The following is a 56,770-nucleotide window of genomic DNA, read 5'->3' as shown; positions in this document are numbered from 1 at the left end:
AGCCCGAGCAGCCCGAGAGCCGTGACGGCGGCCCCCGGGGCCAGGGCCCGCCAGCGCAGCCGGCCGCAGAGCAGCAGCCGCTGCGACCACCAGAAGAACAGGAAGGCGCCGACCAGATCGGCGGCGGGGATGAGCGCCTGCACCAGGACCGGGGCGCGGGGCGGGGTGGGCGTTCTGACGAACAGCAGCAGCGCCCCGACCAGTACCGCCAGCCAGACGACATGCCGCCACATGGTGTGCCAGCGCGCGGTCGGCAGGTCCCACACCCGTTCGTAGCCGGTCTGCACCGCGGAGCCGAACGTCACCCCGAAGGCCGCGAGCGCGGCGAGGCCGAGTGCCGTGGTCCGCTGCAGGGCCTCCCCCGGCAGGCCGAACAGCTCCTGGACCTCCTCCTGCGAGACCTCCGACACCCCGAGGCCCTGGATCAGCCACCTGGCGAATCCCTTGCCGCTCGCCGGGTCGGCCGCCGCGACGACCACGAGCAGCGGCACCAGGGTGAGGAAGCAGAGCGCGGCGAAGCCCATGGCGCGGTGCAGCAGCTCCATCTCGCGTCCGCGATTCCAGGCGAGCCCGACCACGGAGGTGCGCACCCGCAGGTGGAAGCGCGCGAACCAGTGGCCGGTCCGGCCGTCGTCCGGCTCACCGAATCTGAAGGGCATGTGCCGTCGCTACCCCCAAGCGCGCAGTGGGCAGCCCCGAGTGCCGCCGAACGGGTGCCCTGCCTCGGCCCCGAGGCGGCCCGCGAGCATCCCGGGCCGGCCCCCGCAGCGCCCCGCCAGCATCCGCCGCGTCGCGGGGCGGCCTGCAGGCGTCCCCGAGGGGCCCGGAGGGGTCACCGCCCGAGCACCCGGCCCCACCCGGCCCGGCGTCACCGCCCGACCACTTGGTGGTGTCGTCGAACCGCTCGCGGTCCTCGGCCCCTTGTCGCGCAGCTGCACGATGTCCACCCCCGAGGAGAGGACGGCGTCCAGGAACTCCGGCAGGTCGCCCTGGCGCCTGCGGGCGTCCGTGCAGAGGTAGAGCCGGGCGTCGTGCAGCGCGGCTCGGGATGCGGACATGGGTGGTACCCCCCGGGGTGGGCCGGCGGTGCGCGCGGCGGGTACCGGACGGTCCGGCCCCGGTGCACGCACCGCGTCGGCATCGGTGCGTATCAGTGCGTCAGTGCGTATCAGTGCGTATCGGTGTGTATCAGCGCCGCGCGGAGCGTCCGCGCCGCCCGCCTCCGCGTCCCCCGGCCCCCGGACTCCCGCCGGACCGGCCCGGCCCAGGGCGACCGTGATCGGCGGAGGGTCCTCGATCGTGTTCTTGACGGTGCAGTGCGAGACCACCGCCTCCAGGGCTTCGGCGCGGTCCGGCGGGAGTCCCGGGGCGTCCACCTGCACGGTCAGCGCGGTGAGGCGGGCGGGACGGTCGGAGGCCATGGTGTGCCCGGCGGTGACGCGCAGTGCGCCGCGGTCGAGGCCGTGCCGGTCGAGGAAACGCCCCGCGTAGTGGGCGACGCACGCGGCCGCGGACGCCACGAACAGCTCGACCGGGGTGGGGCCCGAGTCCCGGCCTCCGTCGGTGACCGGCTGATCGACCCTCAGCGCGTGCCCCCGCACGGTCACCTCCAAGGCGTCACCGTCGAGCGGGACGACGGCGACGTACGGCCCGGGCGGGCGCGAACGGCGTTCCAGGGCCGCCGCCTCCGTGAGGAGGAAGCCGGCCAGCCGCCTGGCTTCCTCGGGCGTGAGGGACGCCCACACCTCGCGCTCGTCGTACGGCGCACAAGGAGTGTCCAGGACCACGCGTCCCATTCCCGGCGGCAGTCCGGGTGGCGCGAACCCGGCCACGCGGATGTCCCGGCCGCAGCGGGTGTGCAGCTCACGCGACTGCGCCGGGCGGTGGGTCTCCTCCACGACGGCATCGTCCTCCGGTGTTCGTGCGGACGGCGGTTCCGGCATGTCCCGCACCGCGCGCTGGCCGCTCTCATCGGAGAGCCACCGCGCTGTTCACGGCTACGGCCACGGCCACGGTCACGCGCGGTGCCGGACGGAACGCCGTGCAGCGGCCCGTCCGCAAGTGACGGCCGGCGCCGCGCCGTTCACTCGGCGCGCTTGATCTCGATGTGCCTGGGTTCCGTCCTCTCCTCGCCCATCCCCACGCTCACCGTGAGCATGCCGTCCGTGTACTCGGCGCGGACGTCGCTCTCGTCGGCGCTCTTCGGCAGCGCCAGGGCGCGGGTGAGGGAGCCGTACCTGATCTCGCTGCGGTGCTTGTCCACCTCGCGCTCGGTACGTTCCGCCTTGATGGTGAGGATGCCGTCCTCCACGGTCACGTCCAGATCCTGCACCTCGACGCCCGGGAGCTCCGCGCGGACGACGTACCTGCCGCCGTCCGTGTACTCCTCGATCCTCATGCTGTGCAGATCGGCCATCCCCGGCATGCTGAACCGGGCGGGGAAGTCCTCGAACCAGTCCGGCAGATCGGAGAACGGGAACCTCTGCCTGCGTGCGAGTACAGCCATGATCCGGCCTCCTCGGTCTCGCGGTTGTGACACGACCAGTGAACCGCCGCGCGCACCCGGCCCCCAGGGGCCGAACAGCCCGTAGCGGGGGCCCGATGGTCCCACCCGGCCACCGCCTCGCGATCAGCCGCCTTCCGCGGTGAGCCACGCGGCCCACTCGGCCACTCGGCCACTCGGCCACTCGGCCGCCCGGCCGCCCGGCCGGGCGTGCCCGTCCCCGTGGCGGGGCGCCGGCCCGGAAGGGGATCAACGGCCCGCCAAACCGGCCCGCCCGGACCTGGGGCCGCGTCACCGCGCGTGCTTCCCTGGAGATGACGGGAGGGGCCGTGAGGGACGCGGGGGAGCGGCGGTCGGTGTCCGACACGCCCGCCGTGCACCGCGCAATCGGGATCCGCGAGAAGTGGATGGCCCCTCCCGCCGCCCTGCGCGCCCGGCGCCCCGCCCTGCGCGCCCGGCGCCCGGCTGCTCTGCCGGAGGCGCTCTTGCCCGGTTCTCCCGGCCCGCCCGCGGCACGGACTCAGCGCGGGGGCGCCGGGCTCCGCTCGATCTCCAGTTCCAGGAAGTGGGCCGAGCACGAGATGCACGGGTCGTGGTTGCGGATGGCGTGCTCGCACAACCGGGTGAGCTCCGCCTCGGAGTCCTCACCGCGGTCGAGCCCGGCCTGGACGAGCCTGCGCAGGTCCTCCTCGATGGCACCCTGGTTCTGGGCGGTCGGGGGCACGATGCAGGCGTCCGTGACCCGGCCCGCGGCGTCGAGCGTGTAGCGGTGGTAGAGCAGGCCCCGCGGGGCCTCCGTGGCGCCGTGGCCGACACCGGCCCGGGCGGGCACCTCCACGTACGGCCGGGCCGGGCGCTCGTACGCCGCGATGATCCGGAGGGCCTCCTCCACGGCGTACAGGACCTCCACGGCACGGACCAGGATGCTCTTGTACGGGTTCCGGCACACCGCGTCCGTCCGTCCGCCCGCCGCGCCGCGCCCCCGTGAGGGGTCGCCCAGTCCGGCTTCGCGCGCGGCTTCGAGGGCCGTCGGGGAGAGCAGGTGGCCGCTGACCCCGAAGCGGGCGAGCGAGCCGGTGAGGTGCCTGCGGCCGTCCAGGCGGGAGTGCAGGGCCGTGGAGTGGGGGACCTGCTCCTCCTTGACGTGGTCGGAGAAGTCCCGGAGGGGGAACCCGCGGGGCGGGAGCGTCCGGTCGTACGGGAGGACGGTGGGAGTGCCCGACTCGATGGCGTAGGTGCCGGGCTCGGCCAGGGCGAGCAGATCGGCGTCGCACTCGGCGTCGGGGAAGTCGAAGCCCGCGACCCAGCGCACGGTGTCCCAGGCGTCGTCGAGGGCGGTCCGCAGCCGTTCCGCGAACGGCCGGAGCTCCGCGGCGGCCGGAGTGCGGTGGAAGCCGCCGAGGCGGACGTTGACGGGGTGGATCGCGCGTCCCCCGAGCAGTTCGACCAGGGCGTTGCCGGTCTGCTTCAGCCGCAGCCCGCGTTCGACGTGCCCCGGGTGGGAGCGGGACAGGCCGATCACGTCGTCGTGGCCGAGGAAGTCCGGGGCGTGCAGCAGATGGATGTGCAGGGTCTGGCTCTCGATCCACTCGCCGCAGTACAGCAGGCGGCGCAGCGCGGCGAGCTGCCCGTCCACCACGGCGCCGCAGGCGTCCTCGACCGCCCGGCAGGCGCTCAGCTGGTAGGCGACCGGGCAGATGCCGCAGATGCGGGAGGTGAGGTCGGGAGGCTCGGTGTGGGCCCGGCCGCGGAGGAACGCCTCGAAGAACCGCGGTGCCTCGTAGATGCTGAGCCGCGCCTCCGCGACGACGCCGTCGTGGACGCGCAGACGCAGTGCGGTCTCCCCCTCGACGCGGGTCAGTGCGGGGATGCGCAGCACCCGGGAGCCGGCGGCGGGCTCGCTCATCCTGGTCCTTCCTCCTCCACCGTGGTGAAGGCGGTGACGTTGAAGGTGTGCAGGAACCTTCCGACGGCCTCCTCGTCCATCCCGTCGCGGTGCATCAGGGGGACGAGCGCGGGCAGGTTCGTCGTGCCGGCCGGCCCGAAGCAGCCGTAGCAGCCCCGCCCGTACGTCGGGCAGAGGGCGCCGCACCCCGCGTGGGTGACCGGTCCGAGGCAGGGCGTGCCGTGGGCGACGGTCACGCAGACGTTGCCGCGCCGCTTGCAGGCGAAGCAGACGGAGTGGTCCGGGACGCCCGGCCTCCGCCCGGCGAGAAAGGCCGTGATGACCTCCACGAGCTGCCCCCGGTCGATGGGGCAGCCGCGCAGTTCGAAGTCGACGGGCACATGGGCGGAGATCGGTGTGGAGGTGGCGAGTGTCGCGATGTAGTCCGGGCGCGCGTAGACCACCGCCAGATACTCCTCGACGTCCGCGTAGTTGCGCAGCGCCTGGACGCCTCCGGCCGTGGCGCAGGCGCCGATGGTGACGAGGCGGCGGGACTCGGCGCGGATGCGCCGCACGCGTTCCACGTGCTCGGGGGTGCTGACGGACCCTTCGACGAGGGACAGGTCGTACGGCCCGGGCGCGATGTCGCTCGACGCCTCGAGGAAGTGGGCGATCTCCAGTTCGTCGGCGATACCGAGCAGTTCGTCCTCGCAGTCGAGGAGGGTGAGCTGGCAGCCGTCGCACGAGGCGAACTTGAACACGCCGAGCCGGGGCCGGGATGGCGGCCGGGACGTGGCGGGGGTGGTCATCTTCACCGGATTTCTCCCAGGATTCCCCGTCCTTCAGGGCGGGGAGGTTTCAAAGCTCCCGTACGGTGAGCAGGGGCTCGGCGCGGTCGTAGCCGACGACCGGGCCGTCCCGGCAGAGCAGCAGGGGGCCGAGCTGGCAGTGTCCGCAGTGGCCGGTGGCGCAGCGCATGTTGCGTTCGAGGGAGACCCGGATGCGGTCCGGGCGCACCCCCCGGTGGACCAGGGCGCGGGCGGTCGCGCGGATCATGACCTCCGGGCCGCAGACGAAGGCGGTGGTGCCGGCCGGGGTGAACCGGGCCTCGCCGAGCAGAGTGGTGACCACGCCGACCCGGCCGGTCCAGTCGTCCGAGGGCCGGTCGACCGTGACGGCGGCGAACGGCCGCTCCCAGGCGGGGAACTCGTCCCGGTACAGGGCGTCGCCGGGCGTCCGGGCGCCCGCGAGGACGTTCAGCCGCCCGTACGCGTGCGGCTCGGCCAGGACCGCGTCGATCAGGGGCCGCAGCGGGGCGATCCCGATGCCGCCGGCGACGACGAGCAGGTCGCGCCCGCGGGCGGCCGCGAGATCCCAGCAGGTGCCGAACGGGCCGCGCACACCGAGCCAGGCACCGGTCCGCAGCCCGCACAGCGCACGGGTGACGGCCCCGACGGCACGTACGGTGTGGGTGATCCGCCGCTCGCCGGGGATCCGCGACACGGAGACGGGGACCTCGCCGACGCCGAACGCGTACAGCATCGCGAACTGCCCCGGCGCGAAGGAGCCCAGGGCCTCCCCGGCAGGTTCCAGTACGAGGGTGACCGTGTCGTGCGTCTCGTCGCGGCGGTCCACCACGCGGTAGGGGAGCGGGGTGAGCGTCATGGGCCCGTCCCGCTCCGCTCGGCCCCCCGGGGTTCGTACAGGTCGAGCAGCCGGGTGCGGGTCGCCCGGAGCCGGTCCCCGATGGTCTCGGCGACGACCGTGACCAGCGCCAGGCCCAGCGCGGGGTTGTGCGCGCACAGGTCGCGCACCGGGGCGGCCTCGAACTCCCAGGCCCGCACGGGCTCCCGCGTCTCGGCGCCGAGGTGCCAGAGCCGGGGCGGGCACAGCCACGACCAGCCGAGCAGCCCGCCCGCGCCGACCGTCTCGACGACGGCGGGACCGCGTCCGGGAACGTGGACGTCGAGCGCGACCGTGCCCGAGCGGATGATCCAGAAGCGGTCCGCCTCCTCGCCCTCCTCGAAGATCCGCGTGGCGCCCGGGAACGCGGTGTCGCGGGCGAGGGCCATCAACCGTCCGCGGTGCTCCGCGGGCAGGGCCGCGAGCACCCCCTCGCCGGCGGGCCCGCCCGGCTGGGCGGTCACGAGGCTCCCTCCCGGTGCGCTGCTTCCCGGTGGAGGGCGTGCGCCTCCTCGGTGAGGTCGATGCCGGTGGGGCACCAGACGATGCACCGGCCGCAGCCGACGCAGCCGGAGCTGTCGAACTGGTCGTGCCAGGTGCCCAGTTTGTGGGTGAGCCACTGGCGGTAGCGGCTGCGCGGGGAGGCCCGGACCGGGCCGTCGTGGAGGAGGGAGAAGTCGAGGTCGTAGCAGGAGTCCCAGCGCCGCCAGCGCTCGGCGTGGTCGCCGGTCAGGTCGGTCACGTCCTCGCTGGTGGTGCAGAAGCAGGTGGGGCAGACCATGGTGCAGTTGCCGCAGCTCAGGCAGCGGGCGGTGACGTCGTCCCAGCGTTCCGCCTCCAGGGTGTCCCGCATCAGCGTGCGCAGGTCCACCGGCGGCATGGAACGGCCCATGCGGCCTGCCGCCTCGTCCACCGCACGGGCGGCTGCCTGCCGGGTGGGCTCGTCGGCGCCGCGCCGCGGGAGTTCCGCGAGTACCGCCGCTCCCTCCGGCGTCCCGCTGCGGCACAGGAAGCGGTGGCCGTCGGCGTCCACGACCTCGGTGAGGGCGAGGTCGTATCCGGCGTCCGCGGCCGGTCCCGTGCCCATGGAGACGCAGAAGCAGGTGGCACCCGGCTCGGTGCACTCGGCCGCGATCAGGAAGGCACCCGTTCGCCGGGACAGGTAGGCCGGATCGCGGTACCGGCCGCCGGACATCACCCGGTCCAGGATCCGGATGGCCCGCAGATCGCAGGGCCGCACACCGAGGAACGCGTACGAGACGCTCTCCGGCGCCTCCGCGTGCACGGTCATCCCGCCGTCGGGGCGGCGGTCCGCGCTCCACTGCCGGACCCGTTCCGGATGCAGGAAGGACTTCCAGGACTGCGGGCCGGCGCTGTGCGCAAAGGCGGCCGCGTCCGCACGCCGGCGGACCCGGTACTGCCCGGCCTGCAACTCCACGCCCCAGCCGAACGGCAGGGCCTCGGCCGATTCCAGTTCGTCGAGGACGATCGCGCCGTCACGGACGGTGGGTCCGATCACCGTGCGGCCGCGGCGCACCAGGACGCGGACGAGCGCGTCCAGGCCCTCGCGGTCGAGCACCGCCTCGGTCCGGCCGGCGTCGTCGTCCCCGGCACCCTCGGGATGGGTCATGTAACAGCCTCTCGCCAGGTGGCCCGCTGCCCGGAGACTCAGGCTCCTCGGTCGCCGGGGGGACGCAGGCTCCTCCGTCGCCGGGGAACTCAGGTCCTCGGTCGCGATCGACTGCGGCATCGCCGTGACGGTGTGCGACCGCCCTCACAGCGTGTCAGGGATGGGGCCTCCCGGCCCCGAAGGGAACCGGCGTGTCCCTCATGGGCCGCCGGCGCTCGCGCCCCTCGGTGCGTACCCGCCGGCCCGCGACCGCCGCCCGGGGGCCGCGGCCCCGCCGTACCGGACGACGTCCTCCTCGACGCGCCGGACCAGAAGCGGCACCGCGCGGGCCACCGCCGGGGTGAGCCCCGTGCCCAGCGAACGGTCCGCGCCCTCGACCGCGTACACGACGAGGCGGCCGGGGCCGCGCCCGAGGCTGTCGCCGAGGTGCAACGCCTCGGCGAGGCCGAGGCCGTGCGTGCTGTGCCGCGCCGGGCCGGCCGGACGCAGGGGGCCGTCCTCCGCGCCCCCCGACCACCGGTGCGTCCGGCCCGGCCGCACCGAGGAGGGGAAGCAGGCGTCGACCACGACGGCGAGGGCGGTGTTCTCCCAGAGTTCGATCAGCCGGCCGGGATCCCCGTCGGACCGCACCAGAGCGGTGCCCGCGGGCAGCGCTCGCCGACCGGCCCGTACGCCGAGAAGCGCCACGGCCGCCCAGCCGACCCCGTCGTCCCGCCGGAACTCGTTGCCGATCCCGATGACGACGGTCGTGCGGGCGAGCGCTGCCATCGATCCCTGCCTCCTCGTGCATGTGCGCGGACGCCGGTGGTCAGTCCGCGCAGACTGGGCCGGAACGAGTGCGCCGGCCCGGGTACGCCGGAACGACTGCGCCGGAGCGAGTGCGCCGGAACGGGGGCGGGTGCCGGGGCGGACCCGTCCGCGGCCATCGTCGCCGACGGGACGGACCGGCGCGACGCCACGCGCGCATATGTCGCCCTCGCATGTGTCGAGTCCGCACGTGTCGTGACCGCTTGTGTCGGCTTCGCACATGTCGTGTCCGCATGTGTGGCCTGCGCATGTGTCGAGACCGTTTGTGCCGACTCCGCACGTGTCCGGCATGCGTGGGCAGGCGGACTGCGGCCGCCGCCGGGCGGGCGGGGCGGTCCCGTCCGGGGGCCGTTCGGCCCATGGACCCGGGTCTCGGTACGGGACCAGCGTGGTGCGCAGGAGGGCGCGTGCAACGACCGCACCCGCCCCGCCGGGCCGGGCACGGCAGCGCGTCCGCGCACCGGGAAGCCCGCTCCCGGCACGGCGGTACCCGTGCCCGGGAGGACTCCCGCCGACAGCAGGAGGAGGCACGCCATGACCGATCACCCCGATCACCCCCCGTCCCCCGATTCCTCCGACTCCCCTGATCCCCGCGACTCCTTCGTTCTCCCCGAGGCCCCGCGCACGGTGAGCGACGTCATGACCCACACCGCGATCGCGGTCGGCCGGCAGACCGCGTACAAGGAGATCGTGGAGGTGATGGACCAGTGGAAGGTCAGTGCCCTGCCGGTCGTGGAGGGCGACGGCCGGGTCGTGGGAGTGGTGTCCGAGGCCGACCTCCTGCCGAAGGAGGAGTACCACCTGGACACCCCCGCACTCGGCGAAGGGGCACGCCCCGGCCTGTGGAAGGCCGGTGCCGTGACCGCGGGCGAGCTCATGTCGAGCCCCGCCGTCACGGTCCACCCCGGCGCGACGATCGCGGAGGCCGCACGGATCATGGCCCGGCGTCGCGTGAAGCGGCTCCCGGTCGTCGACCGGGTCGGCGTGCTCGAGGGCGTGGTCAGCCGCAGTGACCTGCTGAAGGTGTTCCTGCGCACGGACGAGGATCTCGCCGGGGAGATCCGCCGCACGGTGCTCGCGGACCTTCCGGCGGCGGCGGGGGTGGAGGCGTCCGTCACGGACGGTGTGGTCACGCTCCACGGGGACCTCAGGGACAGGAGCCTGGTTCCGCTGCTTGCCAGGGCCGTCCGCGCGGTCGAGGGCGTGGTGGACATACGACTGGATCTGACCGGGGACGTCGCTCGTGCCGAGAGCTGAGGCGCGGTCCGGACGGGGAGCGTTCGGCCCCGGGCCCGGTCGTCCGGCCCGCAGGCGGCGGGGTCTGAGCGCGGTGCCCGTCACGCCAACGGGTGCGGCGGGCCGGGGCCGGTCGGTACCGGGCGGGGGTCTTTCAGCCCTGCCCGGTGGGAGCGGGCCCGGCGCAGACTGGAACCGCGTCACCGCCGCACCTGCGACCGCTCGGGCCGGGGACCCGGAGGCGGAGCCGCCCGGCCGTCCCGATTCCCGGTCCCGCTCCTCCCACTTCTCCCCTCCTCCCGCTTCTCCCGCTCCTCCCGCGCCTCGCGGTGCACGCCACGAAGGGTGCACGGGTGCACGTCAAGGAGAGTGATCGCCGTGAGCGAAGCGACCACCACCGACCTGTACGAGGTCACTATGGCCATGTCCTACTTCCGCGAAGGCATGGACCAACCCGCCACGTTCAGTCTGTTCGTCAGGGACCTGCCGCCCGAGCGGGGATTCCTCGTCGCCGCCGGCCTCGAACCCTCACTGGCGTATCTGTCCCGCCTGCGTGTGGGGCCGGACGACGTGCGGGACTTCGCCGCGACGCTGCACCGCCCGGTCGAGGACCTGGAGGGGCTGCTCGGCATGGAGTTCCGGGGCGAGGTCCGCGCGGTGCCCGAGGGCCGTCTGGTGTTCGCGGGCGAGCCGCTGCTGGAGGTCACCGCGCCGCTGCCCCAGGCCCAGTTCGTGGAGACCTACCTGCTCGGTCAGATGTGCCATCAGACCGTCGTCGCCTCGAAGGCCGCGCGGTGCGTCATCGCCGCCGCCGGACGGCCGGTCGTGGACTTCTCCCTGCGGCGCACGCACGGTCCTCAGGCGGGCTTCCAGGCAGCCCGGGTCGCCGCGATGGTCGGCTTCGCGGGTACCAGCAACGTCGCCGCGGCCGCGGAACTCGGAATCCCCGGATCCGGCACCATGGCCCACTCCTACGTCGAGGCCTTCCCCAGCGAGGAGGACGCCTTCCGGGCCTTCGCCCGCGCGCACCCCGGGCCGGTGACCCTCCTGGTCGACACCTACGACACAGACCTCGGCGTCCTCGCGGCCGCCCGGGTCCTATCCGACCTCCGCGAGGGAGCGGGCGGCGCCATCCGGCTGGACAGCGGGGACCTGGCGGCCCTGGCCCACCGGGCCCGGGCGATTCTCGACCGGGCCGGGCTGCCCGGAGTCCGCATCGTCGCCAGCGGCGGCCTCGACGAGTACGCCGTCGACGAACTGGTGCGCGGTGGTGCGCCGATCGACGTGTACGCGGTCGGCACCCGGGTCGGGACCGCCGCAGACGCGCCGTACCTCGACGCGGCCTACAAACTCGTCGAGTACGCCGGGCGGCCCGTGATGAAGCTGTCCTCGGCGAAGGCCACCGCTCCCGCGCCCAAGCAGGTGTTCCGCGGGCCGGGCGGGCGGGACGTCATCGGGGTGAACGGGGAGGAGCCGCCGGACGGTGGCGAGCCGCTGCTCCGAACCGTCATGCGGGGCGGCCGCAGAACCGGGCCGCCGGACACACTCGAAGCCGCCCGGGCCCGCTTCGAGGCCGATCTGGCGTCCCTCCCGGACACGGCACGCCGCATCCGGGGCGTGCGGCCGCCACCCCGTCCCGTGCCCTCCCCGCGCCTGGCCGCCGTGACGGCGCAGACGCGGCACGGCATCGAGGCGGCGGTCAGGCGTGCGTTCGAGCGCAGCGGAGCGGAGCCCGCCTGAGGACGGGGCGCTCGGCCCTGTCAGGGGACCGTTCGGCCTCTCGCCGCGGACCTCGCGGGGCCGCATCGTGGAGAGGGGCGGCAGGGAACGGCAGGGAACGGCAGGGAACGGCAGGCAACGGCAGGCAACGGCAGGCAACGGCAGGCAACGGCAGGCAACGGCAGGCGACGGCAGGGAGGCGGTGCGAGCCGGGAGGGGAGCTGAGGAGCGGAGACGGAGCACTGCACTGACGAAGCACGTCACCGTCGAGGTGGGGCGGACTCCCCGGCCTGCCGGCACGGACGGGGCCGCGGCCGCGGCCCGGAAGGAGGCGCACGGACATGACTCCCCCTGTGACCGTGGGTGTCGACGGCTTTCCGGAGAGTCGGGCCGCGGCGGACTGGGCGGCCCGTGAGGCCGTGCTGAGAGAGGCGCCACTGAGACTGGTGCACGTCGAGGACTGGCCGCATACGCCGTTCATGCCCGCGTTCGGGCGGCTGGAGAACGCCGGGCCGGTGGGCGCCGAGGAACTGCGGCGCGGCGCGGACGCGGTGCTGGAGGAGATGACGGACGACGTGCGCCGGCGCCACCCCGGCCTGCCGGTGTCGGCACGCCGGATGCCGGGCAGGGCGGCGGCGGTCCTGGCGGTGCAGGCCGCCGACTCGCAGATGCTGGTTCTCGGGTCGCGCGGGCGAGGCGCGGTCGAGGGGTTCCTGCTCGGCTCCGTCGGTATCGCGACGGTCGGGCTCACGGCCACTCCGGTCGTGCTGGTACGCCCGCCGAGGGAGCCGGTCCCGGCACCGGCGGCCCCGGTCGCGTACCGCGATGTCATGGTGGGGGTGGACGTCCGGGAGGACACCGACGCGCTGCTCGGCTTCGCCTTCGAGGAGGCCGCACGACGGGGGTGCGCGGTGCGTGCCGTGCACGGGTGGTCGCTGCCGTTCGCGTTCGGTTACGCGCCGCAGCTCGACCCCGGTGTCCGGCAGGAGGTGGCCGACGGCATCGCCGAGGCGCTGAGCGAGAGGCTCAGCTCCTGGCGGCGGCGGTACCCGTCGGTCAAGGCCGAGGAGAGGGTCCTGGTCGGAGCGCCCGCCGTGCAGGTGCTGTACGAGGCCGCCGACGCGGATCTCGTGGCCGTCGGCCGCCGCATCCGGCGGGCTCCGGTGGGCGGGCACCTCGGGCACGTCGCCCACGCCGTACTCCACCACGCCACCGCGCCGGTGGCCGTGATCGCCCACGACTGACCGCCGGACATGACCGACCGCCGGACACGATTGACCGCCGAACCTGGAGCCCTTCATGACCACAGAACCCCTCGAGGCGACCGTCGTCACCTCCCTGGTCCGGGACGCCACGGCGGCCCCGTCCGTGCACAACTCCCAGCCCTGGCGGTTCCGGTACCTCGCGGCCCGCTGCGCGATCCGGCTCTTCGGCGATCCGGAACGGGCCATGGCGAGGTCCGACCCGCACCGGCGCGCGCTGCACCTCGGGTGCGGCGCCGCGCTGTTCAACCTGAGGGTGGCGGCCGCCCGTGCGGGGCGGGAGCCGGACACCGTCCTGCTCCCCGATCCGGCCGATCCGTGGCTGCTGGCGGAGGTCCGCCTGGACCGTCCGGTGCGGGCGGACGACGATCTCGCCGTGCTCCACCCCGCGATTCACCGGCGTCACACCAGTCGCTTCCCGTTCACCGGGGAGGACATCCCCGCCGGCGTTCTGGACGGACTGCGGGCCGCCGCACGGATGGAGGGCGCGCGGCTCCGGGTGCCCGGCGCCTGGCACGTCCAGGAGGTGCTTCACCTGCTCCACGACGCCGAGAGCCGCGAGTCGCTCGACCCGGAGGCACGGGAGGAGCTGCGGCGGTGGACCGGCATGCCCGGCTCGGATTCGTCCGGGGAGGGCGTCCCGGCGAACGCGTTCGGTCCCCGGCAGCACGATGTCACCGCCCCGGTACGGGACTTCGCCGCAGGCCGCACGATGGCCGGTCGCGGCAGCGCCACGTTCGAGAAGCGACCCCAGCTCGTCCTGCTGGGAACGTCCCACGACGGCCCCGTCGACTGGCTCACGGCCGGACAGGCGCTGGAACGCGTGCTGTTGCAGGCCACTCTGGACGGCCTGGTCACGTCCCTGACGTCCCAGGCCATGGAATGGCCCGAGCTGCGCTGGGCCCTGCGCGACCCCGCATCCTCGATGGGTCACGTACAGATGGTGATTCGCCTCGGGTACGGCCCGGAGGGCCCCAAGACTCCCCGCCGTCCGGTGGAGGACGTGCTGGAGCTGGCCTGACATCCGGCACGCCGGATCGGCGACGGGCGTGCCGGAACAGCGACGGGCGCGCCGGATCAGCTGTCCGGGGCGACGATTCTGCGTCCGGTCACGCGGGTTGGCGAGAGTTCGACCCACAGGTCGCGCGAACCTCCCGCCCACGGCGCCGTCGGGGCCAGCGCCGTCAGCCGGCGGATCGACTCCTCGTCGGTGACGGCGCGTGCCCGCCCCACCGCGAGGACGCTCCAGCCCCTGCTGAAGACGTCGTCGATACGATCCACCTCGAACGCGACCTCGCTGCCCGCGGCGAAGGACGGGACCTTGCCGAGCGCCGTGCGGAAGGCGACGGAGGCACCGTCGACCACGTAGTTGACCGGCACGACCGCCGGTCCCTCGGGCGTGAGCAACCCGATCCGTCCGACGCCGTGGCCGGACATCAGGGTCCGGCACTCCGCCTCGTCGAGCTCGGCGAGTTCGGCACCCCGCAGGGCGGCGCCCGGCCCCGGCGGCTGGTCCGCCGTGCCACCCGCCAGGTCGGCCACCGTCGTCTCCAGGGCGGCGGCGATGTGCCGCAGGGTGGCCGCGTCGGGCGCGGCGGGCCGCTCCTCGAGGTACTGGATGTAGCTGGTGGCCGCGCCGCTGCGCTCGGCCACGTCGTCCAGGCTCAGGCCGAGTTGTTCCCGTCGGGCCGCGAGCCGGCGGCCGAGGTCGGTGCGCGAGTGCGACGACGTTCCGGCGTCGGAGCCGTGCGCCGACGTGCTGGGCATCATGGTCCACCTCTCCTCATGGGCGGGCGTCAGGGCCGCAGGCGGCCGTGACGGCATCGCGGGGGCCTCGTGGGGGAGCACATCCCACCGCCCGTGTGCGCGGTTCCGGACGATGAGTCCCGTCCGCGCCACTTCTCCTCACCGCGGGGTACGCCCCACCGACAGGATGTCCCGGGCCGAGCGTGCGGCGCTTGGGCCGGACGGCCCCGAGGCGGCCCCTGTCGGCCCATCCGGGGCGCCGCCTGCGCATGCGACAGTGATCCCCAGGTGACGGTCACCCCCAGGTGACGGCGAGCCCCGGGTGACAGTGAACCCGGGTCCGCCGCCGGGCCGCCGGCAGCCGTCTTCTCTGCGAGGCACACCTTCTCTGCGAGGCACACCGTGACGCCTTCCGCCCCGTACTCCGTCGAGGACGTGATGACGAAGACCGTCGTCGCGGTCGCCCCGCACGCGCGGTTCAAGGACGTCGTGGCCGCCATGGGACGGTGGAACGTGAGCGCGGTGCCGGTCGTCGACGGCGAGAGGCGTGTGGTCGGGGTCGTGTCCGAGGCCGACCTCCTGCGCAGGGAGGAGCTCCGCGGTTCCGATCCGGCGCCCCCGGACCCGACGCGGCCGGGTACCGCCGCGGGATCCGGGGTCGTGAGGGCCGAGGACCTCATGACCGCTCCGCCGATCACGGTCCGCGCCGCTGCGACCCTGCCCCACGCGGCCCGCCTCATGGCCCGGCACCGTGTGAAGCGACTGCCCGTGGTGGACGCCCACGGCGTACTGCGGGGCATCGTCAGCCGGGCGGACCTCCTCAAGGTCTTCCTCCGCTCCGACGACGACATCGCGGCCGATGTCCAGGGCCTCGTCGACCGTCTCTTCGCGGGCTCTCTTCAGGGCGTACGCGTCACCGTCACCGACGGGGTCGTCACACTCGGCGGTACCGTCGGCGACGGCGATCTCACCTCCGTCGTGAGCCGCCTCGCCCAGGCCGTCGAGGGCGTCGTCGCCGTCCGCTGCGCATTCGTCGTTCAGCCCCCGGCCGTCGATCAGCCCGCGGACCGGGCGGACCCCGAGTCCCGGGCGGACTCCGCAGCGGGGGCCGGGGCCCCGCCCAGCACGGCTGCCCGGCCGGCCTCCAGCCGTGCGACCGGGACGCGGAACGGCGAGCAGGAGACGTAGTCGAGTCCCGCCTCGTGGAAGAAGCGCACCGACGCCGGGTCGCCTCCGTGCTCTCCGCACACACCGATCTCCAGTCCGGGGCGTGCCGCACGCCCCTCGGCAACCGCGATCCGCACCAGCCGGCCCACCCCGTCCCGGTCGATCGTCTCGAACGGGGACGCCTGGAACACGCCCCGCTCCAGATAGGCGGGGAAGAAGGCGCCCTCCACGTCGTCGCGTGAGAAACCCCAGGTCGTCTGGGTCAGATCGTTCGTCCCGAATGAGAAGAACTCCGCGTCCCGGGCCAGTTCGCCCGCGGTCAGCGCGGCCCTCGGCAACTCGATCATCGTGCCGACCGGGCACGCGATGTCCATGCCGCTCTCCGCGGAGACGGCCGCCAGCACTCGTGCCACCTCGTCTGCCACGAGGCGCAGTTCCTCCACCGCGGCCACGAGCGGAACCATGATCTCGGCGCATGGCGACCCGCCCGCGCGCCTGCGCTCCGCGACCGCCTCGGCGATGGCACGCACCTGCATGGCGAGGAGCCCGGGTACGACCAGCCCCAGGCGGACGCCCCGCAGCCCGAGCATCGGGTTCTCCTCGTGCATACGGGTGACGGCTGCGAGCAGAGCCGTGTCCTGCGCGTCGGGCGAATCCCCGGCGGCGTCCCTCAGCGCCACGCGTACGGCCAGCTCCGTCAGGTCGGGCAGGAACTCGTGCAGCGGCGGGTCCAGCAGTCGGATGGTGACCGGAAGCCCGTCCATCGCCTCCAGGATGCCGGTGAGGTCGGCGCGCTGGAGGGGCAGGAGCGCGCCGAGCGCCGCCCCCCGCTCCGCGTCGTTCCTCGCGAAGATCACGGCCTCGACCAGCCGTCGCCGGTCACCGAGGAGCATGTGCTCGGTGCGGCAGAGACCGATGCCCTCGGCCCCGTAGCGGCGTGCCCGGGCCGCGTCCTGCGGGGTGTCCGCGTTCGCCCTCACCCGCAGCCGCCGTGCCGCGTCGGCCTCCCGCATCAGCCGGTGGACGGGGCGCACCGACTCCCGCGCGGCTCCGTCCCGGGGCACGGCGCCGTCGAAGTGGCGCATGACGTCGGATTCGACCAGCGGCAGAGCGCCCAGCCGGACGACGCCCTCCGAGCCGTCGACGGACACCACCGAGCCCTCGCCGACGGTCGATCCGGCGGCGACGAGGCAGCGCGCACGGGCGTCCACGATCATGTCCTCCGCGCCGCACACGCACACGGTGCCCATGCCGCGTGCGACGACCGCCGCATGGCTGGTCTTGCCTCCGCGAGCCGTGAGCACGGCCTGGGCCGCGATCATGCCGGGCAGATCCGCCGCCGTGGTCTCGTTCCGTACGAGCACCACCTTCTCCCCGGCGTCCGCCCGGCGTACCGCCTCCGCCGAGTCGAAGACGACCGCTCCCACGGCGGCTCCCGGGGAGGCGGGGACGCCCCGTACGAGGACGTCGGCCGTGCCGGTGGTGTCGAAGCGCGGGAACATCAGCTGCGCGAGCTGCTCACCGTCGACGCGGGTCAGGGCCTGACGACTCGTGATCAGGCCCTCGTCGGCCATGTCCGAGGCCAGGGTGAACGCCGCCTGGGCGGTGCGCTTCCCGACGCGTGTCTGCAGCATCCAGAGTGTGCCGCGTTCGATGGTGAACTCGATGTCGCACAGGTCGCGGTAGTGACCCTCCAGACGGTCCATGTACTGCCGGAGCTGCGCGAAGGACACCGGGTCCAGTGCGGCCAGTTCCTGGACGGGCAGCGTGTTGCGCACCCCGGAGACGACGTCCTCGCCCTGGGCGCCGGGCAGGTAGTCGCCGTACATCCCCGCAGCCCCCGTCGCCGGGTCCCGGGTGAAGGCCACACCGCTGCCCGAGTCCCGGCCCAGGTTGCCGAAGACCATGGTCTGCACGGTGGCCGCGGTGCCCAGGTCGTCCGGGATGTGCTCGCGGCGCCGGTACACCCTCGCGCGCTCCCCGTTCCAGGAGGTGAACACGGCCAGGACCGCCTGCCGCAACTGCTCTGAGGCGGGATGCGGGAACCGGCGGCCGGTCCGCTCGGCGATCAGGTCCTTGAACGTCTCGACGATCCTGACGAGGTCGCAGACGTCCAGCCGGCTGTCGTCGGGGACATGGTGCTGCTCCCGGATGCGTGCGAGCGTCTCCTCGAAGAGCGCGGAGTCCACCCCCATCACCGTGGTCCCGAACATCTGCACCAGTCGCCGGTACGAGTCCCAGGCGAACTGTTCCCGCCCGGACATCGCGGCCAGCCCGAGCACCGAGTGGTCGTTGAGTCCGACGTCGAGGATCGTCTCCATCATTCCGGGCATCGAGACCCGGGCCCCGGACCTGACCGAGACGAGCAGCGGGTCGTCCGCCTGCCCGAGTCGCTTCCCGGCGGCCCGCTCCAGCGCCGCCAGGTGCTCGGCGAGCTGCCCCTCCAGTTCGGGAGGAGGCCGGCCGGTCGACAGGAAGACGCGGCACGCCTCGGTGGTGATGGTGAACCCTCTCGGCACGGGCAGTCCCAGCCGGGTCATCTCCGCGAGGTTGGCGCCCTTGTTGCCGAGGAGGTCCGCCATGCCGCGGTCGCCCTCGGTGAAGTCGTACACGTACTCGGTCATGCCCGTCTGCCTCCGCGACGACCGGCCGGCCTCCGCGTACGGCCGGCGGTGACTGATTCCACTGTCGCCGAACGCGGTCGGGAGGGAGAGGGGCCGAACGTCCCTCCGCCGGGACGATCGGGCCCGGAGGAGCGGAGCCGGGCCCGATCGTCCCGGCGGAGGGACGCCTGCCCGGGGGCGGCCGCTCGGTGGCGCTCGGCGGCCGGGTGCCCCGGGACACGGCACGGGAGGGGTACGGCGAGTTCAGACGCGGGCCAGGGGCGAGCGGTCGAGGACGATGATGCCGGCCACGGCCACGGCCGCGCCCAGCATCTGTACGGCCAGCGCCGAAGGGGACTGCGCGAGCCGTTCGCCGAAGACGGCGATGCCGATGAGCACGGCCCCGATCGGCTCCAGCGTGTCGATGATCGGCAGGCTGACGGCCAGCGAACCGGCCTGGTACGCGCTCTGCGACATGGTCAGGCCCAGCACGCCGACGAGGATCAGCGAGTACGGCTCCCAGGCGAGGAACGCGCCGGTGCCCTCGGTCTGGAACCGCTCGGCCGTGCTCTTGGTCAGGCTGTCGAGCAGCGCGAACAGGAGCGCCGCGCAGACGGCGAACAGGGCCGTCCTCGTCGTGCCGCGCCGCCGCAGGCCGGCGGGGGCCAGGAGCGCCACGGCGCCACCGACGGCGGCGAGTACGGGAACCCAGTCGGAGATGTCCGGGATCGCCCCGGGGGCAGGTTCCGGAAGGACCGTCAGGAACAGCGCGACGCCGCCCGCGGTGCACAGGATGCCCACGGCCTCGGCACGGGTCAGGGGGACACGGCGGCGCCAGGCGAGGAACGGGAGAGCGAAGACGAGGTCCGTGGCCGCGAGCGGCTGGACCAGCACCAGCGGGCCGGAGGCCAGGGCGAGACCCAGCAGCGCGAACGACGCGACGACGAGCGCCATCCCGGCCAGCCACCGCGGCCGGCGTGCGAGCTCCAGCAGCAGCCGGGGACGCAGGGAATGCGCTGCGGGCGCGCTGCTCGCCGCCTGCTGCTGGAGTACCGATCCGACACCGAAGCTGAGCGCGGAGAGCAGGGCGGCCGGCACCGCGACGGCGGTGTTCATGGCGCAAGCATCGCCGCGGGACCGTGCGGTGGGAGGCGGGACACGCCAGGGGGCGCGCCAGGGGCCCGGCCCGCGGACGTCGCGTAGCCCGCTGACGTCAGGTACGTCGCGTACGTCGCGTACGTCGCGTACGTCATCTACGTAGCGGCCTCGCGGACCTTGCATGACTCGCGCAGTCCGCGGATGTCACAGGCCTCGCGGCCTCGCGGCTTCGCGTACGTCGCGGCCTTGCGACGTCGTGCTCGGCCGGCCGGCCCGCCGCCGCCCGGGCGCCGGCGGCGGGGTCGGGCGCCGGCTCAGCCGTGGGCCACGACCGCCACGGGAGACGCGCAGTGGTGGATCACCGCATGGGCGACCGGGCCGAGGCGCGATCCGGCGCGTGCGGTGCGGATCCGCCGGCCCACGACCACGAGAGCGGCCCCGGCGGCGGATTGCAGCAACCGGTCGGACACCCCGCCGACCGGTGTGAGCTCGGTGACCTCGACCGAAGGGTACTTCTGCCGCCAGGGCGCGAGGACGTTCCTGAGCTCTCTCGCGATGTCCGGCCGCATTTCGCGCAGCGCCATTTCGAGGGCCAGCGCGTCCCTCCCGAAGGGTGGGAGCGACCAGCAGTGGACCGCCCGGAGGCGGCCACCGCGGAGCGCGGCCTCGCCGAAGGCGAAGTCGAGGGTGGCGTCGCACGTCTGGTGGACGTCCACCCCGACGACCACGCTGCCGGCGGCGGCACCGGCTTCCTCTCCGGGGACCGCCGGCCCCGGTCGGCGCTGGGGGCGTACGAGAACGACCGGCCGGTCGGTCCTGACGATCGTCGCCAACGCGACGGACCCCAGGAGGAAGCCCCGCACACTCCCCAGACCGCGGGAGCCGAGCACGACGAGGTCCGCCTGCGCCGCCTCGCGGGCCAGCACGGCCGGGGGCCTGCCGGTCAGCCGCCGCGCGCGGACCTCGAGCCCCGGGTGCCGGCCGCGCAGCGCGTCCGCGGTGCCGGCCAGGAACTCCGCGGCGGGATCCCGCCCGGCCCCGGCGGTACCAGTCTCCGTAGCGGCGCGGGTGGGCGCCGGGCCGTCGGACACGAGCAGCAGGCGCAGGGCGACCTGGCGCAACCGTGCTTCCCGGGCCGCCCACTCGGCGGCCGCGGCACTCTCGGCCGATCCGTCCAGACCGGCGGTCACGTGCTGGGGCATCGGCGAACTCCTCGCAGCGATGGCTGCCGCATTCTCAGCATTCCCCTCCCGGGCCGACGGCGGCAGAGTCCGAACGGCCCCCGGAAGGGCCGACCGGCCCGGGGTGGCGCCGCCGGAGGGGGGCGAGAATGTGACAGCGGGGGAGACTTGACGAGGAAGCCGGCCATGAACGAGCGAGAGGGCCCCGCAGCAGGGGCGGAGGCCCGCCGTGCGGTGTCCGGAACGGCGGGCCGGACCGACCGGCCCCTGCGGGAGGACATGCTGCTCCGGTACCTCGGTGCCATGGCCGCGGTGTCCGCCACGCAGCGGGCGCACCGAAGTCCCGCCGGACCCGGAGCACCGGCCCGGCCCCGGCGGACGGGGCGCCGGGCGTCCGACGTGGAGGCACAACCGCTGCTGGTCCGGGACGTCATGGACCCGCCCGTCACGTCGGTGCCCCGGGACTCGGCCTTCGTGGCCATCGCCCGGACCCTCAACGACGCAGGGGTGGGGTCGCTGCCCGTGACCGACCCGGACGGCCGGGTCATGGGTGTGGTGTCGGTGTCGGACCTGCTGGCGAAGGCCGCGGTCGAGGCGACCGGTCACCGGCCCGGCGCGCGGGGCTCCCTGACCCGGCGGCGCCTGAACGACCGCGCGCGTGCGTACACGGCGGAGGATCTGATGACCGCCCCGGCCATCACGGTGCTCCCCGAGGCCACCGCCGCCGAGGCCGCCTGGCTGGCCGCGCTCTCCCGCCTGAAGCGGATGCCCGTCACGGACGAGGACGGCCATCTCGTCGGTGTCGTGCACAGGAACACCCTGCTCGCTGCGCTCGTACGGGACGACGAGGGGATCCGGCAGGAGATCGAATCCAGGATCCTCGCGGAGGAGTTCCCCGGCGCCGGGCCCGCGATCGAGATCGTCGTCAGGAACGGGACGGTGGACGTGTGGGGGAGCATCGCGCAGTCCGACGCGCGGCGGCTCCTCGAAAGGATCGAGGGACTCGCCGACGTCACCGAAGTCGTCGATCACCTGACGACGGTGTGACGACCGTCGGCCGGCCCTTTCACGCACCGCGGACGTCACCCCGGCGGCTCACGCCCGGCGAGGTCACGCCCGGCGAGCTCACGCCCCGGTGACGGGGGCGGGCACCACGACGACCGGGCATTCGGCGGTGTGCAGCACTTCGCCGCTCACCGAGCCCAGCATCAGTCTCCGCAGGCCGGTGCGGCCGTGGGTGCCCACCACGACCAGTTCCGCGTCACGTGAGGACTCGACCAGCAGGTGCGCGGGCCGGCACCGCTCGACCCGGGTACGGATCTCCACGTCGGGCCAGCGGGAACGGTAGGGGGCCAGCTTCTCCTCCAGCAGGTCCCGCGCCGCGATCGGCCGTGTCTCGTGGCCGAGGAGGAGGGGACCGGTGGGGCCGGTGCTGAGGAGTTCGGGCCGTGTGGAGGCGTGCGCGACCTCGAGTCGGGCGCCGCGGCTGCCCGCCGCCCGCAGGGCGAACTCCATCACGTGCGGCTGGACGTCGTCGACGTCGACGCCGACCACGACCCGGTTGTCGACCGGCTCGGTTCTCTCCCCGGTTCCGACCACGAGGACCGGGCAGCGGGAGTGGGTGGCCACCTGCAGACTCACCGAGCCCAGCGGCAGCCGGGGGAAGCCACCCGTACCACGATGGCCGACGACGACCAGCGGCGCTGTGGCGGACCGGTCGATGAGGGCCGGCACGGGCGAGCCGGAGACGCGGTCCGGCTCGATCGCCAGGTGCGGGAACCGCCGGTGGACGGCCTGGGAGAAGCGGGCGATCACACGTTTCGCACGATCCGGGTGCGTCCGGTCGCCGGCGTCGGTCTCCGTAGCGGTTTCCGTACCGGCTTTCGCGTCGGCTTCCGCCTGGGTCTCAGCGTGGGCGTTCGCGTCGGCTTCCGCCTGGGTCTCAGCGTGGGCTTTCGCGTCGGCTTCCGCCTCGGTCTCAGCGTGGGCTTCCGCGTCGGCTTCCGCCTCGGTCTCAGCGTCGGCTTCCGTATCGGCTTCCGCAGAAGATCGCGCAAGGGCTTCCGTACCGGCTGTCGCCGTCGTGCCGTCAGCGGCCGTCCCCGGCGGAGCCGGCCACTCGACGGCGTGCAGGATGCGAAGCCCCGTACCGGCGCGGGCCGCCTCCTGCGCGGCCGCGAGAGCCACCTGCTCCTGCCCCTCGGCCTCGGCCACACCCACCACAACCGATCCGGCCGTGTACTGATCACGCACATCGACTCCTCTCCCGGCCGCTCGGGGCATGGGTGCCCCGCCCGGCCGAGCCTCGACGACAGCGGGGCAGGCTCGTTTCCATCACACGAGAACGGGGATCCACCGGCAACCCGGTGCGAGGCCCCATGGCCCTGCCGCGTGCCGTCAGCGGCTGCGCAGTACCTCCAGCGTGGCGCCGAGGTCGGCCGCACGGGTCCTGTTGTGGGGGAGCCTGGCCAGCATCGCCGCCATGCCGCAGGTGTCGGTCAGGGCGGAGAAGACCAGCCCGCCCGCGATGGCGGCGGACAGGATCTGGAAGGCCGGGTGGACGAGAAGGCCGAGCAGGAGGCCGAGCAGGACGACGGTGCCGGCGGTGAAACGGACCTGCCGCTCCATGCTCCAGGTGGCACGCGGGGTCCCCTCGGGTCGGCGCAGCTCGTTGCCGCCCGCCGCCCAGGCCGCCGTCCCTCCCGAGAGGGTGGCGGTGGCGACGCCGTTCTCGGCGAGGATCCTGCAGGCGTTCTCCGAGCGGGCGCCGGACGCGCAGACGACCAGGACGTCGCCGCGTGCGGCGGCGTGCCGGATGTCGGGGAGCGCGCGCCGGATCCGGTCGAGGGGGACGTTGAGGGCGCCGGGCAGGTGGCCTCCCGCGAACTCGCCCGGTGTGCGTACGTCGATGACGGTCAGCTCGTTCAGGCGGGTGCGGGCCTCGTCGATGCCGAGGGCGGTGGGTGCGGTCATGGCGGGTGTCATCCTTGGGTGTCGACGGATTCCCCCCAGGGGTTCTATATTACCCCTGGGGGTATTTCGTGAGGAGTTGCGGTGGAGCTTGATCTGGCGGGAGCCGAACTGAAGGCGGTCCTCAATCGGCTGCGCCGGGCGCAGGGCCAGATCTCCGGAGTGATCCGGATGATCGAGGAGGGCCGGGACTGCGAAGAGGTGGTCACTCAGCTGGCCGCCGCGTCCCGTGCGCTGGACCGGGCGGGTTTCGCGATCATCGCGACGGGGCTGCAGCGGTGCCTGACCGACATCGAGGACGGCCGGCGCTCCGGGGAGGACCGCGACGAGATGCGGAGCCGGCTCGAGAAGCTGTTCCTGTCGCTGGCCTGACCGGTCCCGCGGGCGGCCGGCTCATGCGATCACGTCGGCGAGCATGAACGCGGCCACCGCGAGCAGTACGCCGGCGAAGATCTTCTGGAGGGCGGCTCCGGAGATCTTCGTCGCGAGCCGCTTGCCGTCCCAGGCCCCGAGTATCGCGGCCCCGGTGAAGGGACCGATGACCTCCCACTGGAGCCCGCCACCGGTGCCGGCGCGGGCGGTGAGCGCGGCCAGCGAGTTGACCGTGATGACGAGCAGGCTGGTGCCCACCGCCCGCCGCATGGCCAGTCCCAGCACGCTCACCAGGGCGGGCACGGCGAGGAATCCCCCGCCGACCCCCAGAAAGCCCGTCACGGCACCCAGTCCGGCGCCGGCGCCGGCCGCTTTGCCGGGACGGATCCGCCCCGGCGGCTCGGACCCGGACGGTCGCAGCATCCGCAGGGCCGCCAGCGCGGCGATGGCCGCGAACGCCGCCGTCAGCAGCGCTGCGGGCAGGCGTCCGGCGACGGCACCGGCGAGGAAGGCGGGAACGATGCCCGCCGCGGCGAACAACGACCCCGTCTTCCATGCCACGTTCCCGTCGCGGGCGTGGGCGTACAGAGCGGTGGCGGAGGTGGCGGTGACGATGATCAGGCTGGCCGTGGTGGCCTCCACCGGGGTGAAGCCGAGCAGGTAGATCAGCGCCGGTACGGCCAGGACGCTGCCGCCGCCGCCCAGGGCTCCGAGAGCGAGGCCGATGACGGCCCCGGCGACGAGGGCGAGAACGAGCGGGGTCACGCTATCCGGCCGCTGTTCCCGCGCTCGTCGACGACCGGGTGCCCGGCGGCGGCCCACGCGATCATGCCGCCCTCGACGTTCACCGCCCGCGCTCCGCGTTCGGTGAGGAGCTTCGCCGCCTCCAGGGACCGCCGCCCGCTGCGGCAGATCACCAGCAGTGTCCTGCCCGCCGCTACGGGCGGCAGGGCGCTTCCGGCGAGCAGCCTCGACAGCGGCAGATGCACGGCGTCCGGGGCGTGGCCGGCCTCCCACTCGGGCTGCTCGCGGACGTCCAGCAGTACGGCGTCGGGCCGGCCGCCGCTGGTCCGTCGGAGGGCCCGGCCGACCGTGACGCGGGGCTGGTGCCGGCGGAAGAGGAACATCGCACTCCTTCCTGGTTCGGGGGTGGCCGGGAGTCAGCCGGAGGTCACGGGCAGGCCGGCGTCGTGCGCGGCGTCGAAGCCGTCGTCGACGGCGACCACGTCCCGGCCGGCGGCATCCAGCAGCGAGGCCGCGATGGCCGCCCGCATGCCGCCCGCGCAGTGCACCCACACCGTTCCGCCGGGGACCTCGCCGAGACGGTCGTGCAGTTCGTGGACGGGGATGTGCACGGAGCCCTCGATCCAGCCGCCGGCCCGCTCGGAGTCGCGGCGTACGTCGAGGACCACCACCCGTCCGGCGCCCTGCTCGGCGAGTCCGGCGAAGGTGGACCGGGGGAACGAGGCGGGCGCCTCACCCCTGCGCAGCCACCGGCCGGGACCTCCCGTGGCGGCGGCGGCCGGGCGGTCGATGCCGACCCTGACGAGTTCGCGCTGGGCGTCGGCCAGCTGCTCCGGCGACTCCGCGAGCAGGGTCACCGGCTTGCCCCACGGGACCATCCAGGCGAGGTAGGTGGCGAGCTTGCCGTCGGCTTCGAAGTTGAACGACCCGGCCACATGCCCCTCGGCGAACGCGACCCGGTTGCGCAGGTCCACCACCCACTCCCCGGCCGCCAGGCGCGCGGCGATCTCCTCGGCGTCGGCGACGGCGGGCGGGGTCAGGTCCACCGGCGCGGGGCCCGCCGCGTTGGCCGGGCCCATGTGGGCGTAGTACGCGGGCACGTCGTCCAGGCCCGCCAGCAGGCCGGCGACGAAGGTGTCCACGTCGGCGCCGAGCGCCGCGTTGCAGGCCTTCTCCTTGCCGATGGTGGTCGTGTCCCCCTCGGCCTGCGCCGAGGAGCAGAAGCTGCCGAAGCCGTGGGTGGGCAGCACCGCCGTGGCGTCCGGCAGCTCGGCGGCCAGGCGGTGCGCCGAGGCGTGCTGCGCCCGGGCCAGCCGCTCGGTCAGCCGCGGCTCGACCAGGTCCGGCCGGCCGACCGTGCCGATGAGCAGGGAACCGCCGGTGAACGCGGCCACCGGCCGGTCGCCCTCGCTCAGCACGTACGAGGTGTGGTGCGGCGTGTGACCGGGTGTCGCCATCGCCCGCAGGGTGACTCCCGCGTCGACCTCGACCGTGTCGCCGTCGGACACCGCGACGCGCGCGAAGGAGACGCGCGCGCCCGCCGGTACCAGGTACGCGGCGCCGACGACCCGGGCCAGCTCCAGGCCTCCGGTGACGTAGTCGTTGTGGAGGTGGGTCTCCGCCACATGGGAGATCCGCACACCTCGCCGTGCGGCCGCGGCGAGCACCCGGTCGATGTCGCGCGGCGGGTCCACGGCCACCGCGGTGTGCTCACCGCCTGCCAGGTAGCTGCGGTTGCCGAGACCTTCCAGCTCGATGGTGTCGACGAAGAACACGCGGATACTCCCTTCGCACGGAAATTACCCCCTGGGGTATTGAACCCACCGTAGCATTATTACCCCCAGGGGTATACGTGCGGAAGGTCCCGGTGCCGCTCGGCCGCCTGCCGTGGGCGTCGTCCCGGCCCTGCGGGCGCGGTCGCTTGCGGGTTTCCGGAGGGCCGTACGCGACCGCGCCCGCAGGGCCGTACGGGCCGCGCCCGCCGTCACCGGGCCGGCCCGCCCGCGGCGGGCGTGGCCCCGTGGTGCGGGAGGGGGTGGCCTCGCGGTGAGCAAATAGAATAAAAGTCGCATAATGGCCATTCAGTGCTGCAGCCGGACGTGATGTGCGGCGTATCGCAGAGGAGGCCCCATGGGTCGGGACGAGGATTTCGAACTGGTCTTCGCGGGAGGTGTCGCCTCGGCGACCGACAGCGAGGACGCGGTGGTCGTGCACCGCACCGAGCGCAAGGGCCCGGGCGGGCACCCGATCTACGCCGACGACACCGGCATCGTCCAGGCGGAGATCAGTGACCGCGGTGAGGTACGGATGATCGCAAGCGGCGGGCACCAGCAGCCCGCGTCCGGCGTCGAGGCCAGGCCCGTGGTCCAGCCCTGACGACGGCCGCACCGGGCCCGGCGGGCTGGGCGGGCGTGCTCCCGCCTGGTTGCCCCGCCGCACGTTCGCCCGCAGGCGGCCGCATTCTTACCGGCGGGCGATCGCACTCCCACCTGCGGGCGATCGCATGCTCACCCGCGGGCCACCGCACTCCCACCCGTGGGCGGCCGGGGGCGGCGCCCGGTGCGATCGCCGGGCCGCCGGGCGGCGAGATCCCCGGGACCGGCCGGCCACCGCGCCCGTCCGCCGGCCGCTCCGGGTCCGGCGGTGCTCACCAGGCCGGCTCCTCCACGTACGTCACCACCGGTTCATCCGGCAGTTCCCCGCCCGGCACCAGCTCCGCCCAGATGATCTTGCCTCCGCTGACATAGCGCGTTCCCCAGCGCTGTGCGAACTGGGCCACCAGGAAGAGCCCCCGGCCGCCCTCGTCGGTCGCGGCGGCGCGTCGCAGGTGCGGGGAGGTGCTGCTGCCGTCGGACACCTCGACGACCAGCGTCCGGCCGAGCAGCAGCCGCACCCGGACCGGCTCCGCGCCGTACCGCATGGCGTTGGTGAGCAGTTCGCTGAGGACCAGCTCGGCGACGAAGACGGAGTCCTCCAGGCCCCATTCGCCGATTCGCCGGCCTGCCTCGGCCCGGACCCGGGACACGGCCGAGAGGTCGAGCGGCACCTCCCACTCGGCCGTTCTGGCCCGGTCGAGCAGCCGCGTGCGGGCCACCAGCAGGGCGATGTCGTCACCCGGCTGGTCGGGCAGCAGCGCGCTCATCACGGCCACGCAGGTCTCCTCCGGCGTCGGCCCGGGCCGTGCGAGGGCGTCGCGGAGTCCCGCCAGCCCCTCGTCGATGTCCCGGTACCGGTCCTCGACCAGGCCGTCCGTGAAGAGGACCAGCCGGCTGCCCTCGGCGAGGTCCAGCTCGGTCTCGTCGAACGGATGCCCTCCCACACCGAGCGGGGGTGACAACGGCAGCTCCGGGAAGACCACCCGGCCCCCGGGGTCGACGATCGCCGGTGCCGGATGGCCGGCATGGGCGATGGTGCAGCGCCCGCTCACCGAGTCGTAGATCGCGTAGAGACAGGTCGCACCCGTCACCGGCGCCCGTTCGCTGTCGGCTCCCGGGGGCTGGTCCGCGTCGATGCGCAGCACCAGATCGTCCAGGCGGGCCAGCAGGTCGGCGGGCGGCATGTCCAGGGACGAGAAGTTCAGCACCGCGGTGCGCAGCCGCCCCATCGTGGCCGCGGCGTGCATCCCGTGCCCCACCACGTCCCCGACGACCAGCGCGACCCGGAGTCCCGGCAGCGGGATGACGTCGAACCAGTCGCCGCCGACGCCGGCCTGCGCCGGAAGGTACCGCCAGGCCACCTCGAGGGCGTCCTGCTCCGGGAGGTCGCGCGGCAGCAGACTCCGCTGCAGCGTCACGGCCATCGCGTGCTCGCGGGTGTACCGCCGGGCGTTGTCGATGGCCACGGCCGCGCGGGCCGCGAGCTCCTCCGCGAACGAGGTGTCGTCCGCGTCGAACCGCGGTGTGTCGCCGGAGCGCCAGTAGTTGACCAGGCCGAGGACCACGCCCCGCGCCTGCAGCGGGACCGTGATCAGTGACCGGATGCCGTACTCGAGCGCCTGCCGCCGCCCTTCCGGGTCCTCGCTGCCCCAGGTGCCCGACGCGGCGAGATCGGGTTCGAGCAGCGCCCGGCCGCTCTGCAGGGCCGTGCTCATCGGCGTGACGTTGATCCGGACGGCGTCCCCGACCGGCTGCAGCGGAGGGTCGTCGGAGATGCCGCTGAGCGCGGTGCGCCGCATGGTGCCGAGACCGGCGGGCTCGTCGCCGCGCAGGACCGGGTCGAGCAGTTCCACGGTGACGAAGTCGGCGAACCGGGGTACGGCCACGTCGGCGAGTTCTCTCGCCGTACGGCGCACGTCCAGGGTGGTGCCGATCCGGACCCCGGCCTCGTACAGCAGCGTCAGCCGCTCCCTCGCCACCTCCGCCCGGCCCGACAGGGCGCGCAGCTCGGTCGTGTCGCGGAGACTGGCGACCAGTCCCGTCACACCGCCGTACGGGGCCGTGGGCCGCGTGTTGACGGCGAGTAGCCGGTCCCCGGACAGGAACACCTCGTCGGAGACCTCCGTACCGGACACCAGCAGACGGGTGATGCCCGGGCCGAGGTTCAGCTCGGTCACCGGCCGGCGGTCGGCGTCGGGCGGCAGGGCGAGCAGGCGCCGGGCCTCGTCGTTGGCGAGCAGCAGCCGGCCGTCCCCGCCGATGATCAGCACACCCTCGCGCACCGCGTGGAGGACGGCGTCGTGGTGCTCGTACATCCGGGTCATCTCGGCGGGGCCGAGCCCGTGGGTCTGGCGCCGCAGCCGCCGGCTGACCAGGGCCGCCCCGCCGGTGGCGAGCAGCAGCGCGCAGGCGGCCGAGCCCAGCAGGATCGGCATCTGGCGGTCGAGCAGTTCGCCGACGTTGGTGACCTGGATGCCCGCGGTGACCAGGCCGACGACCCGGCGGCTGCCGTCCAGCACGGGGACGACGGCCCTGACCGCCTGGTGCGGTTCGCCCTTGAAGGTCTCGGTGAACGCCTCGCCCGCGGCCGCCCGGGAGATGTCCCCCTCCACACGCCGGCCGATCAACTGCGGCTCGGGATCGGTGTACCGGACGCCGTCCTTGCTCAGTACGGAGATGAAGTCGACCCCGGCGCCCCGCTGGGCCCTGTCGGCGGCGGGCTGCAGGACGGCCGCCGGATCGGGGGATCTGAGGGCCTCGGCCGTGCCGGGGGCGTACGCGAAGGCCTCGGCGGCGGCGAGGGAGCGGTTGTGGGCGTCCTCGTAGCTGTCGTAACGCGCCTGCAGGACCAGGGCGACGGCCGCGGCGACCACCAGCAGGAAGATCACGAGGGCCTGCAGCAGGAACACCTGGGTGGCCAGGCTGTCGACGCTGAGCAGGGACCGCAGACGCCGGCGCCACCCCGGGCGTTCGGACCGGCCGGGCGTTCGCGGGCGGCCGGACGGCATGCCTGCCGTCCGCCAGGACCGGCGGGGACGTCCGATCATGTCCCCAGTTCTAGCACCGGGCCGCCCTCACGGGCGACCGGTCGCGGTCCGGGGGCGGCCGCGCGCGACCGGGAGCCGGCGGCGGCCGACGGACGCCGCCGACTTCGACCCGGCGTTCTTCGGGATCTCGCCGCGTGAGGCCCTGGCCATGGACCCGCAGCAGCGGCTCCGTCCCCGGCGCCCGGTTCTCCCCCGCCATGGCGTCGGAGACCATCAGCGAGCCGCAGACCAGCCCGCCGACCGCCGCCAGCCGGGCGATCCGCTGAAGGTTCCGTCGTGCGTGCCTCATCCGCGGCCCCAAGGTCGTATCGACACGGTGTCACCAGGTGTGCGGGGCCCAGGAAGCGCCCTTGGCCCCACCGTCTATACGCGGCCCGGCGCGCCGCCGTTCAACCGGGGTATCCATGGCCTCACGGGAGGGGGCGCCATGAGGGTGTTCGGACGGTCCGGCGCGTCCCCGGCACCGGGCAGCAGGGCGCGGATCCCGGCGGCCAGGGTCTCGGCGGTCCTCGCCCGGGACAGCTCCTCCATCGCGGCGTCGTCCAGCGAGCCGCTGTACGCCGGCACCGCGCCGGCCGCGACCAGCCGTCCGGCCAGTTCCCCGACGATCTCGGTCCGCTTGATCGAATCGATGCTCAGATCCGCTTCCAGGTCGAGACCGGGCTCGACCATGTCGGCCGGATAGCCCGTGCGTTCACTGATGATGTCCACGATCAGACGCAGCACGTCGCCGCCGTCCGGCGGCGCGCCGGCCTCCGCGTCACCGCCCAGGGCACCCGTCCACCCCGCCCCCGGCAGCGTCCCGGCGACCGCCCCGGCCCCCGCGGGCCCGGCGGTGCCTTCCGTGTCCGGCACCTGCGGACTCCGCGTCGGCAGGGTGGACGTGGGCGGGTCGCCCGCCGGGCCGGGAAGCGGTTCGCCGGACACCCGGCCGCCGAAGTACGTCAGCAGGACGTCGCGTTGCGCCGCCACCATCTCCCTGCTGGTTCGCAGGAACTCGGTGATCAGCGCGTCCTGGCCGGTCGCGGCGTCCTCGGCCGCCCGGTCGCCGTGCTGGCTCGTCACAGTCGCCTCCGCGACACGTCGGGCCGGTGCCAGCGCACCGGGCAGGAGTTCACCGGACGCCGTACGGACGAGATGCCCGTCGACCGTCCATCCGGCGGGCCGTCCGCCGCCGGCCTGGTTCGGGTCCACCGCGTCGCGTCCCCGGAACATCCATCCGGTGGCGACCGGCAGCCCGGCCACCGCGAGCCGGGCCAGCGCGTCGAGGAGGTCCGGCAGTCCGCTCCCCGGCCGGGGCGCGCACGCGACGGTCAGATGCGGCCGGTCCCCGAGGACGTCGGCCACCAACCCGGTCAGCACCCTCCCCGGGCCGCACTCGACGAAGACCCGGGCGCCTGCCGCGTACATCGCCTCGACCTGCTCGGCGAACCGCACCGGCGCACCGATCTGCGCGGCCAGCTCGGCACGGATTCCGTCGGGGGAGGCCGGGTACGGCTGCGCGGTGCGGTTCGACCACACCGGGAACTCCGTTGCGTGTACGGGGTGTTCGGCCAGCACCCGGGCGAACCGCTCACCCGCGGCCGCGACCAGCGGGCTGTGGAACGCGCAGGCCACCGGCAGGCGCTTCGCCGCGACCCCGGCGTCACGCAGCCGCCGCAGCGCGGAATCCACCGCCGCGGTGGGACCGGAGACCACCGTCTGCCGTGGTGCGTTGCGGTTGGCCACGACGAGCCCGCCCTCCAGCAGCCCGCCGTTCAGGAGCGCCCCGTTCATGAGCCCGCCGTCCACCGCGCCGCTGCCGCCGCTGCCGCCGCCTCCGCCTCCGCTGCCGCCGCCTCCGCCTCCGCCGTGGTCCCCGTCGCGGCTTCCGGTTGTGCCCAGGATGCGTTCGACGTCCGCCGGGGACGCGGCCACCGCCGCCATGGCCCCGGGGTCGTCCCCGGCCGCCGCGAGGATCGCCGCGGCCCGCTCGGAGCTCAGCGTCAGCAGGGTCTCCGGATCCACGGCCCCGGCGGCGCTCAGGGCGGCCAGCTCCCCGTAGCTGTGGCCCGCGGCCATGTCGGGTACGACCCCGGCCCGGTTCAGCAGCGTGTGCGCGGCGAGGCCCACCATGCCGAGCGCCGGCTGGGCGGCGCGGGTGTCGGTGAGCGCGGCGGTGCGGCGCCCGCTCGCGGCCCCGGTGAACGCGGCCGGGGGATACAGCGCGGCGGCTGTGCCGCCGTCGAGCGTGAGGAGGTGCTGCAGTTCGGGGAAGGCACCGAAGAGGTCGGCGAACATGCCGGTGCGCTGGCTGCCCTGCCCGGGGAACAGGAACGCGACCCTGCCTCGGCCAGGCCCGCTCCGGGTCCCGCTGTCCGGCCCGCTCCGGGTCCCGCCGTCCAGCCCGCTGTCCGGCGTGCCGGCGGCGCCCGGGGCGCCCGCGGCCGTCACGTCGTCGTCGGCGAGGTGGACACCGGCATCCGGATCGTGCTCACCGTCCAGGGCGCGCCGCAGCCGCAGGCGCAGCCCCTCGGGGTCCTCCGCCACGACCGCGATCCGCACCGGGCCGCGGTCCGTCCCGGCGCGCCGCGACGCGGCGAGCGCCAGATCCCGCAGCCGCCACCCGCCGGTCCCTTCCCCGGCCCGCGACGCCGTCTCCAGCAGCCACTGGGCGGCCCGGCGGGCGGCCGCCGCGTCCGCCCCGCGGAACAGGAACAGCTCGGCCGGCCACGCGGCACGCCCGTGCGAGGGCGGCACCCCGCCGCCGTGAGCGCCGAGCACCACATGGAAGTTGGTGCCTCCGAAGCCGAACGCGCTCAGGCCCGCCACTCGCCGCTCGGGCGGCACGGCCCACGGCAGCGCCTCGCGGTGGAAGACGAACGGGCCCCGGTCCTCCTCCCAGGCGGCGTTGGGCCGCTCCAGATGCAGGGTGGGCGGCCGGACGCCGGTGTGCAGGGCCATCACCGTCTTGATCAGCCCGGCCAGACCCGCCGCGCACTTGGTGTGCCCGATCTGGGACTTGACCGACCCCAGCACGCAACCGCCCGGGGCGGCGCCCGCCTCCTCGAACACTTCGGTGAGGACGCCCAGTTCGGTCCTGTCGCCGACGACGGTGCCCGTCCCGTGCGCCTCCACCAGCCCCACCTCGGCAGGCGAGGTGCCCGCGTTGCGGTGCGCCCGCTCCACGGCCCTGCGCTGCCCCTCGGGGCGCGGCGCCGTCAGCCCGAGGGACCGGCCGTCGCTGGAGCTGCCGATGCCCTTGACGACCCCGTAGACGCGGTCGCCGTCCCGCTCGGCGTCGGCCAGGCGCTTCAGCACCACGCACGCCACGCCCTCGCCGAGGGTGATCCCGTCGGCCGAGCCGTCGAAGGCCCGGCAGCGGCCGGTGGGGGAGAGCGCGTGCACCGAGGAGAACAGCAGGTAGTCGTTGATGCCGTTGTGCAGGTCGGCGCCTCCGCACAGCATGATGTCGCTGGTGCCCGCGACCAGTTCCTTGCAGGCGACGTCGACCGCCGCGAGGGAGGAGGCGCAGGCCGCGTCGACGGTGAAGTTCGGCCCGCCCAGGTCGAGCCGGTTCGCTATCCGCCCGGAGATCACGTTGGCGAGCATTCCGGGGAACGAGTCCTCGGTCAGCGGCGGCAACTGCTCCTCGAGGCCCCTGGGCACCTCGCCGAAGTACGAAGGGAGCACCGCGCGCAGCGTGGTCGCGTGGGAGAGGTCGCTGCCCGGCTCGGCACCGAACACCACACCCGTCCGCGTCCGGTCGAAGTCCCGGCCGCCGTCGCCGAGTCCCGCGTCGTCCAGTGCCCGCCGCGCGGCCTCGAGGGCCAGGAGCTGCACGGGCTCGATGCTGCCCAGCGAGGCGGGCGGGATGCCGTAGCGCAGGGCGTCGAAGGGGATCGGCGGCAGGAACCCGCCCCAGCGGGAGGTGACCGCACCGCCCGCCTCGACGCCGTGCACATCGGGATCCCAGCGGTCGCGGGGCACCTCCCCGACCGAGTCGACCCCGTCGAGGACGTTGGCCCAGAACGAGGCCAGATCGGGCGCACCCGGGAACATGCAGGCCATGCCGACCACCGCCACGTCCAGGGGGCGCGGCGGCTCCGGTTCGGCCCGTGCCGCGCTCTGCCCGCCGAGCCCGGTGCGGGACGCCAGGGCGGAGGCCCGTTCGGTGAGGAAGCGGGCCGCACCCTCGGTGACGGCGGAGTGCAGCCGCGCGAGGGTGGTGGTGTCCGATCGCAGCACCGCCACCTCGCCGGCCATGAACATGCCCTCCGCCAGCTGGCGTTCCTCGCCGACGGTCCCGAGGTCCCCTTCGGCGGTGCGCTCCACGCCCTTGGCCGCGATCCGCAGCCGGCCGACGTTCAGCCGCTCCAGCCGCTCCCAGACGTCCCGTTCGGCCAGTCCCTCCTCGCGCATGCGGGCCGCCAGGGTGCCGAAGGCATCGCTGAACGGGCTCGGCACACAGCGTGTGGCATGGCCGGGCGCCGTCTCCAGGAGCGCGGTGCGCCCGGCCGCGAGCACCCGGCGCTGGAACAGCGGCCGGACGGCGCCGTGGGCGACCGCCTCCTCGGTGAACAGGTACGCCGTGCCCATCAGGGTGCCCACCGCGCAGCCGCGCGCGGTCAGCGGGGCGGCGAGTGCGGCCGCCATCGCGGCGGAGCGCTCGTCGTGGATGCCGCCGGCGAGGAAGACCTCGATCCGCCCGGCGGTGGCCCGCGCCTGCTCGTCCCCCTGCCGGACGAGCCCGTCGAGGAAGTCCTCCAGGACCGTCAGCTGGGCTTCCCAGAGCGGGAAGCTGTTGCGGGGGCCGACGTGGCCGCCGCACTCGGCGCCCTCGAAGACGAACCGGCGGGCCCCGGCGTCGAGGAACTGCCGCAGCAGGCCCGGCGAGGGGACGTGGAGGAACGCCTTGATCCCGGCCTCCTCCAGCACCCGTGCCTGGGACGGCCGGCCGCCCGCCACGATCGCATGGGTGGGCCCGGCCGCCCGGACCGCGGCGAGCTGGGCGGTCCTCGTCTCCTCGGGCGCGAAGCCCAGGATGCCGACCCCCCAGGGCCTGCCGTGCAGGACCTGCCGTGCCTGCTCCAGCATCGTCCGGGATCGCTCCGCCCCGGCGAGCGCGAGGGCGACGAACGGCAGGGCCCCGTCGTCGGCGACGGCGGCGGCGAACGCGGCACCGTCGCTCACCCGGGTCATCGGGCCCTGGGCGACCGGCAGCCGGGTCCCCAGGGCCCGGCTCATCGCCGAGTCCGGACGCAGGGCCCGGGCGACGCCCTCGGCCGCGCCGTACGTCACGGCGTCCCGCACGGCACCGAGCACCGCGCGGACCGCACGGCCGGTGTCGCCCCAGCGTTCGGCGAACAGGGCCGCCAGGCCGGCGTCCTGCCCCACGGGCAGGCCGGGCGGGGCCGGCGCGCCGCCGGTGGCCGCGGAGCTCCCGGCGGGGCCGCGCCGGCGCAGCGTACGGTGACCGCCGGACACCACGGTCTGCGAGCCGTCGGCCGTCCGCAGCAGCGCCGCGACCGGCTCGGGCAGCTGCGACTCGGCCAGCAGCGCGAGCTGGGTGTCCAGCACCACCCCGGCGGCCCCGCCGACCACGGCGGCCGCCGCGGTGCGCGGGGCGATTCCGCCGCAGGCCCACACCGGAACCCCCAACCCGTCCGCCGCGAGGAGCTGTTGGAGGAGTACGAAGGTGCTCAGCTCGCCGACGGGGCCGCCGCACTCGCTGCCGCGCGCAATCAGGCCGCCTGCTCCCGCGTCCACGGCGCGGCGGGCCGCCTCCAGCCCGGTGACCTCCACCAGCACCCGGAGTCCGGCGTCCGGGGGGATCGCGGACGGGTCCCAGGAGGAATCCGGCGCGAGCACCACCGTGTCCGGACCGCCCGGGGAGCCGTGTTTCGGGAGGAGTTCCCCGGGGCCCAGTCGGCAGTGCGGGCCGATCCTTACGCCGTAGCGCCCGGGTGCCCATCGGCGCAGAGCGGCCAGGGCCTCTCTCGCCCTCCGGCCCCCCTGCCCCAGGTCGAGCACTCCGAGCCCACCGGCGCGGCTCACCGCGGTGGCGAGGGGGGCGTCCGGTTCACCGAGGGGGGTGATTCCGATGACCAGGTCCACATTGCGCTCTACCGAATTCATCATTCCCCGAAAAGGCTTTGGTGTTGCCCGGAGGTTAAATGTCGGCCGATCGGCGGTGCGGGACGTGCGGCATCTCGTAATACCCGCGGAAATCAATTCACGTCATTCGCGCGGCGGTTCGAAAGATAGCGACAAGTTACTCAAGCGTCAACCATCGGTCAATGGTGGACATTGGCCTGCCGGGACGGCCGCGAAGAGGGGTGGAAAACACAGGCATGGCGAAATGGGGCGGCGGGCCGTAGGCCCGGCAGCCCGAGGACGCCACGGAATTTCGGGAGAGGGGGAGGATCGGGAGGCGCGGGGGAAGAGGTGGGGGATTCCGGCGGCGCGGCCCGTCATCCTGGCGTGTCGGTCATGCGGTGTCAACGTGATCGCCGGAATTCTCCGGCCGTTCAATGGTCAACGTTGGCTGAATGCCGACGCCCGCCGTCCGGGCGCCGGTGAACGGCGGGGCGCTTTCCCCGCGTTCACCTGGCGATGCTTCCCCGCGCAAACGGCGGGGCGGCATGGAAAGCGCATTGCGGAACGAATGCGTCCGGCCGAATCACGCCGATGCCGCCGGTTCGGGGAGCACGGCGGATCGTCCGGGCGAAGGCCCGGGGGCGGAAGGGTCCGGGAGGGGAGGCCCGGGGGCGGAGGTGCCTGCCCGCAGTGGCTGACTCGGAAAGGCTCACCCGGCGGGGAAGGTGAGCCGCAGCACGATCTCGCCGTCGTCGACATCCCCGGTGGGTTCGAACCCGAACTTCCGGTAGAACGGCCACGGTTCACCGTCGCCGGGCTCGTAGCTGGTCAGCAGCTCGGTGGCGCCGTCGGCGCGCACCAGCGCGGCGACCTGTGCGAGGGCCTCCCGGCCGATGCCCCGCCTCTGGTACCTCTTGTCGACCAGGAGACGCCAGAGGAAGTGCCGTCCCCGGAAGGGACCGGTGGGCGGTTTCCACGCCAGCATCACGAACCCGACCGGCTCGTCGCCACGGTAGACGGCGCGGTACCAGGGGTTGGCCTCGGGCGTCTTCGCCGCTTCCTTGAGCGACTTGGACACGGAGGCGACGAACTGCTTCTGGTTCCGCCGGACCCGAAGGGCGCGCACGGCATCCCGGTTGTCGTCGGTGATCTCCCGTAGCTGCACGCCTGGGGACTTCATGCCACCGCACCCCTTCCTGCTTCCGGCGGCTGGGCCGGGCCGACCTGGAGAGCCGCCGGCGGCGGCTGCCGATGCATACACGGTGTCCGGGACACCGGGCCGGGCGTCCTCGCAGCGTAGGCCCGGCGGATGGTGCCGAGCGGGAGGGGCGCGCCGGACGGCGGGCTGCCCTGTATCGGGCTGCCCCCGGAGCCGGCCCCGCCGGGGGAAGGCCGAGGGCCGGACCCCCGGTGCGGGGGTCCGGCCCTGGGGGCGCCGGCCGGCCGGCGGACGAGCCGTCCGGCCCGGGCCGCACCGGTGCCCGAGGGCGCCGGGACGCGGTCAGCCGTTGAGGCAGGCGTTGCCGACGGCCGGGCTGAGCAGGCTGACGACACCGAGCGAGTTGCCGCACACGTTCAGCGGAACGTGAAGGGGGACCTGGATGACGTTGCCCGACAGCACACCCGGGCTGCCGGACGCCGCGGCCGACGCCCCGCTGTCCGCCACGGCGCTGCCGGCACCGGCGAGCACACCGGTCACGGCGAGGGCGGCCACGGTGGACGCGATTCGCATGCGCATGATCTCTCCTAGAGGGGTCTCGACGAAACGAGTCGGGCACGATCACACCGGACCGGACCGGCCGTCCCCGGGCATTCGGCGGCTCGGGGGCGTGTCGGAACCACCTCGGCCGGACGCCCCGGCCGGCTTCGGACCCGTGTGCGGCCCGGCTCAGGCGTCCCAGTCCCAGGTGTCGAAGTACGCCGTCACACCCGTCCAGCGGGCGTCCAGCACGGCCCGCAGCCGTGCGAAGTCCCGCTCCGGCATGTGCGCCCGCCACTCGTCCGGCGACAGTACGCGCACCTCGTCGTGCTCGGCCGGGTCGAGGGTGATACCGGCGATCCGGTCGGCGGTGAGCCGGCCGCCGTCGAAGACGAACCCGATCGTGCTGTACGGCCACTTCGCGCCCGGCAGGCCGTACACGGCGGCCAGCAGTCGTGTGGGCCCCTCGACGGTCATTCCGGTCTCCTCGCGGCACTCCCGCACCGCCGTCTCCCAGGGACGCTCGCCCGGATCCATGGTCCCGCCGGGCCACTGCCACGGATGCACCTGTGAGTACACCGCCCGCAACTGCAGCGGCCGGTCGTCCTCGTCGGTGAAGAACAGGCAGGCGAAGGCGGTCGCCTTCATCAACGTCTCGGCGTACTGCTCCGGTGGCAGCCACGTCGTACTCATGACGCCCCGCCGCCGCGGAGTGCCTGCCGCCGGGCCGCCGGCACCCGCGCGGTGCCGCTCGCGTGTACGGGAACCGCACAGCGGGGCGGGCCGGGGAGGAGCACCTCGCCGGCCGGATCGGTGATTCCGCCGGCGCCTGCGGTGGCACGGGGAGTGGTCACGGTTCGGCCTTTCTCACGGCGCCGGCGCCGGGGCGGCAGCGGGGGGACATCGACTCGCATCGTCGAACGGAACGTCAGGGGCTGGGGCCGGACCCGGTTTCGGACCCGGTTTCGGCACGACCGGAGCCACCGGGCCGTCCATGACGCGGTCCTCGGTCTGCCCATCGGGACCAACGACGGACACCGGCGGCCGGGACGGCCGGTTTCGGACGGAATCGACGGGCGCCCCATCCGCGCGGGCCGAGAACGCGGGATGCCCCGGCCCCGGCGTGCCGCCACCGGCAGGGCGGGGCGGCGCGTGCGGACGCCGTCCGCCGCCTCGCTGCCCGCCGGGACCAGGACCGGGGGCCGATGGCCGAAACGCCGCGCCCACGGCGAGCGATGCCGTCCGCACCCATCCGGCCGTCGCACGAGGTGCCCGGCAGCGGAGCACCCGCGACCGCGCGATCCCCTCCCGCGACGGGGAGCCCGAACCGCTGCGGCTGGAAACGGGAATCGGGGGCACACGGGCACCACACCCGACGAACGAGGGAGCAACGCCATGCTCGGTACCGCCGCGGCCGTACTCTTCTTCATCGCCTTCCTGATCAGCGCGGCAGACATCGCCACCAACCAGGCCTTCTCCTCGGGGAACGTGATGCTGCTCGGCCTCACCCTGCTCGCCCTGCACGTCGCGGGCATCGGCGCCGGCTGGCGGCCCGGGCGGTCCCGCCGCCGCTGACGACGAGGGGCCCGCGCCGTCCTGGCACCCCGCCGCGCGTCGTTCCGCCGGCGCGGGGTAGGCGCGGGGCAGACCCCGCACGTTCCCGCCCCCGGGGCGGAGCGGCCCACCGAAAGCAGTGCCGCCGCCCGCCACGATTCCGGCGGGCGGGGAGCCCCGTCGCGGGGAGCGTGCCGCTCCCCGCAAACCCACCACCGGGAGGACAGCATGACCTCGATCGTGACGGCCGCGGCGGATGCCACGACCGCTCCCGCATGGCTGCATATGACGGTCATGGCAGTGGCGTTGCTCGTACTCGTCCACAGCCTGGCCGGGCACCGCGACTGATTGCGCCGGCACCCGGCCGGCACGGCCTCACACCGTCACACCGCCGGCCACGCCGCTTCCGCCGGGCGGCCCGCCCCACCGGACCGGCGACCGTCCCACGGCGGGGGCGTCGCGGCGGCGACCGCGCGATGGACGGCACGGGCCAGCCGGGCACCCCACGGGGAGCGAGGGCCGGCGAAAGGGTGGACCTCGTCGCCGGGACGCGGGATGCGCGCGGCGACACACACGGCGTCCGTGGGCGTGCCCGAGCAGTCGTACCCGGCGTCGAGCAGGGCCTGCACCTTCGCCTCGGTAGCCGTCGCCACCGCGTTCACCAAGGCGGCGTCGGTCAGCGCCACCGGGAGCGCCGCGACGACATTGACGGTGCCCGGTGGCGCGAACGCGACGCCGCCCTCGTCCGCGACGCCGCCCTCGTCCGCGACGCCGCCCTCGTCCGCGACGCCGCCCTCGTCCGCGACGCCGCCCTCGTCCGCGACGCCGCCCTCGTCCGCGGCGGCGGCCCAGCCGCGCACGCGGTGCCCCGGTCACGGTGCCCCGGTCACGGTGCCGGGGGTGCGGTGCCGGGGGTGCGGTGCCGGGGTACGCGGCGGTCGCGACGCCGGGGCACGCGACACCGATCGCGCCCGATGGGGAACGGCGGTCGTGAGGCCCGCCCCGCCGCCCCCTCCCGCATCGCCGCGCCCGGCGGACCCACCGGCCCGGCCCGCCCGCTCCGGGGCCGTCCCCACTCGCCAGGCCCGGGCAGCCCGGTGCACACCCCATGCCGCCGGCGACCGCGCTCGTCGGGGGCGCCCGTGTGCCCGTGGGCCGTGCGGGCGGGCGTTGCGGTTCCGGCACGAGTGCCGCGGTCACCTCGTCGCGTAGGGACGGGAACTCGGGGAAGACGGGCGGTCAACGAAAGGAGCGCACCGTGCCCGTCACCTTCCGCAAGAGTTTCCGGATACTTCCCGGAGTCCGGCTCAACATCAACCGCAAGTCCGTGTCCATCACGCTCGCCAAGGGCGATGGCGCCAGGCGCACTTACTCGTCGACGGGCCGGCGCACGACTTCCGTGGACCTTCCCGGCCCCTTCGGCTACCGCAAGACGACCACGCGCCGCGGCCGCCGCTGACGTGCGGGGGTGAGTGCGGAGGCACCGCACCGAGCGCAGGCTTCCTCGCCCCCCGTCGGCTTCCGCGGCCGCCGGCCCCTCCATGAGCGGAGCCGGCGGCCGCGGTAAGGCTCAGACGCCGAACTCCGCGGGTGAGAGGCCGAGTGCCGCGCAGGCGTCGCGGACCGCTTGCTGCTCCGACGGATCGACGAACCCGTCGGCGCCCGCGACGACCATTCCGGTCTGGACGACCGCGCGGGCCTCCTGCGGCTTCTTGGCGGCCTTGGCGATCTCCTTCAGCGCCTCCGACCTGCCCAGCTCGGCGTTCGCCATCAGCCGGTCCACATGCCGGCCGAAACGCTCGCGGAGCTGGTCCGCCGGGAAGTTCTGCAGGACCTCGTTCGAGACGATCAGCTCCTCGACGCGCTGACGCTCCGTCGGATCGACATGTCCGTCGGCCGCGGCCACCAGAGCGCACATCGCCATGCTGGCGTCCCGGTAGGCGCCGCTCTTGAGCTCGGTCTTCACCGACGCGAGTTGGGACTTGAACAGCCCGATCAACTGGGCCTTGGAGCCGCCGGACGACGCACCCTGTCCGTGACCGCCGTGCCGTGTCTGCCCGATGGGGCCGTGCCCCTGCCCGCCGCCTCCCCGAGCGCCCTGCGACTGCTGGAGGTTCTTGGCCTGCTCCTTGAGCCGGTCCCACATCGCCACTGGTGCCACCTCGGCTTCTGCTGTCTGTCCGCTGCCGGTCGCCGGCCCGCGCTTCACTGCGGGCCGTACCCGGTCAACGCCTGCGGCCCGGTCCAGGTTCCCGCACGCAGCGGCGAACGCGGGGGAGGATCGCCGAGGTGCTGCCATGAGGGGGAGGCGGGGTCCATCCGGCCGCCGGACGCCCCGACGCACGTGCGCACGGTGCGTACGTGGGCACGTGGGCACGGTGCGGTGGCTGCTTCCGCGGCGGGTCGCCCCCGCCGCGACGGGACACCGGACCCGCACGGCGGGGTGGTCGCCCCCACGGCCGCATGCCCGGGCACACGGCACCGCGCCCCCGGCGGGGATGCCCGGGGTGCGCGGCCCATGGGTGCACCGCCTCGATCAGGACGGCGGCAGGAGCACCTGGTCGATGATGTGGACGATGGCGTTGCTCGTGGCCACGTCGCCGCAGAGGATGGCCGCCGAGTCGTTCACCTTGAAGGAGTCACCGGAGCCGGAGGTGGTCAGCTCGGCCCCCTCCAGGGTCTTGAACCGGCCGTCGGGCAGCTGGTCAGCGGTGACCTCCGAGCCGACGACGTGGTACGTCAGGATCTTCTTCAGCTGCTCCTGATCGTTCAGGATCGCGTCGAGCTGGGCCTTGGGGATCTTCGCGAAGGCATCGTTGGTCGGTGCGAAGACGGTGATCCCGTCGGCGTTGTTCAGCGTCTCGACGAGTCCGGCCTTCTGTACGGCGCTGACCAGCGTGGACAGACTCGGTTGCTGCGAGGCGGCCGTGGCCACCGGCTGGTCGGCCATCGCCGCGGGGCTGCCCGCACCACTGGTCGGCAGCGCCGAGCAGCCCGGTCCGAACGGTTCCATCACGGGGCCCGCCTGGGCCGTGGGAGCGACCGCGAGGAGCGGAAGCGGTACGAGGAGCGCACCGGCTGCGGCGAGAGCGGCGCCCCTCAGACGATCGGTGGTCATGAGCTTCACCTTTGCTGGGAGGATGCGGCGGGCTCCCTCGTCATGCCCGTCACATCTCACTCTTCGCGGGAACCCCGCCTCCCGGATGACACCGGCGGGCGCTTTCACCGGCCGGGCGGTGATCCCCGGCTCACGCGCCGGCCGGAACCCGCGCCCGCACGCTCCTCGCGCCCCGCACGCCCGCACGTTCCCCCGGCCGGCTCCCGTGCCCCGCACTCCCTCGTGCCGTCCCGCGCCCCTCACACCCTCGCATCCTCCGCCCCGCGCCGCCGTCGACCGGCCCCGCGGCCGGTCGAACGGCACGGGGCACCCCTCCCCGCCCGCCCTGCGGCGGCCGGCGGCGAGGGGTGCCGGTCCTGACAGGCGCCCGGGGGCACCTCCCGTCGGGCACGCGGCACCGGCGCCGTCGGTCAGCCGATCTCCATGAGGAGGTCGCCGCCCTCCACCTGCTGGATCCGGTTGATGGCCAGCCGGGCGATACGGCCGGCCTTCGGGGCGGTGATGGCGGCCTCCATCTTCATCGCCTCGATGGTCGCCACCGTGGCACCCGCCTCCACCTCGTCCCCCTCGGAGAGGGCCAGCGTCACCACACCGGCGAACGGCGCCGCGACATGACCCGGGTCGGAGCGGTCGGCCTTCTCGGTGACCGGCACGTCCGAGGCGGCCGCCCTGTCGCGCACCTGGATGGGCCGCAGCTGGCCGTTCAGCGTGGCCATCACGGTCCGCATGCCGCGCTCGTCGGCCTCGCCGACGGCCTGCAGCTCGATGAGGAGCCGGACGCCGGGCTCGAGGTCGACCCCGTACTCCTTCGACGGCCGCAGCCCGTAGAAGAAGGCCTTGCTGTCCAGCACACTGGTGTCGCCGTAGGCCTGCCGGTGGGTGTCGAACTCCCGCGTCGGGCCGGGGAACAGCAGCCGGTTGAGCGTGGCCCGGCGGCTCTTCTCGAGTCCCGCCCGGTCCTCGGCCGTCAGCTCCGGCACCGGCTTGGCGTCGGCCCGGCCCTGCAGCGCCTTGCTGCGGAACGGCTCCGGCCAGCCTCCCGGCGGGGTGCCGAGCTCACCACGCAGGAACCCGATGACGGAGTCCGGGATGTCGAACCGCTCGGGCGTGGCCTCGAACTCCCGCGGTGACACCCCGGCACCGACCAGGTGCAGGGCGAGGTCGCCGACCACCTTCGAGGACGGGGTGACCTTCACCAGCCGGCCGAGGATCCGGTCCGCGGCGGCGTACATCGCCTCGATGTCCTCGAAGCGGTCGCCCAGACCGAGCGCGACCGCCTGGGTGCGCAGATTGGACAGCTGCCCGCCCGGGATCTCGTGGTGGTAGACGCGCCCGGTCGGCGAGGCCAGTCCGGCCTCGAACGGCGCGTAGATCCGGCGCACGCCCTCCCAGTAGGGCTCCAGGTCGCCGACGGCCTGCAGATCAAGCCCGGTGGGGCGCGGGGAGTGGTCGGTGGCGGCCACGATGGCCGACAGCGACGGCTGCGACGTCGTGCCCGCCATCGACGCGACGGCGCCGTCCACCGCGTCCGCTCCCGCGCCGATCGCGGCCAGGTAGGTGGCGAGCTGGCCGCCCGCGGTGTCGTGGGTGTGCAGATGCACCGGCAGGTCGAACTCGCGCCGCAGCGCCGAGACGAGCGTGGCCGCCGCCGGTGCGCGCAGCAGACCGGCCATGTCCTTGACGGCCAGGACATGTGCGCCCGCGGCGACGATCTCCTCGGCGAGGCGGAGGTAGTAGTCCAGCGTGTAGAGCCGCTCCGAGGGGTCGGACAGGTCGGACGTGTAGCAGAGGGCGACCTCCGCCACGGCCGTCCCCGTCTCCCGTACCGCCTCGATCGCGGGCCGCATCTGGCCCACGTCGTTCAGGGCGTCGAAGATCCGGAAGACGTCGATGCCGGTGGCCGCCGCCTCCTGGACGAAGGAGTCGGTCACCTCCGTCGGGTACGGCGTGTAGCCCACGGTGTTCCGCCCGCGGAGCAGCATCTGCAGGCAGATGTTGGGGACGGCCTCACGCAGTGCGGCCAGCCGCTCCCAGGGGTCCTCGGCGAGGAAGCGCAGGGCCACGTCGTAGGTGGCACCGCCCCAGCACTCCAGTGACAGCAGCTGCGGCAGCGTCCGCGCGACCGTCGGGGCGACGGCGAGCAGGTCCTTGGTGCGGACGCGGGTGGCGAGCAGCGACTGGTGGGCGTCGCGGAAGGTGGTGTCGGTGACGCCGATGGTCGGCGACTCGCGCAGCCACCGGGCGAAGCCCTCCGGGCCGAGCTCCACGAGCCGCTGCCGGGAGCCCGCGGGCGGCTCCCCGGTGGGCGGCGCGGGCAGCTTGGTGACCGGGTCGACCAGGTCCGGCCGTTCGCCGTGGGGCTTGTTCACCGTCACGTCCGCCAGGTACGTCAGCAGCTTCGTGCCGCGGTCGGCGGAGTGGCGCGCGGTGAGCAGATGCGGCCGCTCCTCGATGAACGACGTGGTGACCCGCCCGGCCTGGAAGTCCGGGTCGTCCAGCACGGCCTGGAGGAACGGGATGTTCGTGGCCACGCCGCGGATGCGGAACTCGGCCACCGCGCGCCGGGCCCGGCCGATCGCGGCCTTGAAGTCCCGGCCCCGGCAGGTGAGCTTGACCAGCATCGAGTCGAAGTGGGCGCTGATCTCGGTGCCCGCGTGGGTCGTACCGCCGTCGAGGCGGATGCCGGAGCCGCCCGGCGAGCGGTAGGCGCTGATCCGGCCGGTGTCCGGGCGGAACCCGTTCGCCGGGTCCTCGGTGGTGATACGGCACTGCAGGGCGGCACCGCGCAGGGTGACGGTCTCCTGCGCGAGCCCGAGGTCCGCGAGCGTCTCACCGGCCGCGATGCGCAGCTGCGACTGGACCAGGTCGACGTCCGTGACCTCTTCCGTCACGGTGTGCTCGACCTGGATGCGCGGGTTCATCTCGATGAAGACGTGGTTGCCGTCGCGGTCGAGCAGGAACTCCACCGTGCCGGCGTTGCGGTAGCCGATCTCGCGGGCGAAGCGCACCGCGTCCGCGCAGATCCGGTCGCGCAGGGCCGGGTCGAGGTTCGGCGCGGGTGCCAGCTCGATCACCTTCTGGTGCCGGCGCTGGAGCGAGCAGTCCCGTTCGAAGAGATGGATGACGTTCCCGCTGCCGTCGGCGAGGATCTGCACCTCGATGTGGCGCGGATCGACGACGGCCTTCTCCAGGAAGACCGTGGGGTCGCCGAACGCCGACGCCGCCTCGCGGGACGCGGCCTCGATCGACTCGCGCAGCGCGGCCGGGTCCTCCACGCGGCGCATGCCGCGCCCCCCGCCGCCGGCGACCGCCTTGACGAACACCGGGAAGCCGATGTCCTCCGCGGCTTGGACCAGTTCGTCCACGTCGGTGGAGGGCTCGGACGAGCCGAGCACCGGCACCCCGGCGGCGCGGGCGGCGGCCACGGCGCGCGCCTTGTTCCCGGTCAGTTCGAGGGTGTCCGCGCTCGGCCCGACGAAGGTGATGCCCGCCTCCTCGCAGGCGCGGGCCAGTTCGGGGTTCTCGGACAGGAACCCGTACCCCGGGTAGACGGCGTCCGCGCCCGCCCGGCGGGCGGCACCGACGACCTCCTCGACGGAGAGGTAGGCCCGCACCGGGTGCCCCTGCTCGCCGATCTCGTAGGCTTCGTCGGCCTTCAGCCGGTGCAGCGAGTTGCGGTCCTCGTAGGGGAAGACGGCGACGGTACGCGCCCCCAGTTCGTAGCCGGCGCGGAACGCGCGAATCGCAATCTCGCCGCGGTTGGCGACCAGCACCTTGCGGAACATCGTGGATCCCTTCAGCCTGGTGGCGTCATACCCCATGGTCTCAGCCACCCCAGTGCCTACCCGGCGGTAGCGTCAAGAGTCCCGTGACGATCAGCGCGTCGGCGCGGCGTTGCGTTGGTCACGTCGCGCCCGGCCCGCTCTGCCGGAGCGGTCCACCGGCCGGGGGAGTGGGCGGTGCTTCCCGGGCCTCCGCGGTCCGCGGAGCCCGGCCGGTACGGGTGCGACGGGCGGGGTTCCGGAACGGCGCGGCGGGCGCGGACGGCGCACCCCGTGGTGCGTGGGGTGCGCCGTCCGCGCCCGCGAGGGCGTCCGGGTCCGCCGGTGCCGGCTGGCACCCCGGCATCAGGCGAGCCGCGCAAGCCGACCGGGATCAGCCGAGCCGCGCCAGCCGACCGGATCGGGCGTACCGGATCGGGCGTACGGGATCAGGCGAGGTCGAACCGGTCCAGGTTCATGACCTTGTCCCATGCCGCGACGAAGTCCTTCACGAACTTCTCCTTCGCGTCGTCGCTCGCGTACACCTCCGCCAGTGCCCGCAGCTCGGAGTTCGAGCCGAAGACCAGGTCGGCCCGGGTGCCGGTCCACTTGACCTCGCCCGTGGCGTCGTCGCGGCCCTCGAAGGTGCCGGCGTCCGCGGACGTCGCCTGCCACGTCGTCCCGAGGTCGAGCAGGTTGACGAAGAAGTCGTTGGTCAGCCGGCCCGGGGTCGCCGTGAGCACGCCCAGCTGCGACTGCCGGTGGTTCGCGCCGAGCACGCGCAGTCCGCCGACCAGGACCGTCATCTCGGGGGCGCTCAGCGTCAGCAGGTTCGCCCGGTCGATCAGCAGGTACTCGGCCGGCAGCCGGTTGCCCTTGCCGAGGTAGTTGCGGAAACCGTCGGCGGTCGGCTCGAGCGCGGCGAACGACTCGGTGTCGGTCTGGTCCTGCGACGCGTCCACGCGGCCCGGCGCGAAGGGGACCTCGACGTCGACGCCCGCGTCCCCGGCGGCCTTCTCCACGGCGGCGCCGCCGGCGAGGACGATCAGGTCGGCGAGCGAGATCCGCTTGCCGCCGCTCTGGGCGGAGTTGAAGGACTGCTGGATCCCCTCGAGGGTGCGCAGCACGCCCGCCAGCCGGTCGGGGTCGTTGACCTCCCAGCCGCTCTGCGGCTGCAGGCGGATGCGGGCACCGTTGGCGCCGCCGCGCTTGTCGCTGCCGCGGAAGGACGAGGCCGAGGCCCACGCCGTGGACACCAGCTCGGACACCGACAGGCCCGAGTCGAGGATCTGCGCCTTGAGGGCGGCGACGTCCCCGGCGTCCACGAGTTCGTGCGTCACCTCGGGCAGCGGGTCCTGCCACAGCAGCACCTCGGACGGCACCTCCGGGCCGAGGTACCGCTGGATCGGGCCCATGTCACGGTGCGTCAGCTTGTACCAGGCCCGGGCGAAGGCGTCCGCGAAGGCGTCGGGGTTCTCCAGGAAGCGCCGCGAGATCTGCTCGTACACCGGGTCGAACCGCAGCGAGAGGTCGGTGGTGAGCATCGTCGGGGCATGGGTCCTCGACGCGTCGTGGGCGTCGGGGACGGTACCCGCGCCGGCGCCGTCCTTCGGGCGCCACTGGTGCGCGCCGGCGGGGCTCTTGAACAGCTCCCACTCGTAGCCGAACAGGATCTCGAAGAAGCTGTTGTCCCAGGTGATCGGGGTGTTGGTCCAGATGCCCTCGAGGCCGCTGGTGATGGCGTCGGCGCCCTTGCCGGTGCCGTGGCTGTTCTTCCAGCCGAAGCCCTGCTGCTCGATCGGGGCGGCCTCGGGGTCCGGGCCGACGGCGTCCGCCGGTCCCGCGCCGTGGGTCTTCCCGAAGGTGTGGCCGCCGGCGATGAGGGCGACCGTCTCCTCGTCGTTCATCGCCATGCGGCGGAAGGTCTCGCGGATGTCGCGGGCGGCGGCCAGCGGGTCCGGGTTGCCGTTGGGGCCCTCGGGGTTGACGTAGATGAGGCCCATCTGGACCGCGCCCAGCGGGTTCTCGAGCTCGCGGTCGCCGGTGTAGCGCTCGTCGCCGAGCCAGGTGGTCTCCGGCCCCCAGTAGACGTCCTCGTCGGGCTCCCAGACGTCCTCGCGGCCGCCGGCGAAGCCGAAGGTCTCGAAGCCCATCGACTCGAGGGCGACATTGCCCGCGAGGACCATGAGGTCGGCCCAGGACAGGTTCTGGCCGTACTTCTTCTTCACGGGCCACAGCAGCCGGCGGGCCTTGTCGAGGTTGCCGTTGTCCGGCCAGCTGTTGAGCGGGGCGAAGCGCTGCTGGCCGGCACCGGCGCCGCCGCGGCCGTCGCTGATGCGGTAGGTGCCCGCGCTGTGCCATGCCATACGGATCATGAACGGGCCGTAGTGGCCGAAGTCGGCAGGCCACCAGTCCTGGGAGGTCGTCAGCACCTCGGCGATGTCCCGCTTGACGGCCGGCAGGTCCAGGCTCTGGAACGCCGCGGCGTAGTCGAACCCGTCACCGAGCGGGTTGGCCACGGCGGGGTTCTTGGCGAGGATCCTCAGGTTGAGCCGCTCCGGCCACCACTGGCGGTTGCCTCCGCCCTGCGTCGGGTGCGGCGCGCGTCCATGCGCGACCGGGCAGCCTCCCCCGCCCTCGGTCTTGGCGTCGGCGACGATGGCATCGTGGTTCTCGGACATGGAAATCCTTCCGGACTGGGCGGATCGCGTGTGCTCAGGAACTGCGGGCGGTCGAACGGTGCGAGTACGGGCTCCTGCGGACGGCCTTCCCGGTGACGGGCCCGGGCGGCCGGGCGGCGCCCGGGCGGGTCCATCGCGGGCGCGGCCCCGCGGGGGGACGGGCCGAGGGCCCCCAGGATCGCCACCCCGTGCCGCCGTATGCGCCCCTGCCATCCGGAGAACACCCCGCCCAGCAGCGCGCCGACGGCCGTCGTCAGCCCCGAGCCGACCGCCCTGCCCAGCAGCCGGTGCCAGGCCGGATGGAAGTCGACCTCGTCGATCCGGTTGCCGTACCGGTCGTGCGTGCGCAGCACCGGGGGATTGGTGTCGGCCTGGACGGCCCAGCGCTGCGCCTGGGCCGAGCCGGCGGCCCGGCCGAGCTCCGCCAGCTCCCGCCGCGCCACGTCCCGGACCGCGGGGTCGAGGTGCCGCTCGACCGCCTCGGCGAGCGCCCGGTCCGCCGAGAACACGTCGTACGCCACCAGGGGCCGGCGCGGCCGACCGCCCGCGGGCCGTCAGCCGTCTGCGGGGCCCAACGCGTCGGCGTAGAGCGCGAACAGGCGAAGGGCGGGGGCGCCGCCCGCCCGCCGGGGTCCGCGCAGGTGCCTCCAGCAGTCCGCGGCCAGCCGCCGGGCGTCCCTCCCCGGCCAGGGCTCGGGCAGCAACTGCGGCGGCAGCAGGGGGTCGGGCTCCATCGCCTCGGTGAACAGGGCGGCGAGCTCGATGGCCATGGTGAGGCGCTCGGCGTCCGGCGGCTCGGGGCCCTCGGTGAGACGGGCCAGGCGCGCCCCGGCGAAGGCGGCGAGGTCTTCGTACCGCTGGGCGATCTCGGTGAGCGGCCACAGCGCGGCGGCCAGTGCGCCGGGGTCGGTGAGTCCGCCGATCCGCAGGTCCGTGGTGCTGAGACGGGTGAGGGTGGCGAGGACGCCGAGCTGCCCCGCCCGCGCCTCGACGAGCTCGGCGACGGGGTTGGCGGTGACGTACAGGCCGCTGTGGACGGGTGCGGCTCCCAGGTGGAGGAGGTGCTCGCGGAGGGTGTCGCGGGCGGTCCGCCGGGATTCGGGGATGGCGAAGGCGAAGAGGTGCCAGGTGCCGTCCCAGGGAGCGAGTCCGGCGTCCTGCCGGTAGGCGTGGCGCACATAGGCGGCGTCGGGCGCCAGGGATCCGGAGACATCGGCCACGGCGTGCAGGGTGGCCTTGCGGCCCCGGCCCTCCTGGGTGAACCGGCCCTCGGCTACGAGGCGTTTGACGCACAGCCTGATCTGCTGGTCGCTCATGCCGAGCAGGCCGGCGACGGTGTACAGCTCGCCCGCGTGCACCGCGCCGTCCTCGCGGACCAGGGCCTGGACGACCAGCCGGGTGGGGATCTCCGGCCGGTCGTCACCGCTGTCGGCGTGGGCGGAGGCGCTCGTCATGGTGACTTCCGCCCGCTCGTCGCGTCCGCGGCGGTGACCGGGCGGTGCATGGTCGTGACCGCGCCGAAGCCCATCAGCCTGCGCAGGTACGGGGTCTGCTCGGTGCGGTGGGGGGTGAAGCCGTGCCGCTCGTACAGGGCCCTGGCGCGGGGGTTGACGTCGATGACGTCCAGGCGTACGCGGTGGCAGCCGTTCTCGGCGGCGACGGCCGCGACCTCCCGCAGCAGGAGGCTGCCTATCCCCTTGCCGCGGTGTGCCGCGTCGACGGCGATGCCGTCCATGACCAGTTCGCCCGCTTCGGGGGTGCGTTCGAGCAGGGCGAGGAGCGCCAGCCGCGGCAGGCCGCGGAACGGGCCGTAGGCGGACAGGACCTCCTTCACACCGCCGCCGGTGAGCGCACGGCCGCCGAGCCGGTAGCCGGCCACACCGACCACCCGGCCGCCGGAGAGTGCGACGACGCCCCGGTCGTGGTGGAGATGGGCCGCGATGAACGCCCGCCCGGTCTCCGGCGGGTTGAGCGCCGGGCCGAGCTTTCGGCCGAACGCCTCCCAGTACAGCGCCGCCACCCGCGCCCCGCTGCCCTCGGGAACGCCTCTGCGTACCGCCGGGCCGCCGCCTGCGGGATGCCGTGTCTCCTCCGCCGCCGTCCCCATGCCGCTCCTTCGCCCGTTCGCCGAACCACCTTGCACGAACGATAGTAGTACGTTCATTATCGATACGACCGTTCTTGAAGTGAACTATTTGGGGGTCGGAGTGTCCCGGACGCGGGGTGGTGTGCGGATGCGGCGCACATGGCGGCCGGTGGTCTGGACGCTGGTGGGGGCGCTGGTGGTGGCCGCCGGACTTGGCGGAGTGGCGGTGTGGCAGAACACCTACGCGCTGCGCGAGGAGAAGGTGTCCCTGCGGCACGGCGGAAAGCTGCTCGACGGGGTACTGGCCCGGCCCGAACGCGGTGAGGGGCCGTTCGGCCTGGTGGTCTTCGTCCACGGCGACGGCCCTACGGACGCGACGCACGAGACGTTCTACCGGCCGATGTGGGAGTCCTTCGCCCGCGCCGGGTACGCCTCGCTGTCGTTCAGCAAGCCCGGTGTCGCCGGATCCGAGGGGGACTGGCTGGACCAGAGCATGACGGACCGGGCCGAAGAGACGCTGGCCGCCGTGCGGTGGGCCCGGAGCCGGCCCGACGTCGACGGCCGCCGCATCGGGCTGTGGGGCGCCAGCCAGGCCGGCTGGGTCCTGCCCAAGGTCGCCGCACGGGACCGGCGCCTGCAGTTCGTCATCGCCGTCTCCCCGGCCGTCAACTGGCATCGGCAGGGCCGGTACAACCTCCTCGCCGAACTGGACCGGGACGGCGCGACCGCCGAGCGCCGGGACGCGGCACTGCGCCGCCGGGAGACCACGCTGCGCCTGCTGGAGAGGGGGGCGTCCTTCGCCGAGTACCGGTCCGCGATCGGCGACCCGGGCGGCATGACGAGCGCGCGGTGGGGATTCGTCGCCAGGAACCACCGCTCGGACGCCACCGAGGATCTCAGGTCCGTGCGCGGCACTCCCGTCCTGCTGGTGACGGCCGGCCACGACGTCAACGTGGACGTCGCCGAGACCGAGGCCGTCTACCGCGAGGTGCTGCCGGCGGCGTCCCTGACGGTCGCGCACTACCCCGGCGCCACCCACTCCCTGGTCGACCACGATCTGGAGCGCTCCACCTGGCGGCTGACGCTGACCGCCGTCCTCCGGCCGCGGAAGCTGTACACCGAGGGGTTCCTCGCGGACCAGTCCCGGTTCGTCGCGCAGCGCCCGATCGGCGAGGAGGCGCCGTGAACCCTCCGGGAACGACGGCGGGCACGGGAGCTGGGCGCGGCGCGTCGCGTGGGCCGGACACCGAGGCCGTCCCGGCGCGGCGCATCGGCCGGTCCCGCACAGCACGGGCCCGCACAGAACGGTCCCGCACAGAACGGTCCCGCAGTCCTTCCGGCTGCGGGGCCGTGTGGTCGTCCGGTGCGGTCAGGCGCTGCTCATCGCGCACGTGCCGCGGTCGGCCTTCATCGGGCCTTCGGCGGTGGGCCGGACGTCGAAGTCGAATATGGCGGTGGGGACGTACAGCGAGCAGCAGGCGTTGGGGATGTCGACGATGCCGCTGATGCGTCCCTCGATGGGAGCGGAGCCGATGAGCAGGTAGGCCTGCTCTCCGCTGTAACCGAACTTCTTGAAGTACTCGACGGCGTTGAGGCAGGCCCGTCGGTAGGCCAGCGTCGCGTCCAGATAGAAGTTCGTGTCGGTGTCGTGGTCGACGGAGATCCCGATGAAGGTGAGGAACTCCGTGTACCGGGGCTCGACATTGCCCGGTACGAACACGGGGTTGGTGGAGATGCCGTACGTCTCCATGCCGCCCTTGATCAGGTCGACGTGGAAGTCGATGAAGCCGCCCATCTCGATGGCTCCACAGAACGTGATCTCCCCGTCGCCCTGACTGAAGTGCAGGTCGCCTCCGGAGAGCTTGGCGTCCTTGACGTGTACGGGGTAGTAGACCCGTGAACCGCGGGTGAAGTTCTTGATGTCGTGGTTGCCTCCGTTCTCGCGGGCCGGCACCGTACGCGCACCCTCCGCCGCGATGCGGGCGGCGAGGTCACCCGTCGCCGTGCCGGCCAGGGCGTTGGTGCTGTCCGGCGGTACGGCGAGCGGCGGGACCCGGTTCGGGTCGGTGTCGATCAGCGCCTGCTCACGGGTGTTCCAGCGAGCGAGCATCTCGGCCGACGGCGCGGTTCCGAACAGCCCGGGGTGGGTGATCCCGGTGAAACGGATCCCGGGCAGATGACGGGACACGGCCTGCTGGCCGTGGAAGTCCCATATCGCCTTGTAGGCGTCCGGGAAGTAGTCCGTCAGGAAGCCGCCTCCGTTGGCCTTGGCGAAGATGCCGGTGTAGCCCCAGCTCTGGCCCGCCATGTCGCCGGTCTGCTGCGGCACGGGACCGAGGTCGAGTATGTCGACGACGAGCAGGTCGCCGGGTTCGGCGCCCTCCACGCCTATCGGGCCGCTGAGCATATGGGGGATGGTCAGGTCGATGTCGCGTACGTCGTTGGCGGAGTCGTTGTTGCCGACCTGGCAGTCGGTCCAGTCGCGGCACTCCACACGGAACTCCGCTCCCGGCTTCACCATGGCGACGGTGGGGACGTCCGGGTGCCACCTGTTGTGTCCGGGCACGTCCTGATCACGCATCGACTTGCTCTGGTCCACACTGAATACCACTTCGGGCATAACAGCTCCTTATTTCCGATCAGGGTCACGTTGCCGTGCTCACGCTGGCGGCCCCGCAGACGCCGGGGCGGGCTGCCGTGAACTCCGGGTGAGCGGCCACAGCGCCGCGAACACCACGACGCCGAAGACCGCCAGAGCGATGGCGATCTCGGTGGGGTGCTTCCAGTAGCCGGAGAGCAGCAGCCCGGCGGGGATCACTCCGGTGACCCAGCCCTGGATGGCCGTGACCCAGCCCGTGTACTCCCTGAGGGCGTCCATCTTGAGACCGAGCAGCAGGAAGAACAGGAACCACAGGAAAGCCCAGTAGAGCCAGATGACACCGAAGGCCTGGTCCCCGAACAGCCGGAAGTTGACGAACGCGTATCCCAGGGCCGCGATGGCCACGAACAGCGAGTAGTAGCCGACACCGGTGCTGTCGAGCCCGGTGAGCAGGCCGATGCCTACGTACAGGTAGGTGAAGCCGAACAGGTAGATGCCGGACGCCGCCAGGATCTTCATGGGGTCGTCGCCGGCGGTGAAGATGAGGTAGGTCGGCGTCAGTACCTGCAGTGCGCCGATGAAAAGGTTGAACACCGCTCCTGCCTTGGCGTCGACCTTTCCGAGGAGCAGCAGGCCGTTGATGAAGAGCACCGCACCGACGAAGAGCAGTCCCACATTGCCCACCGGGGACGCACCTCCTCAGGCCGCGTGGGGACACAATTGCCGGGACTCGTCTGAGACGTTCTGCCGTGTCGACCACCGCCCTTCAGGGGCGCGGCAACCGTGAGAGCGCGGGGTGCGGGCGCCGCGGCACACTTCTGCCCGGCGGCACTTCGGACACCACCGCCGGCGCTTCACGCGAGCGTTCGTCCCGCTCGTGGAGGGCGGCGACGGTGTGCGAGGTCAGCGCGAGGCCGGGCGAGGAGTACACGCGTCGTGCGGTGCCCGTGCAGACAGGGCAGCCGTGACTGGTGGGCGCGGTCCCGATCGCCAGCTTGACGTCGAAGGGCCCACAACGGCTGCACAGGTATTCGTAGGTCGCCATCAGCAGCCTCCGGGTGCCGGTGGGTGCTGGCAAACCAGTGACGTGTGGCGTCGCTCTGATCGGCGTGTGCCACGACGTGTCCTCACCTTCAAGGAGACGACTCGCGAATCCCCGTGTCAAGTCCCGGACGTCCGGGGCGCCGTGTTCGCCGGACCGCGTCCTACGGGTGGCCCGGGTGCGGCCCGAACGCGGCCCGGACGCGGCCCGAATGGGGTCCTGACGGGTCCGGCCGCGCGGCCCGGATGCGAGTTCTTCGGCGGTCTCAGAGCGTACCGACGGCGAAGCCGGCGGCGACCGCCGGCAGACCCACCACGAGACTCGACGCGCCGTACAGCAGCGACTTTCCGGCCCGGCCCTGCTCGCACAGGCGGACCAGCTCGTAACTGAATGTGGAGAACGTGGTGTAGGCGCCGCAGAAACCGGCGCCGACGATCGTCAGGACCTGCTCCGGCAGCCCGTGCCGGGCACCCAGGCCCACGACGAGCCCCAGGACGAACGAGCCCGTGATGTTGACCAGCCAGGTGCCGCGCGGGAACGCACCGGGTCTGCGGTGCTGCACGTACTGGTCCAGTACGTAGCGCGCGACCGCCCCGAGAGCCGCCGCCACCCCGACGCCGAGCAGGGTGATCACCGCGCCCCCCGGAAGCGGCTCCGGCCGCGGCCGCCGGGCCGGGCCGGCATCTTCCGGCCGACGGCCAGACCCAGCACGGTGGCGGCCAGGCCGGCGAACAGACTGCCGAGCACATTGAGCGCCGCCAGGGCGTAGAGGCCGTCGCCCAGCAGGCGGTCGGTGTCGAACATCCAGGTCGAGTACGTGGTGTACGAGCCGAGGACCCCGACGGCGGCGAACGGCCGCAGGTATCCGTCCCGCTGCCGGATCTCCACCACGTACACCAGCAGCAGCGCCAGCAGGAACGCCCCGGACACATTGACGGCGAACGTCGTCAGCGGGAACGTCCCCGCAGGTGTGGGGAAGGCCAGCGCGAGGGCGTAACGGGCCGTCCCGCCCAGCAGCCCGCCCAGTGCGATCGCGGCCAGGACGCGCCCGCGCACACGGGACCGGAACGGCTCGCGTTCAGGCGTCAACGAAACGTCCGCATCTCAGTCCACCGCAGCACGCGCCCCATTATCCACGGGATTGCAGCGCCGATGCCCACTCGACTAAAATTCAAGATCATCGGTGCAGACCGGTTCAGGTGCCCGACCGGTTCACCGGCAGTGGCCACACCGATGGAGGACGGCCATGGCAAAGATCCTTGCGGTGCTCTATCCGGATCCCGTGGGCGGTTATCCACCCGAGTACGCACGCGACGGGATTCCCACCATCACCGGCTACCCGGGCGGTCAGACCGCGCCGACCCCGCAAGCCGTCGATTTCACCCCGGGCGAGCTCCTCGGCTGCGTCTCGGGAGAACTGGGACTACGCCGCTTCCTGGAGGAACGCGGCCACACCTTCGTGGTCACGTCCGACAAGGAGGGTGACGACTCCGCACTCGACCGCGAGCTGCCCGACACCGACGTGGTGATCTCGCAGCCCTTCTGGCCCGCCTATCTGACCCCCGAGCGGATCACCGCGGCTCCCCGGCTCAGACTCGCGATCACGGCGGGGATCGGGTCGGACCACGTCGACCTGCCGAGCGCCATCTCACACGGCATGACCGTGGCGGAGATCACCTACAGCAACAGCATCAGTGTGTCCGAGCACGCCGTGATGCAGATTCTGACCCTGGTGCACGACTACATGTCCGCCCACGAGTGGGTGACCACGAAGAAGGGCTGGAACATCGCCGACGCCGTCTCGCGCAACTACGACCTGGAGGGCATGGACGTCGGCGTCCTCGGCTCCGGCCGCATCGGCCAGGCGGTGCTGCGCCGCCTCAAGCCGTTCGACGTCAGACTGCACTACAGCGATGTGCACCGGCTGCCCGAGGAGGTCGAGGCGGAGCTGGAGCTGACGTACCACCCCGACGCCCGCTCGCTGGCCGCCTCGGTCGACGTGCTGTCGATCCACACCCCCCTGCACCCCAAGACGCAGAACCTGTTCGACGACGAGCTGCTCGGGACCATGCGACGCGGCGCGTACATCGTCAACACGGCACGCGGGCTGATCGTCGACCGGGA

Annotated in this window: 45 protein-coding genes and 6 pseudogenes (2 of these 51 only partly in view); 14 read left to right on the top strand and 37 right to left on the bottom strand. The window is 73.8% G+C overall.

The features are described 5' to 3' along the window. The 10 genes and pseudogenes from DDW44_RS00750 to DDW44_RS00705 all read right to left on the bottom strand — a co-directional run. Positions 1-659, bottom strand: partial view of a YhjD/YihY/BrkB family envelope integrity protein gene (locus DDW44_RS00750; protein WP_017948265.1) — the 5' portion only. It extends 211 nt beyond the left edge of the window; 659 of the gene's 870 nt are visible here — the first part of the coding sequence; the start codon lies at positions 657-659; its stop codon lies beyond the left edge, outside the window. 258 nt (positions 660-917) lie between these two features. After that, a pseudogene (locus tag DDW44_RS00745) lies at positions 918-1,058 on the bottom strand (thiamine phosphate synthase); the annotation flags it as partial. A 225-nt stretch (positions 1,059-1,283) separates the two neighbouring features. Further along, positions 1,284-1,796: pseudogene (locus DDW44_RS32485) on the bottom strand (OsmC family protein); the annotation flags it as partial. 287 nt (positions 1,797-2,083) lie between these two features. Beyond that, positions 2,084-2,506, bottom strand: coding sequence for an Hsp20/alpha crystallin family protein (locus DDW44_RS00735; RefSeq protein ID WP_027732476.1), 423 nt, complete (start codon positions 2,504-2,506; stop codon positions 2,084-2,086). A gap of 517 nt (positions 2,507-3,023) precedes the next feature. Next, a complete protein-coding gene (locus tag DDW44_RS00730) occupies positions 3,024-4,409 on the bottom strand; it encodes a Ni/Fe hydrogenase subunit alpha (RefSeq protein WP_108905197.1) in 1,386 nt (461 codons plus the stop codon). Next, complete coding sequence (locus DDW44_RS00725) at positions 4,406-5,197, bottom strand: NADH-quinone oxidoreductase subunit B family protein (RefSeq protein ID WP_108908693.1); 792 nt, start codon at positions 5,195-5,197, stop codon at positions 4,406-4,408. Before DDW44_RS00725 ends, DDW44_RS00730 begins: the two co-directional genes overlap by 4 nt. Positions 5,198-5,246: 49 nt before the next feature. Beyond that, entirely contained in the window at positions 5,247-6,053 is an 807-nt protein-coding gene (locus tag DDW44_RS00720) for an FAD/NAD(P)-binding protein (protein ID WP_108905196.1), read from the bottom strand. Next, positions 6,050-6,535, bottom strand: coding sequence for a cyclic nucleotide-binding domain-containing protein (locus tag DDW44_RS00715; RefSeq protein ID WP_018890945.1), 486 nt, complete (start codon positions 6,533-6,535; stop codon positions 6,050-6,052). Before DDW44_RS00715 ends, DDW44_RS00720 begins: the two co-directional genes overlap by 4 nt. Next, a complete protein-coding gene (locus tag DDW44_RS00710) occupies positions 6,532-7,701 on the bottom strand; it encodes a 4Fe-4S dicluster domain-containing protein (RefSeq protein WP_108905195.1) in 1,170 nt (389 codons plus the stop codon). The genes DDW44_RS00715 and DDW44_RS00710 overlap by 4 nt, the downstream gene beginning before the upstream one ends. Positions 7,702-7,899: 198 nt before the next feature. Continuing rightward, positions 7,900-8,469, bottom strand: a complete 570-nt coding sequence (locus DDW44_RS00705) for a hydrogenase maturation protease (protein WP_108905194.1) — start codon at positions 8,467-8,469, stop codon at positions 7,900-7,902. A gap of 678 nt (positions 8,470-9,147) precedes the next feature. Here DDW44_RS00705 and DDW44_RS00700 point away from each other — a divergent pair. The 4 genes from DDW44_RS00700 (at position 9,148) to DDW44_RS00685 (ending at position 13,746) form a co-directional block, all read left to right on the top strand. Continuing rightward, positions 9,148-9,765, top strand: a complete 618-nt coding sequence (locus DDW44_RS00700) for a CBS domain-containing protein (RefSeq protein ID WP_017948247.1) — start codon at positions 9,148-9,150, stop codon at positions 9,763-9,765. Positions 9,766-10,122: 357 nt separating this feature from the next. Beyond that, positions 10,123-11,484, top strand: coding sequence for a nicotinate phosphoribosyltransferase (locus DDW44_RS00695; protein ID WP_108908692.1), 1,362 nt, complete (start codon positions 10,123-10,125; stop codon positions 11,482-11,484). 320 nt (positions 11,485-11,804) lie between these two features. Beyond that, positions 11,805-12,707, top strand: coding sequence for a universal stress protein (locus tag DDW44_RS00690; RefSeq protein WP_240800617.1), 903 nt, complete (start codon positions 11,805-11,807; stop codon positions 12,705-12,707). Positions 12,708-12,762: 55 nt separating this feature from the next. Further along, positions 12,763-13,746: an Acg family FMN-binding oxidoreductase gene (locus tag DDW44_RS00685; protein ID WP_108905192.1), complete on the top strand. Its 984-nt coding sequence runs from the start codon at positions 12,763-12,765 to the stop codon at positions 13,744-13,746. Positions 13,747-13,802: 56 nt separating this feature from the next. On the opposite strand, the gene DDW44_RS00680 is transcribed toward DDW44_RS00685, so the two are convergent. Beyond that, positions 13,803-14,495 (bottom strand): helix-turn-helix domain-containing protein, encoded by a 693-nt coding sequence (locus DDW44_RS00680; RefSeq protein ID WP_108905191.1) that lies wholly within the window; start codon positions 14,493-14,495, stop codon positions 13,803-13,805. A 414-nt stretch (positions 14,496-14,909) separates the two neighbouring features. Between DDW44_RS00680 and DDW44_RS00675 the strand changes: the two are divergent. Further along, positions 14,910-15,455, top strand: a pseudogene (locus tag DDW44_RS00675) (CBS domain-containing protein); the annotation flags it as partial. Positions 15,456-15,526: 71 nt separating this feature from the next. On the opposite strand, the gene ppdK reads toward DDW44_RS00675, so the two are convergent. From ppdK to DDW44_RS00660, 3 genes are all read right to left on the bottom strand, one after another. Beyond that, complete coding sequence (gene ppdK, locus DDW44_RS00670) at positions 15,527-18,262, bottom strand: pyruvate, phosphate dikinase (protein WP_108905190.1); 2,736 nt, start codon at positions 18,260-18,262, stop codon at positions 15,527-15,529. Positions 18,263-18,505: 243 nt separating this feature from the next. Continuing rightward, positions 18,506-19,357: a DMT family transporter gene (locus tag DDW44_RS00665; RefSeq protein ID WP_108905189.1), complete on the bottom strand. Its 852-nt coding sequence runs from the start codon at positions 19,355-19,357 to the stop codon at positions 18,506-18,508. Positions 19,358-19,653: 296 nt separating this feature from the next. Then, complete coding sequence (locus DDW44_RS00660; protein ID WP_108905188.1) at positions 19,654-20,541, bottom strand: universal stress protein; 888 nt, start codon at positions 20,539-20,541, stop codon at positions 19,654-19,656. A gap of 165 nt (positions 20,542-20,706) precedes the next feature. Between DDW44_RS00660 and DDW44_RS00655 the strand changes: the two genes are divergently transcribed. Further along, the gene (locus tag DDW44_RS00655) at positions 20,707-21,567 is read left to right on the top strand and encodes a CBS domain-containing protein (RefSeq protein WP_017948255.1); all 861 of its coding nucleotides are present in this window, start codon (positions 20,707-20,709) and stop codon (positions 21,565-21,567) included. A 78-nt stretch (positions 21,568-21,645) separates the two neighbouring features. On the opposite strand, the gene DDW44_RS00650 is transcribed toward DDW44_RS00655, so the two are convergent. Together DDW44_RS00650 and DDW44_RS00645 are read right to left on the bottom strand one after the other, a co-directional pair. Beyond that, entirely contained in the window at positions 21,646-22,773 is a 1,128-nt protein-coding gene (locus DDW44_RS00650; protein ID WP_244223937.1) for a universal stress protein, read from the bottom strand. Between the two features lie 144 nt (positions 22,774-22,917). Next, positions 22,918-23,493, bottom strand: coding sequence for a rhodanese-like domain-containing protein (locus DDW44_RS00645; protein ID WP_108905186.1), 576 nt, complete (start codon positions 23,491-23,493; stop codon positions 22,918-22,920). Positions 23,494-23,574: 81 nt separating this feature from the next. On the opposite strand from DDW44_RS00645, the gene DDW44_RS00640 reads away from it, so the two are divergent. After that, entirely contained in the window at positions 23,575-23,862 is a 288-nt protein-coding gene (locus tag DDW44_RS00640; RefSeq protein WP_018890931.1) for a metal-sensitive transcriptional regulator, read from the top strand. A 21-nt stretch (positions 23,863-23,883) separates the two neighbouring features. Here the strand turns inward: DDW44_RS00640 and DDW44_RS00635 are convergent, their stop codons facing one another. The 3 genes from DDW44_RS00635 to DDW44_RS00625 are packed head-to-tail and all read right to left on the bottom strand — an operon-like array spanning position 23,884 to position 26,381. Next, positions 23,884-24,627, bottom strand: coding sequence for a sulfite exporter TauE/SafE family protein (locus tag DDW44_RS00635; RefSeq protein WP_108905185.1), 744 nt, complete (start codon positions 24,625-24,627; stop codon positions 23,884-23,886). Beyond that, on the bottom strand, positions 24,624-24,989 hold the full coding sequence (locus tag DDW44_RS00630; RefSeq protein WP_027732491.1) for a rhodanese-like domain-containing protein: 366 nt from the start codon (positions 24,987-24,989) through the stop codon (positions 24,624-24,626). The genes DDW44_RS00635 and DDW44_RS00630 overlap by 4 nt, the downstream gene beginning before the upstream one ends. A 33-nt stretch (positions 24,990-25,022) precedes the next feature. Further along, on the bottom strand, positions 25,023-26,381 hold the full coding sequence (locus tag DDW44_RS00625; protein ID WP_108905184.1) for an MBL fold metallo-hydrolase: 1,359 nt from the start codon (positions 26,379-26,381) through the stop codon (positions 25,023-25,025). 355 nt (positions 26,382-26,736) lie between these two features. Here DDW44_RS00625 and DDW44_RS00620 point away from each other — a divergent pair, with 355 nt between their 5' ends. Further along, positions 26,737-26,982 (top strand): DUF6296 family protein, encoded by a 246-nt coding sequence (locus tag DDW44_RS00620; RefSeq protein ID WP_018890927.1) that lies wholly within the window; start codon positions 26,737-26,739, stop codon positions 26,980-26,982. 271 nt (positions 26,983-27,253) lie between these two features. Here the strand turns inward: DDW44_RS00620 and DDW44_RS00615 are convergent, their stop codons facing one another. Next, entirely contained in the window at positions 27,254-29,989 is a 2,736-nt protein-coding gene (locus tag DDW44_RS00615; protein ID WP_108905183.1) for a SpoIIE family protein phosphatase, read from the bottom strand. A gap of 130 nt (positions 29,990-30,119) precedes the next feature. Between DDW44_RS00615 and DDW44_RS33435 the strand changes: the two are divergent. After that, positions 30,120-30,197, top strand: a pseudogene (locus DDW44_RS33435) (beta-ketoacyl synthase N-terminal-like domain-containing protein); the annotation flags it as partial. Continuing rightward, positions 30,163-30,294: a hypothetical protein gene (locus DDW44_RS33130; protein ID WP_279634794.1), complete on the top strand. Its 132-nt coding sequence runs from the start codon at positions 30,163-30,165 to the stop codon at positions 30,292-30,294. The pseudogene DDW44_RS33435 and the gene DDW44_RS33130, both read left to right, overlap by 35 nt. A gap of 97 nt (positions 30,295-30,391) precedes the next feature. On the opposite strand, the gene DDW44_RS00605 is transcribed toward DDW44_RS33130, so the two are convergent. The 4 genes from DDW44_RS00605 to DDW44_RS00590 form a co-directional block, all read right to left on the bottom strand. After that, positions 30,392-36,145, bottom strand: coding sequence for a beta-ketoacyl synthase N-terminal-like domain-containing protein (locus DDW44_RS00605; protein ID WP_425275686.1), 5,754 nt, complete (start codon positions 36,143-36,145; stop codon positions 30,392-30,394). Positions 36,146-36,815: 670 nt separating this feature from the next. Further along, positions 36,816-37,286, bottom strand: coding sequence for a GNAT family N-acetyltransferase (locus tag DDW44_RS00600; protein WP_212765662.1), 471 nt, complete (start codon positions 37,284-37,286; stop codon positions 36,816-36,818). Between the two features lie 321 nt (positions 37,287-37,607). Further along, positions 37,608-37,844, bottom strand: a complete 237-nt coding sequence (locus DDW44_RS00595; protein ID WP_017947006.1) for a chaplin — start codon at positions 37,842-37,844, stop codon at positions 37,608-37,610. A gap of 150 nt (positions 37,845-37,994) precedes the next feature. Next, the gene (locus DDW44_RS00590) at positions 37,995-38,498 is read right to left on the bottom strand and encodes an NUDIX domain-containing protein (protein WP_108905181.1); all 504 of its coding nucleotides are present in this window, start codon (positions 38,496-38,498) and stop codon (positions 37,995-37,997) included. 702 nt (positions 38,499-39,200) lie between these two features. On the opposite strand from DDW44_RS00590, the gene DDW44_RS00585 reads away from it, so the two are divergent. After that, complete coding sequence (locus tag DDW44_RS00585; RefSeq protein WP_017947004.1) at positions 39,201-39,380, top strand: hypothetical protein; 180 nt, start codon at positions 39,201-39,203, stop codon at positions 39,378-39,380. A 362-nt stretch (positions 39,381-39,742) separates the two neighbouring features. Here DDW44_RS00585 and DDW44_RS00580 read toward each other — a convergent pair. Continuing rightward, positions 39,743-40,207 (bottom strand): annotated as a pseudogene (locus DDW44_RS00580) (adenosylcobinamide amidohydrolase); the annotation flags it as partial. A 410-nt stretch (positions 40,208-40,617) separates the two neighbouring features. On the opposite strand from DDW44_RS00580, the gene DDW44_RS00570 reads away from it, so the two are divergent. After that, entirely contained in the window at positions 40,618-40,818 is a 201-nt protein-coding gene (locus DDW44_RS00570) for a DUF4236 domain-containing protein (protein ID WP_017947001.1), read from the top strand. 111 nt (positions 40,819-40,929) lie between these two features. On the opposite strand, the gene DDW44_RS00565 is transcribed toward DDW44_RS00570, so the two are convergent. From DDW44_RS00565 to DDW44_RS00535, 7 genes and pseudogenes are all read right to left on the bottom strand, one after another. Beyond that, positions 40,930-41,511: a tellurite resistance TerB family protein gene (locus tag DDW44_RS00565; RefSeq protein WP_108905179.1), complete on the bottom strand. Its 582-nt coding sequence runs from the start codon at positions 41,509-41,511 to the stop codon at positions 40,930-40,932. A gap of 384 nt (positions 41,512-41,895) precedes the next feature. After that, entirely contained in the window at positions 41,896-42,477 is a 582-nt protein-coding gene (locus DDW44_RS00560) for a fasciclin domain-containing protein (protein WP_108905178.1), read from the bottom strand. 410 nt (positions 42,478-42,887) lie between these two features. After that, positions 42,888-46,262 (bottom strand): pyruvate carboxylase, encoded by a 3,375-nt coding sequence (locus DDW44_RS00555; protein ID WP_108908691.1) that lies wholly within the window; start codon positions 46,260-46,262, stop codon positions 42,888-42,890. A 425-nt stretch (positions 46,263-46,687) separates the two neighbouring features. Beyond that, entirely contained in the window at positions 46,688-48,919 is a 2,232-nt protein-coding gene (gene katG / locus DDW44_RS00550) for a catalase/peroxidase HPI (protein WP_108905177.1), read from the bottom strand. A 245-nt stretch (positions 48,920-49,164) separates the two neighbouring features. Next, a pseudogene (locus tag DDW44_RS00545) lies at positions 49,165-49,440 on the bottom strand (DNA alkylation response protein); the annotation flags it as partial. A 33-nt stretch (positions 49,441-49,473) separates the two neighbouring features. Further along, positions 49,474-50,373 carry a PaaX family transcriptional regulator C-terminal domain-containing protein gene (locus tag DDW44_RS00540; protein WP_108905176.1) on the bottom strand — a complete coding sequence of 300 codons (900 nt, stop codon included), beginning with the start codon at positions 50,371-50,373 and terminating at the stop codon, positions 49,474-49,476. Beyond that, positions 50,370-51,026 carry a GNAT family N-acetyltransferase gene (locus DDW44_RS00535; RefSeq protein ID WP_108905175.1) on the bottom strand — a complete coding sequence of 219 codons (657 nt, stop codon included), beginning with the start codon at positions 51,024-51,026 and terminating at the stop codon, positions 50,370-50,372. Before DDW44_RS00535 ends, DDW44_RS00540 begins: the two co-directional genes overlap by 4 nt. A 127-nt stretch (positions 51,027-51,153) precedes the next feature. Between DDW44_RS00535 and DDW44_RS00530 the strand changes: the two genes are divergently transcribed. Continuing rightward, positions 51,154-52,191 (top strand): alpha/beta hydrolase family protein, encoded by a 1,038-nt coding sequence (locus DDW44_RS00530; RefSeq protein ID WP_108908690.1) that lies wholly within the window; start codon positions 51,154-51,156, stop codon positions 52,189-52,191. A 183-nt stretch (positions 52,192-52,374) separates the two neighbouring features. Here DDW44_RS00530 and fmdA read toward each other — a convergent pair whose 3' ends face one another. From fmdA to DDW44_RS00505, 5 genes are all read right to left on the bottom strand, one after another. Then, positions 52,375-53,625, bottom strand: a complete 1,251-nt coding sequence (fmdA, locus tag DDW44_RS00525) for a formamidase (protein WP_017946969.1) — start codon at positions 53,623-53,625, stop codon at positions 52,375-52,377. A 39-nt stretch (positions 53,626-53,664) separates the two neighbouring features. Next, entirely contained in the window at positions 53,665-54,288 is a 624-nt protein-coding gene (locus tag DDW44_RS00520) for an AmiS/UreI family transporter (RefSeq protein WP_017946968.1), read from the bottom strand. A gap of 82 nt (positions 54,289-54,370) precedes the next feature. Continuing rightward, positions 54,371-54,649, bottom strand: a complete 279-nt coding sequence (locus DDW44_RS00515) for an FmdB family zinc ribbon protein (protein ID WP_078503399.1) — start codon at positions 54,647-54,649, stop codon at positions 54,371-54,373. A gap of 262 nt (positions 54,650-54,911) precedes the next feature. Next, complete coding sequence (crcB, locus tag DDW44_RS00510) at positions 54,912-55,280, bottom strand: fluoride efflux transporter CrcB (RefSeq protein ID WP_018890618.1); 369 nt, start codon at positions 55,278-55,280, stop codon at positions 54,912-54,914. After that, positions 55,277-55,735: a fluoride efflux transporter FluC gene (locus DDW44_RS00505; RefSeq protein WP_027732581.1), complete on the bottom strand. Its 459-nt coding sequence runs from the start codon at positions 55,733-55,735 to the stop codon at positions 55,277-55,279. Before DDW44_RS00505 ends, crcB begins: the two co-directional genes overlap by 4 nt. 157 nt (positions 55,736-55,892) lie before the next feature. Here DDW44_RS00505 and DDW44_RS00500 point away from each other — a divergent pair, with 157 nt between their 5' ends. Then, positions 55,893-56,770, top strand: partial view of an NAD-dependent formate dehydrogenase gene (locus tag DDW44_RS00500; RefSeq protein ID WP_108905174.1) — the 5' portion only. It continues 286 nt past the right edge of the window; the window shows 878 of its 1,164 coding nt (coding positions 1-878); it begins with the start codon at positions 55,893-55,895; the stop codon falls past the right edge of the window.

Source organism: Streptomyces tirandamycinicus (genome assembly GCF_003097515.1).
Lineage (GTDB): Bacteria > Actinomycetota > Actinomycetes > Streptomycetales > Streptomycetaceae > Streptomyces > Streptomyces tirandamycinicus.
This window is presented reverse-complemented; position numbering and strand designations above follow the sequence as displayed.

What these genes read in the sequence shown, in the direction of transcription:
- DDW44_RS00685 (WP_108905192.1), top strand. Translation starts at nt 12,763, where the DNA reads ATGACCACAGAACCCCTCGAGGCGACCGTCGTCACCTCCCTGGTCCGG.
- DDW44_RS00535 (WP_108905175.1), bottom strand. Translation starts at nt 51,026, where the DNA reads ATGGGGACGGCGGCGGAGGAGACACGGCATCCCGCAGGCGGCGGCCCG.
- katG (WP_108905177.1), bottom strand. Translation starts at nt 48,919, where the DNA reads ATGTCCGAGAACCACGATGCCATCGTCGCCGACGCCAAGACCGAGGGC.
- DDW44_RS00555 (WP_108908691.1), bottom strand. Translation starts at nt 46,262, where the DNA reads ATGTTCCGCAAGGTGCTGGTCGCCAACCGCGGCGAGATTGCGATTCGC.
- DDW44_RS00660 (WP_108905188.1), bottom strand. Translation starts at nt 20,541, where the DNA reads ATGCCCCAGCACGTGACCGCCGGTCTGGACGGATCGGCCGAGAGTGCC.
- DDW44_RS00645 (WP_108905186.1), bottom strand. Translation starts at nt 23,493, where the DNA reads ATGACCGCACCCACCGCCCTCGGCATCGACGAGGCCCGCACCCGCCTG.
- DDW44_RS00605 (WP_425275686.1), bottom strand. Translation starts at nt 36,145, where the DNA reads ATGAATTCGGTAGAGCGCAATGTGGACCTGGTCATCGGAATCACCCCC.
- DDW44_RS00630 (WP_027732491.1), bottom strand. Translation starts at nt 24,989, where the DNA reads ATGTTCCTCTTCCGCCGGCACCAGCCCCGCGTCACGGTCGGCCGGGCC.
- DDW44_RS00710 (WP_108905195.1), bottom strand. Translation starts at nt 7,701, where the DNA reads ATGACCCATCCCGAGGGTGCCGGGGACGACGACGCCGGCCGGACCGAG.
- DDW44_RS00560 (WP_108905178.1), bottom strand. Translation starts at nt 42,477, where the DNA reads ATGACCACCGATCGTCTGAGGGGCGCCGCTCTCGCCGCAGCCGGTGCG.
- DDW44_RS00515 (WP_078503399.1), bottom strand. Translation starts at nt 54,649, where the DNA reads ATGGCGACCTACGAATACCTGTGCAGCCGTTGTGGGCCCTTCGACGTC.
- DDW44_RS00665 (WP_108905189.1), bottom strand. Translation starts at nt 19,357, where the DNA reads ATGAACACCGCCGTCGCGGTGCCGGCCGCCCTGCTCTCCGCGCTCAGC.
- fmdA (WP_017946969.1), bottom strand. Translation starts at nt 53,625, where the DNA reads ATGCCCGAAGTGGTATTCAGTGTGGACCAGAGCAAGTCGATGCGTGAT.
- DDW44_RS00620 (WP_018890927.1), top strand. Translation starts at nt 26,737, where the DNA reads ATGGGTCGGGACGAGGATTTCGAACTGGTCTTCGCGGGAGGTGTCGCC.
- DDW44_RS00655 (WP_017948255.1), top strand. Translation starts at nt 20,707, where the DNA reads ATGAACGAGCGAGAGGGCCCCGCAGCAGGGGCGGAGGCCCGCCGTGCG.
- DDW44_RS00615 (WP_108905183.1), bottom strand. Translation starts at nt 29,989, where the DNA reads ATGCCGTCCGGCCGCCCGCGAACGCCCGGCCGGTCCGAACGCCCGGGG.
- DDW44_RS00680 (WP_108905191.1), bottom strand. Translation starts at nt 14,495, where the DNA reads ATGATGCCCAGCACGTCGGCGCACGGCTCCGACGCCGGAACGTCGTCG.
- DDW44_RS00540 (WP_108905176.1), bottom strand. Translation starts at nt 50,373, where the DNA reads ATGACGAGCGCCTCCGCCCACGCCGACAGCGGTGACGACCGGCCGGAG.
- DDW44_RS00595 (WP_017947006.1), bottom strand. Translation starts at nt 37,844, where the DNA reads ATGCGCATGCGAATCGCGTCCACCGTGGCCGCCCTCGCCGTGACCGGT.
- DDW44_RS00720 (WP_108905196.1), bottom strand. Translation starts at nt 6,053, where the DNA reads ATGACGCTCACCCCGCTCCCCTACCGCGTGGTGGACCGCCGCGACGAG.
- ppdK (WP_108905190.1), bottom strand. Translation starts at nt 18,262, where the DNA reads ATGACCGAGTACGTGTACGACTTCACCGAGGGCGACCGCGGCATGGCG.
- DDW44_RS00730 (WP_108905197.1), bottom strand. Translation starts at nt 4,409, where the DNA reads ATGAGCGAGCCCGCCGCCGGCTCCCGGGTGCTGCGCATCCCCGCACTG.
- DDW44_RS00585 (WP_017947004.1), top strand. Translation starts at nt 39,201, where the DNA reads ATGCTCGGTACCGCCGCGGCCGTACTCTTCTTCATCGCCTTCCTGATC.
- DDW44_RS00705 (WP_108905194.1), bottom strand. Translation starts at nt 8,469, where the DNA reads ATGGCAGCGCTCGCCCGCACGACCGTCGTCATCGGGATCGGCAACGAG.
- DDW44_RS00725 (WP_108908693.1), bottom strand. Translation starts at nt 5,197, where the DNA reads ATGACCACCCCCGCCACGTCCCGGCCGCCATCCCGGCCCCGGCTCGGC.
- DDW44_RS00600 (WP_212765662.1), bottom strand. Translation starts at nt 37,286, where the DNA reads ATGAAGTCCCCAGGCGTGCAGCTACGGGAGATCACCGACGACAACCGG.
- DDW44_RS00590 (WP_108905181.1), bottom strand. Translation starts at nt 38,498, where the DNA reads ATGAGTACGACGTGGCTGCCACCGGAGCAGTACGCCGAGACGTTGATG.
- DDW44_RS00735 (WP_027732476.1), bottom strand. Translation starts at nt 2,506, where the DNA reads ATGGCTGTACTCGCACGCAGGCAGAGGTTCCCGTTCTCCGATCTGCCG.
- DDW44_RS00530 (WP_108908690.1), top strand. Translation starts at nt 51,154, where the DNA reads ATGCGGCGCACATGGCGGCCGGTGGTCTGGACGCTGGTGGGGGCGCTG.
- DDW44_RS00700 (WP_017948247.1), top strand. Translation starts at nt 9,148, where the DNA reads ATGACCCACACCGCGATCGCGGTCGGCCGGCAGACCGCGTACAAGGAG.
- DDW44_RS00690 (WP_240800617.1), top strand. Translation starts at nt 11,805, where the DNA reads ATGACTCCCCCTGTGACCGTGGGTGTCGACGGCTTTCCGGAGAGTCGG.